The sequence below is a fragment of the Cryobacterium luteum genome, assembly GCF_900110125.1.
Classification (GTDB): domain Bacteria; phylum Actinomycetota; class Actinomycetes; order Actinomycetales; family Microbacteriaceae; genus Cryobacterium; species Cryobacterium luteum.
Genome location: NZ_FOCN01000002.1, coordinates 341,401 through 399,071, shown reverse-complemented (window position 1 = coordinate 399,071; position 57,671 = coordinate 341,401). Strand labels below are relative to the sequence as shown.

General features: G+C 65.8%; 48 protein-coding genes and 1 riboswitch (2 of these 49 only partly in view). Of the genes, 17 read left to right on the top strand and 31 right to left on the bottom strand.

Features of this window, described 5'->3' with window-relative positions; genetic code table 11:
• The 5 genes from BMW72_RS04085 to BMW72_RS04065 all read left to right on the top strand — a co-directional run.
• Nucleotides 1-1,084, top strand: the 3' portion of a protein-coding gene (locus tag BMW72_RS04085) for an HAD-IC family P-type ATPase (RefSeq protein WP_422386311.1). It extends 1,076 nt beyond the left edge of the window; 1,084 of the gene's 2,160 nt are visible here — the last part of the coding sequence; the start codon falls outside the window, past its left edge; the stop codon is at nt 1,082-1,084.
• Nucleotides 1,085-1,191: 107 nt separating this feature from the next.
• Nucleotides 1,192-1,512 carry a DUF6507 family protein gene (locus BMW72_RS04080; RefSeq protein WP_092107494.1) on the top strand — a complete coding sequence of 107 codons (321 nt, stop codon included), beginning with the start codon at nt 1,192-1,194 and terminating at the stop codon, nt 1,510-1,512.
• On the top strand, nt 1,509-2,639 hold the full coding sequence (locus BMW72_RS04075; RefSeq protein ID WP_092107492.1) for a hypothetical protein: 1,131 nt from the start codon (nt 1,509-1,511) through the stop codon (nt 2,637-2,639). Before BMW72_RS04080 ends, BMW72_RS04075 begins: the two co-directional genes overlap by 4 nt.
• Nucleotides 2,636-2,956 carry a hypothetical protein gene (locus BMW72_RS04070; protein ID WP_092107490.1) on the top strand — a complete coding sequence of 107 codons (321 nt, stop codon included), beginning with the start codon at nt 2,636-2,638 and terminating at the stop codon, nt 2,954-2,956. Before BMW72_RS04075 ends, BMW72_RS04070 begins: the two co-directional genes overlap by 4 nt.
• The gene (locus tag BMW72_RS04065) at nt 2,953-4,191 is read left to right on the top strand and encodes an SGNH/GDSL hydrolase family protein (RefSeq protein WP_092107488.1); all 1,239 of its coding nucleotides are present in this window, start codon (nt 2,953-2,955) and stop codon (nt 4,189-4,191) included. The genes BMW72_RS04070 and BMW72_RS04065 overlap by 4 nt, the downstream gene beginning before the upstream one ends.
• Before the next feature lie 139 nt (nt 4,192-4,330).
• Here BMW72_RS04065 and BMW72_RS04060 read toward each other — a convergent pair whose 3' ends face one another.
• Nucleotides 4,331-6,259 carry a primary-amine oxidase gene (locus BMW72_RS04060; protein ID WP_092107486.1) on the bottom strand — a complete coding sequence of 643 codons (1,929 nt, stop codon included), beginning with the start codon at nt 6,257-6,259 and terminating at the stop codon, nt 4,331-4,333.
• A gap of 141 nt (nt 6,260-6,400) precedes the next feature.
• Between BMW72_RS04060 and BMW72_RS04055 the strand changes: the two genes are divergently transcribed.
• The 3 genes from BMW72_RS04055 (at nt 6,401) to BMW72_RS04045 (ending at nt 9,827) form a co-directional block, all read left to right on the top strand.
• Nucleotides 6,401-6,997: a TetR/AcrR family transcriptional regulator gene (locus BMW72_RS04055; protein ID WP_092107484.1), complete on the top strand. Its 597-nt coding sequence runs from the start codon at nt 6,401-6,403 to the stop codon at nt 6,995-6,997.
• Between the two features lie 211 nt (nt 6,998-7,208).
• On the top strand, nt 7,209-8,168 hold the full coding sequence (locus BMW72_RS04050) for an AraC-like ligand-binding domain-containing protein (protein ID WP_241983959.1): 960 nt from the start codon (nt 7,209-7,211) through the stop codon (nt 8,166-8,168).
• A gap of 153 nt (nt 8,169-8,321) precedes the next feature.
• Nucleotides 8,322-9,827, top strand: coding sequence for an APC family permease (locus tag BMW72_RS04045; RefSeq protein WP_092107482.1), 1,506 nt, complete (start codon nt 8,322-8,324; stop codon nt 9,825-9,827).
• A gap of 136 nt (nt 9,828-9,963) precedes the next feature.
• On the opposite strand, the gene BMW72_RS04040 is transcribed toward BMW72_RS04045, so the two are convergent.
• Entirely contained in the window at nt 9,964-10,950 is a 987-nt protein-coding gene (locus BMW72_RS04040; protein WP_198416337.1) for a DMT family transporter, read from the bottom strand.
• Complete coding sequence (locus BMW72_RS04035; RefSeq protein ID WP_092107478.1) at nt 10,884-11,843, bottom strand: aldose 1-epimerase family protein; 960 nt, start codon at nt 11,841-11,843, stop codon at nt 10,884-10,886. The genes BMW72_RS04040 and BMW72_RS04035 overlap by 67 nt, the downstream gene beginning before the upstream one ends.
• 189 nt (nt 11,844-12,032) lie before the next feature.
• Here BMW72_RS04035 and BMW72_RS04030 point away from each other — a divergent pair, with 189 nt between their 5' ends.
• From BMW72_RS04030 to BMW72_RS04000, 7 genes are all read left to right on the top strand, one after another.
• Nucleotides 12,033-12,575 (top strand): gamma carbonic anhydrase family protein, encoded by a 543-nt coding sequence (locus BMW72_RS04030; protein ID WP_092107476.1) that lies wholly within the window; start codon nt 12,033-12,035, stop codon nt 12,573-12,575.
• Between the two features lie 603 nt (nt 12,576-13,178).
• A complete protein-coding gene (locus BMW72_RS04025; protein WP_092107474.1) occupies nt 13,179-13,802 on the top strand; it encodes an acyltransferase in 624 nt (207 codons plus the stop codon).
• A 57-nt stretch (nt 13,803-13,859) separates the two neighbouring features.
• Entirely contained in the window at nt 13,860-15,644 is a 1,785-nt protein-coding gene (locus BMW72_RS04020; RefSeq protein ID WP_092107472.1) for a WecB/TagA/CpsF family glycosyltransferase, read from the top strand.
• Between the two features lie 128 nt (nt 15,645-15,772).
• On the top strand, nt 15,773-17,590 hold the full coding sequence (locus BMW72_RS04015) for a glycosyltransferase (RefSeq protein ID WP_166787748.1): 1,818 nt from the start codon (nt 15,773-15,775) through the stop codon (nt 17,588-17,590).
• Entirely contained in the window at nt 17,587-18,231 is a 645-nt protein-coding gene (locus tag BMW72_RS04010) for a hypothetical protein (RefSeq protein ID WP_134450389.1), read from the top strand. Before BMW72_RS04015 ends, BMW72_RS04010 begins: the two co-directional genes overlap by 4 nt.
• Entirely contained in the window at nt 18,228-18,854 is a 627-nt protein-coding gene (locus tag BMW72_RS04005) for a hypothetical protein (protein ID WP_092107466.1), read from the top strand. The genes BMW72_RS04010 and BMW72_RS04005 overlap by 4 nt, the downstream gene beginning before the upstream one ends.
• Complete coding sequence (locus tag BMW72_RS04000) at nt 18,851-20,191, top strand: O-antigen ligase family protein (RefSeq protein ID WP_092107464.1); 1,341 nt, start codon at nt 18,851-18,853, stop codon at nt 20,189-20,191. Before BMW72_RS04005 ends, BMW72_RS04000 begins: the two co-directional genes overlap by 4 nt.
• Here BMW72_RS04000 and BMW72_RS03995 read toward each other — a convergent pair.
• The 10 genes from BMW72_RS03995 to BMW72_RS03950 all read right to left on the bottom strand — a co-directional run bounded on the left by BMW72_RS03995 (nt 20,170) and on the right by BMW72_RS03950 (nt 32,501).
• Nucleotides 20,170-21,504, bottom strand: coding sequence for a hypothetical protein (locus BMW72_RS03995; RefSeq protein ID WP_134450388.1), 1,335 nt, complete (start codon nt 21,502-21,504; stop codon nt 20,170-20,172). The two genes, BMW72_RS04000 and BMW72_RS03995, sit on opposite strands and share 22 nt — an antisense overlap.
• Before the next feature lie 11 nt (nt 21,505-21,515).
• Complete coding sequence (locus BMW72_RS03990) at nt 21,516-22,571, bottom strand: glycosyltransferase (protein ID WP_166787747.1); 1,056 nt, start codon at nt 22,569-22,571, stop codon at nt 21,516-21,518.
• Between the two features lie 62 nt (nt 22,572-22,633).
• Nucleotides 22,634-23,656 (bottom strand): glycosyltransferase family 2 protein, encoded by a 1,023-nt coding sequence (locus tag BMW72_RS03985; RefSeq protein WP_166787746.1) that lies wholly within the window; start codon nt 23,654-23,656, stop codon nt 22,634-22,636.
• A 79-nt stretch (nt 23,657-23,735) separates the two neighbouring features.
• The gene (locus tag BMW72_RS03980) at nt 23,736-24,893 is read right to left on the bottom strand and encodes a DegT/DnrJ/EryC1/StrS family aminotransferase (protein WP_241983948.1); all 1,158 of its coding nucleotides are present in this window, start codon (nt 24,891-24,893) and stop codon (nt 23,736-23,738) included.
• Nucleotides 24,890-27,013: a glycosyltransferase family protein gene (locus BMW72_RS03975; protein WP_166787745.1), complete on the bottom strand. Its 2,124-nt coding sequence runs from the start codon at nt 27,011-27,013 to the stop codon at nt 24,890-24,892. Before BMW72_RS03975 ends, BMW72_RS03980 begins: the two co-directional genes overlap by 4 nt.
• Before the next feature lie 80 nt (nt 27,014-27,093).
• Nucleotides 27,094-28,605 (bottom strand): oligosaccharide flippase family protein, encoded by a 1,512-nt coding sequence (locus BMW72_RS03970; protein ID WP_166787744.1) that lies wholly within the window; start codon nt 28,603-28,605, stop codon nt 27,094-27,096.
• Nucleotides 28,598-29,278 (bottom strand): NeuD/PglB/VioB family sugar acetyltransferase, encoded by a 681-nt coding sequence (locus tag BMW72_RS03965; RefSeq protein ID WP_092107452.1) that lies wholly within the window; start codon nt 29,276-29,278, stop codon nt 28,598-28,600. Before BMW72_RS03965 ends, BMW72_RS03970 begins: the two co-directional genes overlap by 8 nt.
• 12 nt (nt 29,279-29,290) lie before the next feature.
• Nucleotides 29,291-30,445 (bottom strand): DegT/DnrJ/EryC1/StrS family aminotransferase, encoded by a 1,155-nt coding sequence (locus BMW72_RS03960; protein ID WP_092107451.1) that lies wholly within the window; start codon nt 30,443-30,445, stop codon nt 29,291-29,293.
• A complete protein-coding gene (locus BMW72_RS03955; RefSeq protein ID WP_092107449.1) occupies nt 30,442-31,437 on the bottom strand; it encodes an NAD-dependent epimerase/dehydratase family protein in 996 nt (331 codons plus the stop codon). The genes BMW72_RS03960 and BMW72_RS03955 overlap by 4 nt, the downstream gene beginning before the upstream one ends.
• Entirely contained in the window at nt 31,434-32,501 is a 1,068-nt protein-coding gene (locus tag BMW72_RS03950; protein WP_092107447.1) for a Gfo/Idh/MocA family protein, read from the bottom strand. The genes BMW72_RS03955 and BMW72_RS03950 overlap by 4 nt, the downstream gene beginning before the upstream one ends.
• A gap of 316 nt (nt 32,502-32,817) precedes the next feature.
• On the opposite strand from BMW72_RS03950, the gene lhgO reads away from it, so the two are divergent.
• The gene (lhgO, locus tag BMW72_RS03945; RefSeq protein ID WP_092107445.1) at nt 32,818-34,020 is read left to right on the top strand and encodes an L-2-hydroxyglutarate oxidase; all 1,203 of its coding nucleotides are present in this window, start codon (nt 32,818-32,820) and stop codon (nt 34,018-34,020) included.
• Between the two features lie 52 nt (nt 34,021-34,072).
• On the opposite strand, the gene BMW72_RS03940 is transcribed toward lhgO, so the two are convergent.
• Complete coding sequence (locus tag BMW72_RS03940) at nt 34,073-34,957, bottom strand: bifunctional methylenetetrahydrofolate dehydrogenase/methenyltetrahydrofolate cyclohydrolase (protein WP_092107443.1); 885 nt, start codon at nt 34,955-34,957, stop codon at nt 34,073-34,075.
• Nucleotides 34,958-35,195: 238 nt separating this feature from the next.
• Nucleotides 35,196-36,488, bottom strand: coding sequence for a serine hydroxymethyltransferase (gene glyA, locus BMW72_RS03935; RefSeq protein ID WP_277871551.1), 1,293 nt, complete (start codon nt 36,486-36,488; stop codon nt 35,196-35,198).
• Nucleotides 36,489-36,509: 21 nt separating this feature from the next.
• Nucleotides 36,510-36,598: riboswitch (ZMP/ZTP riboswitch) on the bottom strand.
• 197 nt (nt 36,599-36,795) lie between these two features.
• Here glyA and BMW72_RS03930 point away from each other — a divergent pair.
• The gene (locus BMW72_RS03930; RefSeq protein ID WP_092107441.1) at nt 36,796-37,965 is read left to right on the top strand and encodes an LLM class flavin-dependent oxidoreductase; all 1,170 of its coding nucleotides are present in this window, start codon (nt 36,796-36,798) and stop codon (nt 37,963-37,965) included.
• 5 nt (nt 37,966-37,970) lie between these two features.
• On the opposite strand, the gene mnhG is transcribed toward BMW72_RS03930, so the two are convergent.
• The 16 genes from mnhG to BMW72_RS03850 all read right to left on the bottom strand — a co-directional run.
• Nucleotides 37,971-38,315: a monovalent cation/H(+) antiporter subunit G gene (gene mnhG, locus BMW72_RS03925; RefSeq protein WP_241983947.1), complete on the bottom strand. Its 345-nt coding sequence runs from the start codon at nt 38,313-38,315 to the stop codon at nt 37,971-37,973.
• Complete coding sequence (locus tag BMW72_RS03920) at nt 38,312-38,581, bottom strand: MrpF/PhaF family protein (protein WP_338419455.1); 270 nt, start codon at nt 38,579-38,581, stop codon at nt 38,312-38,314. The genes mnhG and BMW72_RS03920 overlap by 4 nt, the downstream gene beginning before the upstream one ends.
• On the bottom strand, nt 38,578-39,171 hold the full coding sequence (locus BMW72_RS03915) for a Na+/H+ antiporter subunit E (RefSeq protein WP_092107439.1): 594 nt from the start codon (nt 39,169-39,171) through the stop codon (nt 38,578-38,580). Before BMW72_RS03915 ends, BMW72_RS03920 begins: the two co-directional genes overlap by 4 nt.
• Nucleotides 39,168-40,775 carry a Na+/H+ antiporter subunit D gene (locus tag BMW72_RS03910; RefSeq protein WP_092107437.1) on the bottom strand — a complete coding sequence of 536 codons (1,608 nt, stop codon included), beginning with the start codon at nt 40,773-40,775 and terminating at the stop codon, nt 39,168-39,170. Before BMW72_RS03910 ends, BMW72_RS03915 begins: the two co-directional genes overlap by 4 nt.
• Entirely contained in the window at nt 40,772-41,308 is a 537-nt protein-coding gene (locus BMW72_RS03905; protein WP_092107436.1) for a sodium:proton antiporter, read from the bottom strand. Before BMW72_RS03905 ends, BMW72_RS03910 begins: the two co-directional genes overlap by 4 nt.
• Complete coding sequence (locus tag BMW72_RS03900; RefSeq protein ID WP_092107434.1) at nt 41,305-44,286, bottom strand: Na+/H+ antiporter subunit A; 2,982 nt, start codon at nt 44,284-44,286, stop codon at nt 41,305-41,307. The genes BMW72_RS03905 and BMW72_RS03900 overlap by 4 nt, the downstream gene beginning before the upstream one ends.
• A gap of 124 nt (nt 44,287-44,410) precedes the next feature.
• Nucleotides 44,411-45,325 carry a lytic transglycosylase domain-containing protein gene (locus BMW72_RS03895; RefSeq protein WP_241983946.1) on the bottom strand — a complete coding sequence of 305 codons (915 nt, stop codon included), beginning with the start codon at nt 45,323-45,325 and terminating at the stop codon, nt 44,411-44,413.
• Complete coding sequence (locus BMW72_RS03890; protein WP_092107432.1) at nt 45,322-47,130, bottom strand: protein kinase domain-containing protein; 1,809 nt, start codon at nt 47,128-47,130, stop codon at nt 45,322-45,324. The genes BMW72_RS03895 and BMW72_RS03890 overlap by 4 nt, the downstream gene beginning before the upstream one ends.
• Nucleotides 47,131-47,213: 83 nt before the next feature.
• Nucleotides 47,214-47,978 carry a phosphate ABC transporter ATP-binding protein PstB gene (pstB, locus tag BMW72_RS03885; RefSeq protein WP_420838512.1) on the bottom strand — a complete coding sequence of 255 codons (765 nt, stop codon included), beginning with the start codon at nt 47,976-47,978 and terminating at the stop codon, nt 47,214-47,216.
• A 306-nt stretch (nt 47,979-48,284) separates the two neighbouring features.
• Nucleotides 48,285-49,091: a sortase gene (locus BMW72_RS03880; protein ID WP_166787743.1), complete on the bottom strand. Its 807-nt coding sequence runs from the start codon at nt 49,089-49,091 to the stop codon at nt 48,285-48,287.
• A gap of 281 nt (nt 49,092-49,372) precedes the next feature.
• Nucleotides 49,373-50,197 carry a hypothetical protein gene (locus tag BMW72_RS18950; protein ID WP_194088168.1) on the bottom strand — a complete coding sequence of 275 codons (825 nt, stop codon included), beginning with the start codon at nt 50,195-50,197 and terminating at the stop codon, nt 49,373-49,375.
• A complete protein-coding gene (locus BMW72_RS03870) occupies nt 50,194-51,348 on the bottom strand; it encodes a WxL protein peptidoglycan domain-containing protein (protein WP_092107426.1) in 1,155 nt (384 codons plus the stop codon). The genes BMW72_RS18950 and BMW72_RS03870 overlap by 4 nt, the downstream gene beginning before the upstream one ends.
• Before the next feature lie 119 nt (nt 51,349-51,467).
• Nucleotides 51,468-52,847: a WxL domain-containing protein gene (locus tag BMW72_RS03865; protein WP_092107424.1), complete on the bottom strand. Its 1,380-nt coding sequence runs from the start codon at nt 52,845-52,847 to the stop codon at nt 51,468-51,470.
• A 167-nt stretch (nt 52,848-53,014) separates the two neighbouring features.
• A complete protein-coding gene (locus tag BMW72_RS03860; RefSeq protein ID WP_134450384.1) occupies nt 53,015-54,181 on the bottom strand; it encodes a type 2 periplasmic-binding domain-containing protein in 1,167 nt (388 codons plus the stop codon).
• Between the two features lie 169 nt (nt 54,182-54,350).
• Nucleotides 54,351-57,011, bottom strand: coding sequence for a hypothetical protein (locus BMW72_RS03855; protein ID WP_092107420.1), 2,661 nt, complete (start codon nt 57,009-57,011; stop codon nt 54,351-54,353).
• On the bottom strand, nt 57,008-57,671 hold the 3' portion of the coding sequence (locus BMW72_RS03850; protein WP_092107418.1) for a substrate-binding domain-containing protein. Its footprint extends 1,016 nt past the window's final position; only the last 664 of its 1,680 coding nucleotides appear in the window; its start codon lies off the right edge, out of view; it ends in the stop codon at nt 57,008-57,010. Before BMW72_RS03850 ends, BMW72_RS03855 begins: the two co-directional genes overlap by 4 nt.

The following is a 57,671-nucleotide window of genomic DNA, read 5'->3' as shown; positions in this document are numbered from 1 at the left end:
CGGCACGCTCACCAAGGGCGAGCCCACGGTGAGTCACGTTGCTGTGGCGGTCTCCAGCAGCGAAGCGGATGCCGCGGCGCGCTCGGCTCAAGCCGGCGCAGCTCAGGCCGGCGCAGCTCAGGCCGGCGCAGCTCAGGACGGCGCAGCTCAGGCCGGCGCAGCTCAGGACGGCGCAGCTCAGGCCGGCGCGAGTTTCAGCAGCGACGAGGTGCTCGCCTGGGCGGCGGCGGTAGAAGGAGACAGTGAGCATCCGCTTGCCCGAGCCATTGTGACGGCGGCGCGGGCGCGCGAGTTGACCGTGCCGCGGGCGAGCGAGTTTCAGACGGCCGCGGCGGTCGGCGTGACCGGCCTCGTCGACGGGCACAGCGTGAGTGTCGGTGGGCCGAGCATGCTCGACGAACACGGGGCAAGGCCGCTGGCCGAGACCGCGGCGTGGCAGAGCCAGGGCGCGATCATTCTGCACGTGCTGCGGGACGGCGTGGTCATCGGCGCGATCGGTCTAGCCGATGAGATTCGTGAAGAGTCCCGGCAGGCCGTTGACGCCCTGCACCGGCAGGGCATCGAGGTGGTCATGATCACCGGCGACGCCGAAGCGGTGGCCCAGTCGGTCGCCGCCCAGCTTGGCATCGACCGGGTGTTCGCGGGAGTGCACCCCGAGGACAAGGCGCGCAAGGTTCTTGAGCTGCAGCATGAAGGCCGCCGCGTGGCGATGGTCGGCGACGGCGTCAATGACGCTCCGGCGCTGGCCCAGGCCGATGTCGGCATCGCGATCGGCGCCGGAACCGACGTGGCGATCGCGTCGGCCGGGGTGATTCTCGGGAGCGACGACCCGCGCTCGGTGCTTTCGGTGATCGAGCTTTCGCGGGCGAGCTACCGCAAGATGAAGCAGAACCTGTGGTGGGCGGCGGGCTACAACCTATTGTCGGTTCCGCTCGCCGCCGGGGTGCTCGCCCCGATCGGATTCGTGCTGCCGATGGAGATCGGGGCGCTGCTCATGTCGGTCTCGACGGTGGTCGTCGCCCTCAATGCGCAGCTGCTGCGTCGCCTCGACCTGCGCCCGGAGGCGAGTGTGCGCGCGGGCTGAATCGATCCGGTCAGGCCCCCAAACGGGGAAAGCCCACCGTCATCGGATAGTGTCGATCTGCGAGGGGAACACGTCGATTGGCGCAACAGCACAGGAACAGGGGAATCATGTCGCAGTCGTGGTCGATTGATTTACCCGAAACTCGACGCATTTTTGGTGCTGTCGCGGCAGAGTCCGCGGAGTTCGACACCGCAGCGACCGCGCTGACCAGCGAGCTGGCCGAGGCCTCGGCCGCTGCACCCGGATCGAGGACTGCGATGGCGCTGCTCGAGCTCGCCGAATCCCAACTGATGGTCAGCGTCGCATCAGCCAAGAGCCACCTCGAGTCGGCGACCTTTCACACTGCTGAGGCAGTGGATGCCTACGAACGCGGCGACCTGCAAATGGCCGAAGACAATCAGGGGAAACTCGACGAGGTAGCCCGATGACCACTTTCGTGCTCGAAACGCTGCCGGACGGAGCCGTGCTGGAAGGGCACGGCTCCGCTCTCGTCAAGTGCGCAGACACGCTCGCCGAATCGATGACCCGCGCGGAGGGACAGTGGGGTGGCATGTCGGCGGCATACCACGCTCCCGAAAGCGCAACGGTGTATTCGGCCCTGGCGACACCACGCTCCATCGTCGATGAGATCGGCCAGACCACTCGAAGCGCCCAAACGGCGCTCGACAACTACAGCGCAACGCTCTCCACCCTGAAAGCACAACGCAGCAACCTCCTGCTGGAGATCACAGCCTTCGGAAATCTCGACGCCGAGGTCACCGTCGATTTCGGTCAGATTCGGTCGACCCTGCGGGCCGACGTCGCCCGGTTCAACGCCAATGCCATCGCCGCCGACGAGGAGTGCGCCTCAGCCCTCGGCACCCTGATGCGATACCAACCGCTCTGGGGCACGAGCGTTTTCGGCGCGGCCAACAGCCTGCCCGGAGGTGCGGTACAGGGCCTCGCGGCCGAGCTCATGGCTCGCTACCGAACCCTGTCCGTCCCCACCCCGGGCGCCGTTCTTCCCCTGGTCCTTCGCATCGACGCGATCGTGCCCGACGAGATCATCAAGGGGGTCGGCTACACGCGTCTGCCCAGCGGCCTCCTGGTGAAAGTCGGAACCCTGACGTCGCCACTGCCGACCACCATCCCCCTGAGTGAGGGCTGGCAATCCAAGCCCGTGCTGACGGGGGCACCCAACGCCTCCACGCCGCCGACGTGGGCGCGAACCGGTGGCAAGGTTCTGGGCGTCGCGGGGGTCGGCCTCACAGTGTGGGGCCAGTACTCCGACCAGTACAACTCAGATCTCGAGGCGCACCCGGAATGGGACGACGGCGACCGTGTCGCCAGCGCGACCCAGAACGCCGTCATCGTCGGTGGAGCGAGCGCGGCCGGCGGCGCTGGCGGCGCCTGGGGCGGCGCACTGGCGGGAGCCGCCATCGGCAGCATTTTTCCAGGACCCGGAACGCTGATCGGCGGCATCGTCGGCGGAGTGATCGGCGGCGTTGCCGGCGGCTGGGGCGGCGCCGAAATCGGCAAGGGCATTAGAGACACGTGGAACGGATTGTTCGGATGAATTGGTCTCTGATCGGCATCGGGCTGGTCGCCCTGACCCTCGGCACCCTCGCCTACCGACGCATCTGGAGCAACTGGATCCGCCCAGTAACTCCGGGGCACTACGGCTACAGCGTGGGTTTCGGATTTATCTTCATGGGCTTCGCCGCGATCATCCTTTCGGCGACGGACTCCGCGCTGGCTGCCGATTCGAGGGCTCTCACCCTCGTTCTGTTCACCATCGGCTTTCTGAGCATGCTCACGTTCGCGATGTCCCTGTTCTGGCTGCCCCGCTTTCTGCTGCCAGGCTGGTTCAAGACCCTGAAGGGACTCGAATGACTTTCGCGAGCGCCACGCTGCCCGAGCTCGGCGGCTGGGAAAGCCGATCGAACGAGGGCGCCGAACTCGTGCTCGCCCTGACTGACACACCCACCGGTGCTTTTCGGCCCAATATCGTGCTCACCTCGACGCCGTCGACCGCACCGATCGAGGCCGCCTCCAGTGTCTCGATCGCAGCGATTCTCACCGACCATCCCGGTGCCCAGATCATCGCGGTCGACCTGTGGGCCGAGCAGGCGATCGACGGGCGCATGATCACGGCAAGCTACCCTGCCGGCGACCTGCAGATTGTCATCCTGCGCTGGATCTGGGCGACCGGTCTGCGGCACGTTCACCTCACGGCATCCGTTGCGACCCATCAGCTTCTCGCCTGCCAGCCGACGCTCTCGTACATTGCGACCGCACTCGAACTGACGGGGGAAATGAGCGCCACCCAGGTGAATACGGGCGTCGCCCCGAAGCTCGACCTTACCGCCAGCGCGGCAGCCGGGCAGCCGCTCGAACTGCTCGAGCGCGTGCCGTCGTTTCAGCCGTACACCCCGCCGTCGCTGGAGATCTCCGTGGCGGCGCAGGGCGCGCTGCTCGCCGCCCGCACGACAGGCGCCCTGGCCCGGCGCTCCCCCGCCCAGCAGGAGCTGCGGGACAGCGGCCTGCTCGAAGGCCACAGCCGCCGGCTGAGTCCATTCGCCCTGCAGGTCGTCACCCACTGGGACTCCGGCATCCAGCTCGAGGCCAGCACCACACGCAGTGGGATCACTCGAAGCCTGCGCAGCTGGACGCGCGGCGAGTCCACCCTGTTCGCCTACTCGACGGCACCCCAGAACGAAATGGATGCCGGTGGTTTCGCGATCGAGATGCGGCCCGTCGGACAGACCGTCGACCTCATCCTGCGCTTTCTGGGCGTCGGGCCGATGTGGTCGCGTGTGATGGAGCCGGCTCGGGTATCGGTCAGTGTGTTGCAGGAGCGCCTGGCAGCGGATGCTCTGACGCTGCCTTCGACGCCGGCCGGCACCAACGACGCTTTCGGGCGGTTCTGGAACCAGGAGTGGACCGAACTGCGGGTGCGTTCGGTGCTCTCGTCGATGCGTGCGATCAACACTCCATCGGCGGGTTTGCTCAACGTGGGGGCGCCGGAGTCTGTGTCGGGCGACGCGGTCTTTCCGATTACGACGATGCCGAGCTCTGCGTTTTACACGCACCTGCTCGCACTCTTCGAGACCGCACTGCGCGGCTGACCCACGCACCCACGACCATCTTTGAAAACTGAGCATGATCTATCGCGGACCCACTTTCCGGGCCCGGGCCCAGAAAGCACAGGACTACAGAACTCCCGCGCACGGATTCCAACGCGGACGGGTGGGGGCAGGACGCGGGTCAGTGGCAGTGACCACCGGATGCCGGGGGCACGTTCGCCGGCACGTCCAAGACCGGGCTGCGGTCGAAGAAGCCGTCGGGGCGCAGTTTGAAGCCCACGGTGTCGACCGGCATGATCGGCCAGTCTTCGACCCGGGGAAAGTGGGTCAGGCCGAAGGTGTGCCAGAGCACGATGTCCTCGCCGTCGATGGCGCGGTCGGCCGCAATATAGGCGGGTAGTCCGGCGCCGCCGGAGTGCTGGTTGACGAAGTCGCCGGTGGGATAGCGCTCGTCTTCGGCGAAGCGGGTGACCCAGAGACCCTTGGTGGCGAACGCGGCGCGCCGGGCGACCGACGACTCGGGGTCGGCGAGCAGCATGGGCAGCCCCTGCGGGTGCAGCTTGTAGGCCACGGGTTCGCCGAGGCGGTTGAGGGAATTGGGGTTGGAGACGTGCCAGGTGCGGCCGATGGAGGCATCCGCTTGTCTGACGCCTTCGGATTCGGTGGCGAGCACGGTGCGCTGGCGGGTGAAGGCGTTGCCGCGTTCGTTGCCGGGGCCCATCGGAACGCGCACGACGTCTTCCTCTTCGACCCGGTTGGTGTCACCGTCGAGGGCCATGTCGAGGCGGGCGCTGAACAGGTGTTGGTGAAAGGGAGCGCCGAGTCCTGGCGCAATTTCGGAGGCGTAGGGGTAGCCCTTGCCGGCGTAGGCGCTCGTGAAGACCACGCCGGTGGCCTTGGCCTCGAATTCAATGGTGCCGTCCAGGTAGAGGTACCAGTAGAAGCCGTAGTCGTAGTTGCCCACGGTGGTGAAGAAGGAGATGACGAAGCGGCGGTTGCGGCGGGTGTATTCGATGCCGCTCCAGAGGTCGCTGTGCTTGGCGAGGATGCTCCAGTCTTCTTCGTGCATGCAGATACCATTGCGAATCTCGCGCGGGTTGCCGAAGCCGTCGGTGATGACCGGGCTCAGGTAGGTGATTTCGCCGAGGCAGTCACAGCCGAGTTCGAGCGAGTTGGCGTACTGGCCCACGAGGTATTCGCCGGTGTCGAAGTAGTTCTGCCAGGATCGCACCGGGGCCGGGTCGCCGTAGGGCACCACCATCTCGGCGATCGACGCGCGACGGATGATGGACCGCGTCTGGTCGCCGTCGCGAAAGCCGATATTGTGCAGCACGACGCCCTCGCGCACGTCGAAGCCCACGTCGAGGCTCCACTTCTCCCACTCGATGTGGTTGCCGCCGGTGACCGTGAAGCTCACACCCTCCGGCTGGGTGATGCTGATCGGTTTGAGCGTCTCACGCAGCGGCCCGGTAAGAGCAGGATCGGTGTAGTTGCCGTGTTCGGCCGGAACGGGCACGACACCGAAGTCGAGCACCTGGTCCACGGTCTTCGCGACGATGTCGACGTAGGCGACGAGGCCGTCGATCGGGTGCGCCCAGGCACTGTCCTCCGGAAAATTCTGCACAAAGGCCAGGCCGCGCAGAATGCGGTGACCCTTCTCGTTCGGGTACTCGAACACTCCGGCCGAGAGGGGGGCGACGCGCACCTGGGCCACGTCGATTCCGCGGGCCGCGAGCGCGGCGAGCCAGCGGGCATCCTCGCGCAGCACCTCTTCGACGGCGCCGAACTCTTCTTCGAGCACGGGCAGTTCGCCGCTGAGGGCGGTGTCCAGTGTGACGCTCGACTCGATTGTGCCGTGGGTGGCCGAGACGACCACGTCGGTGGGGGCGGCACCCGCCACGTCGTGCAGGAAGACGCGAAAGCGACGGTCGGTTGCGCTCGAGCCCCGAGGCGGGTCGAGCAGGCCAAGGTAGGCGACGCGAATGGTGTCGCCGAACAGTCCGGCATCGGCCAGAATCGTGCGCACGCTCTGCAGCTCTTCGGCGGTGGGCAGCGCGAAGGCGGCCTGAGTGTTGGCGGGCACAGTGTCAGCGGTCTCGGCGGTGAGCATTGCTTCTCTTTTCGGATCGGCCCGGGATACGTCGGTGTGACCCCGGGGAGTTATTTCCTATGGTTGTAGAATATAAAGCCATCACGTTGGTGGTGGCAAGCGTTTCGCGAATCTTTCTGGCAAGCTGAAGAGGGAGGACCCATGCCGAAAGTCGTCGATCACGACCAGCGTCGCGTCGAGCTGGTCAATGCCACCTGGCGCATCATTGCCCGGCACGGCATCGAGGGTGCGACCATGCGCGAGATCGCCACCGAGGCCGGATTCGCCAACGGTGCGCTCAAACCCTATTTCGGCACCAAGGACGACCTGCTCACCTTCGCCTTCGGCCACGTGTTCAGCCAGACCAACCGGCGCATCGAGCGCTCGACCGCCGGTCTGGCCGGCCTCGCCGCCGTGCGCGCCTACTGCCACGAGATTCTGCCCCTGGACGAGACGCGGGTGAGCGAGGCGCGCATCGTTATTCCGTTCTGGCAGAAGGCACTGACCAATGCGGCCAAGGCGCAGCTGCACGATGAGTCAATGCTGCAATGGCGCCTCGCCCTGCTCGGGCACCTGGCCGAGGCACGAGCCGCGGGTGAGGTGCACACCACCACTACCGACACGGATGTTGTCGGTCACCTCATGAACGTCGTGCTCGGCGCGCAGATCACCGCGGCGCTCTCCCCCGACGAGCATGCCCCCGAGCAGCTCGTGGCGCAGCTCGACGGGTATCTGCGGTTGCTCGCCACCGGCGACTAGCCGGCACTCCTCCCGCGAAAGCGACAAATTTGTTGCTTCACGGGTGCTGAAGCAACCTACTTTCCGCTCTCGCGGATCGTTGGGCTATTTTCGCCGAGTGTTGAAAAAAGAATGACAGCGAGCGCGCCAAGGGCTACATTGGCTGCAGACGATCATGAAACGCCCCTGAGGGCCAATCTGGTCAGGACCCGGCAAGGAGCTGCTCGTGACGCTGACGGTTGTGAACTCCCTGGCGCAAGCCGTCCCGAACGACACCGTTCGTTGCGTGGTCGCCGATTCCTTCACCCACTGGCGCACACTCGTGTCGCAGTCGTTCGTTCCCCTCGAGGTGCGCAGCGCCTCTCGAACCTTCCATGGCACTCTGCGTTCGCGCGTGCTCGACGAGCTCTCGATCGTCGAGGTCAGCGCCAACGGGCACCAGGTGGTGCGCACACCCACGCTGATCGCGGCATCCACTCGGCAGTATTTCAAGTTGAACCTGCAGCTGTCCGGCACCGGCCTGCTCGTGCAGGACAACCGTGAGGCCACCCTGCGCCCCGGCGATCTGGCCGTCTACGACACGAACCGACCGTACACGCTCGAGTTCGATCAGGACTTTCGCACCCTCGTACTCATGTTCCCGCACGATGTGCTCGACCTGCCGGCCGATTCTGTCGGCCAGCTCACCGCTGTGCGCCTGCCCGGCGACGCCGGACTCGGCCGCCTGATCAGCCCGTTCATGGTGCAGCTCGCCGAGAACCTCGACGTGCTCACCGGCGCGAGCGGGCACCGCCTCGCCTATAACGCCGTCGACCTGATCGCGACCATGTTTGAGAGTGAGCTGAACCTGCGCCGCGATAAGGGCGCGCACGGCGACCTGCTGGGGCGCATCCGCTCGTACGTGGATGCGCATCTCGGTGACCCGGAACTCTGCCCGGCGAGTATCGCGGCCGCCCACTTCATCTCAACCCGGCACCTGCACAACGTGTTTCACGAGGCCGACAGCACCGTGGCGAGCTGGATCCGCAGCCGCCGTCTCGAGCACTGCCGCCGCGACCTGCGCGACCCCATTCTCAGTGATCGCTCGGTCGGCACGATCGCCGCCCGCTGGGGCTTCGTCGACGCCGCCCACTTCAGCCGCATCTTTCGCACGGCCTTCGGCGAGACGCCGAGCACCTACCGCCGCGTCTAACCCAGCACGGGGCCCTTTGACACTGCGCCCTTTGACAACTCCGGTGCCGCAAATGGCAACCGGCTCGGCCTGAAGATTGCCACGCTGTGAGACATACCTGAAGAGGATGCCGTCGCATCCGCTCGCAGACCTCTTACTCAACGAGGAGTAACCATGACCCAGACCAAACCCGCTTCGACGAGCGCACCGGAAACCGCCCTGCACAAGGGGCGGCTCGGCGTTCTCGGAATCGTCTTCTTCGTCGTCGCGGCCGCGGCCCCCCTCGTGGGGATGACCGGCGCGGTACCGGTGGCGATCGTGCTCGGCAACGGTGCGGCCGCTCCCGGCGCCTACCTCATCGTCGGGCTGACCCTGCTCGTGTTCAGCGTCGGCTACGCCGCAATGAGCCAGCGTGTCACCAACGCCGGCGCCTTCTTCGCCTACATCGGCCGCGGCCTGGGCCGTCACCTCGGCACCGCGTCGGCGTTCGTGTCGATCCTCGCCTACCTCGCCATTCAGCTGGCGATCTACGGATTCTTTGGCGCCCTCATGGCCGGCCAGGTGGGCGTACTTCCCTGGTGGGCCTGGTCGCTCCTCTCCTGGGGCGTCGTCACGCTGCTCTCCCTGCTCAGCGTCGACGTGGGCGCCAAGGTGCTCGGCGTGCTGATGCTGCTCGAACTGACCGCGCTCGTGGTCACCGCGGTCGCCATTCTCATCGACGGCGGGCCGGAGGGGCTGAACTTCTGGGCCTCGTTCAACCCCGCCGCCATCGTCGCCGGCGGTCTGGCCGGCTCGGCGGGCATCGCCTTCGCGTTCGCCTTCGCCTCGTTCATCGGATTCGAGGCCACCGCCATCTACGGTGAAGAGTCCAAGGACCCAAAGACCGTCGTTCCCCGCGCCACCTACCTCGCCGTCGTCGTCATCACCGTTTTGTTCGGCCTGACCGCGTTCGCGATGGTGACCGGAATGGGAGCATCGACCGTGGTCGAGAAGACCGTCGAACTGTCGACGGTTGCCGGCGTCCCCCTGGCCGACCCGGCCGCTGTCTTGTTCGCGCTGGCCACCCAGTATGTCGGCCCGTGGATGGCGACTCTCATGGGCATCCTGGTGCTCTCGAGCCTGTTCGCGGGGCTCCTGGCCTTTCAGAACGCGTCCAGCCGCTACCTGTTCGCGCTCGGTCGCGGCGGCGCGCTGCCCAGGCCACTCAGCAAGGTCAACGGCCGCGGCGCTCCGAGCACGGCCTCGCTCGTCACCTCGGTGATCACGGGCATCGTGCTCGTGGTGTTCGCGGTGTTCCAGCTCGACCCGGTGCTCAACCTGTTCTACTGGTTCAGCGGCCTCGCAGTGATCGCGATCGTGCTCATTGAAATTCTGGTGAGCGTGGCGATCATCGTGTACTTCCGCCGCAACGCCGGCGCGGAGAACGTCTTTCAGACCGTGATCGCCCCGGTGTTGGCGACGATCGGCCTGCTGCTCGGCGAATACCTGCTGATGAGCCGCTTCGGACTGCTGGCCGGCACCGTGGCCGACGGCGTCGACCCCACCACCACCTCGTGGGGCCTCAGCACCATCGGCTGGGTGCTCGTGGCCCTGCCGTTCGTGCTGCTGATCGGCGGCTACATCTTCTCCCGGATGCAGAACCACGAGAACGACGACCTCGTGCGAGACGTGCTGTCGTAGAGCGGGCATCCGCTTCGCGAGCCGTGCGTCCCGAGCTGTGAGTTTTGGTCGCCGAGCCGTGGGTCTCAGGGTGATTTGAACGATTCAACGCCTCGAAACTCACGGCTCGGCGCGCGCGGCGGGTCGAAACGGATGCCTACCCGCCCAGCCGGTGGCTCGCCTCGATGCGCTGGCCCCACAAGGTTCCGAAAATGATGAGCACTGCCCCGGCGGCGCCGATGAGGCCAAGCGTCTCACTGCCGAGCGACACCCCCACGAGCACCGCCCAGATGGGTTCGGTGCCCATGAGCAGGCTGGCCCTGGCCGCCGAGGTGCGCCGGATGGCCCACATCTGGGCCAGGAATGCGAACACGCTGCAGGCCAGACCGAGGTAGAGCACGCCGATCCAGGCGGCGAGGTTGAAGGTCGTGACGGCCTGAACGAGGCCGGGCACGTCGAACGCGGTGAACACGACCGCCCCGACCAAGGCCTGCAGCAGGGTGAGCGTGATGGTGCTGTCGCTGCGGCCGCGCATGAGGTGGCCCATCATGGTCACGTGCACGGAGCGCACGAGCGCCGCCGCGAGAATGAGCAGGTCGCCCACATTGGGCTGCGCGAACCCGTTGCCGGAGACGAGCAGGGCCACGCCGACCACCGCGAGCACCGCGGCGATGAAGAACGGTCGCGGCAGCCAGCGCCGGGCGGCGACCGACTCGAGGACCGGGGTCATGATGATCGTGAGGCTGATGATGAGCCCGGCGTTCGTGGCCGAAGTGAACGCCACGCCCTGCGTCTCGAGCCAGAGAATGCTCGCCTGGGTCACCCCGAGCAGCACGCCCACCCCGAAGGCCCGCCGTGACGGCAGCCGTTCGCGCCGCACCACCCAGACCATCAGCAGGGCGACCGCCGCGACGAGAAAACGCAGCGCGAGCACGGCCACCACGCTCGCCTGCTCGGTGAGCACCTTCGCGCTGAGGTAACTGCCGCCCCAGACCACCGCCACGAGCAGCAGCACGAGGTCGACCCGGTAGCGCCCGATGGCCTGCGGCAGCAGCGCCGGGCGGGTGTGGATGCCCGTCATCGGGTCGGTGAACTGACCGACCGGTCGAAACCGGCGTGACGGATGCCCCAGCGCACCGCCCACTGCTCCCCCGGTTGCACCCAGTGCAGGCCGGCGCCGGAGTTGAAGGCGTTTGCCGGGGCCGTCATCGGCTCGATCGCGATGGCGAGGCCCTTGACGGGCTCCGCAGCGCTTTGCGTGAGGGGAAAGATGTGGGGAGTGAACACCTGCACGTAGCGCATGGTCTCGTCACCCCAGAGGGTGAGGCACCGGCCATCCGGGGCGGTGAGGGTGTGCTCGCCGGCAGGGCCGACACCGCCGAAGCCGTCGTCGAGGTCGAGGTCGCCGACCTTGACTCCCGCGCGCAGGTCGAACCGGGTCCCGTCGACCGGGCTCTCACCAATGGGGTTGAGCCGATCGTCGACGTCGATGTGGGTCGCGGCATCCACGCGTAGCACCAGGTCGCTTGTGGGCACGTCCCCGATTTTCAGAAACGGATGCGCCCCCACCGCCACCGGCGCCGGCTCGGCTCCCACATTGCGCACCCGGTGTGTGACGTCGAGCCCCGCGGCCGTGAGGGCGTAGGTCACCTCGGTTTCGAGGTGAAAGGGGTAGCCGGACTGCGGAAAAATGGTCGCGGCGAGCGTCACCGTGTCGCTGGTTCGGAACACCACCCGGTAGGGCGCGAAGCGCAGCAGCCCGTGGCTGGCGTTGTGTTTGCCCGGCTCGGTCAGAGCGAGCTGCCGGGTCACGCCGTTCTGGGTCCATTGGCCGTCGCGAATGCGATTGGGCCAGGGCACAAGCACGATTCCCGCCGCCATCGGCGGTTGAACGAGCTCATCGAAGGTCTCCACCAGATCTATGCCGTTCAGGGAATACACTCGCAGGCCGGCTGCAACCTCGGTCACGACCACCCGGGCCGGGCCGCTCGGGGTCTGTAAGGTCAGTTCGTGTTGGGTTCCGGTGGGTGCGTGCATCCGCCCAGTGTATTGCGGGGTCACGGCTTGGCCAGGCCGGGGCAGCGCGCACCGACTCCGACCGCTTGGGGCATCCATGAACGCCCGCGGTGCAGACCACTGCGCCGTGCATTGAGGGCGCGACCGTGCGAAACCGTGCGGCCGGCTCAAGCCGGGCGACAGCATCCGCTCGACGCTAGGCTGACGCGTATGACTGCTGAGCGCGCCACCCGAATCATCGTCCTGCCGAACACGCCGGCTCCGAGCATCGCCGAGACCGCGTTCGTTGCTCCCGGCGCGGTGATCGTGGGCAACGTCACCCTCGCCGACCGGGCCAGCGTCTGGTACAACTCCGTGCTGCGCGCCGAGCTTGAGCCGATCACCATCGGCGCCGGCTCCAACCTGCAGGACAACGTCTCCTGCCACGTCGACACCGACTTTCCCCTCACCCTCGGCACCGGCGTCTCGGTCGGGCACGGCGCCGTGCTGCACGGCTGCACGATCGAAGACAACGTGCTCGTCGGCATGGCCGCAACCATTCTGAACGGAGCCGTCATCGGCACCGGATCGCTCGTGGCTGCCGGAGCCGTCGTACTCGGCGGAACGGTCGTGCCGCCCGGCTCGCTCGTGGCTGGTGTTCCCGCCAAAGTTCGACGTCCGCTGACCGACGACGAGATCGCCAGCATCCGGCACAACGCCGAGAACTACCTCGAGCACACCGAGCTGCACCGCGCCGCCCTCACCCAGCCGTAGCACTATCCGTCCAGCGTCGGCTCCGGGCCCGGGTCGGACGCCCCGGCGGCCCTGAAATTTGCCAATCACGGACCGCACCCGGCTCAGTGGGCCGAACGCTGCCCACCGTCGGCGTTTCGCTGGCGCCATTGATTGCCCTTCTGCCATGCCTTGCCAATCTCACCTGGCGCCGTAGTAGGCGCGCAATGCACTCCCGGCGCACGCCGCCTGACCGGATGTAACCCGCACTCCCCGCGTGCCACAATCGGGCCCTCGACGGCCCGATCGATCAGCAAGGCGCAAGTCATCGGAGCCTAACGGCTCTGCGCGGCTCTGACCAGCCCCCGGTTCGAGTTGTTGCAACACGCCTCTGACGACCGATATGGTGCATCCGCTGGCACTTGAGGACTTCTCAAGTTCGCTGCAGGTCCGCACGTTCCCGGCGGGATTTCTCCGTTGACCGCTCCATTGGCGTGACCCGCGATTCTCGCTCCGCCAACCGCAGGGACTCCTCCATGGCGCCAATTTGTCGTGCCCACCGGCCTCGAACACCCACCGGCTCACCGACGGGACCCCACCACCCGGCGTGCCCGGTCTCCGCACCTGTCTCGGGGTGCCGGTTCGATGACTGAGTGCGAAACCGCCCTGCCACCGGTCACCATCGCCCCCACCGCAGACGTCGACGACCGGGCAGCCATCGGCGCCGGATCGGTGATCTGGCATCTCGCGCAGGTTCGCGAACACGCTGCTCTCGGCGAGGGGTGCATTCTCGGTCGGGGTGCGTACATCGGTCCCGGCGTCACTGTCGGCAACAACTGCAAGATTCAAAACTACGCACTGATCTACGAGCCGGCACGTTTGCACGACGGGGTCTTCGTCGGCCCCGCCGCTGTGTTCACCAATGACACATTTCCGCGGGCCGTCACCATCGACGGAGCCCGGATGACCGCCGAAGATTGGGAACCCGTCGGCGTTCTGGTGCGCACGGGTGCTTCGATCGGTGCTCGCTCCGTCTGCATCGCTCCAGTGACCATCGGTCGATGGGCGATGGTCGCCGCCGGCGCTGTCGTGACCCGCGACGTGCCCGATTTCGCTTTGGTCGCCGGCGTGCCCGCCCGGCGCATCGGCTGGGTGGGGCGCAACGGTACTCCGCTCACCGACGACGGCGAGGGCCGGTTCGTTTGTCCGATCACGGGTGACCGGTATCTCGAACACGAAGGCACGCTCTCGGAAGCGGCCGCGACCTGACCTGGGCATCCGTCCCTCCCCGTGCGCACCGCGCGCCAGACCCCTTTGGAGCTACAGATGACCGTCAATAAATCTCGAATCGTGCTGGGCGGGTCGGTGGTCGACCTGCTGGAAATGGGGGATGCGCTGGAACGCATCTCACATCGCCTCAGCAACCGGGGGGATGCCCCGCTCGCGGTGGCCTCGGTGAACCTCGATCACGTGCACCATTTCGGAACCGGGGCAGACCTGGCCGGCATCCTGCACCGGGTTCCGCTGGGCAACGACTCTGGGCCAGTCGAATGGCTCAAGCTGATCGACGGAGCCCCGCTGGCCGCCCACGCGCGACGCTTGACCGGCCGTGCCTGGCCGCGGCTCGCCGGCAGCGACCTGATCGGGCCCATTCTGAAGCGAGCAGAGCGCCTGGGCATTCGCGTGGGCTTCCTCGGCGGCTCGGAAGATACCCATCAACGTTTGCGGTCCGAGTTCGTGCTCTCACAGCCAACGTTGCGCGTGGTCGGTTACTGGGCACCGAGTCGCGAGGTCGTATCTGATCCGGTGCGCTCGACAGCCCTCGCGGCAGAGATCAGGAGCGCCGAGGTCGACTTGCTGGTCGTCGGGCTCGGAAAGCCACGGCAGGAATTGTGGATCGCCCAACACGGGGTGCAGACGGGAGCGACCGTGCTGCTGGCGTTCGGTGCGGTGGTCGATTTTCTGGCCGGAAGTATACGCCGCGCTCCGCCCTGGATCACAGAATGTGGTTTGGAATGGGCGTGGCGCCTGGCACTTGAACCCACCCGGCTGGCGTCACGCTATCTCGTCGATGGCCCTGCCGCGTACCTCCTGGTGCGGCGCACCAGCCGGGCCGAGGCCGCATTTTGCGAGGCTGAACGACGACAACCTCAAGCCCTCATCGCACTATCCCCTCTCGATATTGACACGGGCAGTCCGTGCGGCACCATCATCATCCCGGCTCACAACGAGGCTGACGTCATCGAACGCACCTTGGGCTCGATTGCCCATCTGGCGGCTGAAGGCCTCGTCGAGGTCATCGTCGTGTGTAACGGATGCACCGACTCGACGGCAGCGCAGGCCCGTCGTTTCGCCGGAGTCACCGTGCAGGAGATCGACACTGCTTCGAAACCGCGTGCCATGAATGTCGGCGATGAACTGGCGCACGCATGGCCCCGCCTCTATCTCGATGCTGACATCGAGATCGCTCCCGCCGCAGTTCTCGAAGTGTTCAAGGCACTGCGGTCGGGTTCGATTCTGGCCGCGCGCCCCGCTTTCACCTACGACACCACCGGGGCCTCCCTCCCGGTGCGCAGCTACTATCGGGCTCGCCGGCGCATTCCGAATCCCGACGACGCGCTGTGGGGAGCCGGAGCCTTCGGGCTCAACGCTGCCGGCCACAGCCGTTTCGGCCGATTCCCCGAAGTGACGGCCGACGACGCCTTCGTCGATGGCGTGTTCAGCAGCGCGGAAAAGAGAGCGCTGCCGACGGTCCCAACCCTGGTGCGAACGCCCCGCCACACGGCCGGGCTCTTGGCGGTGCTCACCAGGCAACGTCGCGGTGTCGTAGAGCTGGGCGCCGCGGCGTCATCGCGAAAGCGGATGGAGGCGGCCTTGCTCTCGGCACGGCGGCCCTCCGACGCAGCGGATGCCTGCTGGTACGCGGCCCTCACACTGACCGCGCGCGTGAAATCCCTTTTTGCCGCTAGAAGCGCTCACCCGCAGTGGGAGCGGGACTTTTCCAGTCGTGCCGGAGTTCAACACGGCGCTTCAGCGCTGATCCCGCCCCGTTCGGGGGCGTCCCGGATACCCTCAGCGCGCGCTAGCCTCGTCGTCGTACCAGATGAGTAACACTCAAGGATTCCTTCTGCCGACCCCTGTCAGCGGAATTGATTCGACGATCACTCAACCGGCAAGGAAAACCACGTGAACTCGCCCCAGACGCCATGCACGAGCGCCCGACTGAACGGGGAGCGGTATTGAGCACGACTACCGGTCCCGGTCACGCGGAGGGTGCCGACGTCGATATCGTCATCGTCACCTACAACAATGAAGCGGATATTAATGCCCTGCTGCAGAGCGTGCAGGCTGGGGCGCCGAATCTGCGACTGCGAGTCGTCATCGTCGACAACGGCTCCAGCGACGATACCGTGCTTAAACTCGCTGCCCATCCGGAGGTTCGCGTGTTGCACAGCGGCGGCAATCTCGGTTATGCCGCCGGGATCAACATCGCCCTGCGCGACATCGGCACGACACGTACCGTCCTGATCCTCAACCCTGATGTCGAGGTGATGCCCGGCGCCATCGCCGCCCTGCACACCCGTATGGTCCAAACCGGGGCGGGGATTGTGGTTCCGCTCCTGCAAGACTTAGCCGGCGTGCGTCAGACTTCGCTCCGCCGCGAACCGTCCATTTTGCGCACTTTCGGTGATGCCGTGTTCGGCAATCGGTTCGGTCGTCGACCCGGCTGGTTGTCGGAGATCGACCGCACGGAGTCACACTATCGGCGTCCTCGCCCCGTGGACTGGGCGACCGGTGCCGCACTTCTCATTGCTGGCAGCCTGGTTGAACGCCTCGGGGACTGGGACGAACGCTATTTTCTGTACTCGGAGGAAACAGACTACTTTCGACGTGCCCGCCACGCTGGGGCTGTCGTCTGGTTCGAACCAACGGCCATCATTGGCCACCGGCAGGGCGGATCGGGTGGATCAGACGCTCAGACGGCGCTGATGGCGGTCAACCGGGTGCGTTACGCGCAGGTCTGGGGAACGCGGGCGCACGCCGCCGGGATGCGTGCTGCGGTCATGCTGCATGCCTGCCTGCGGCTGAACCAACCCGCCCAACGCCATTCGGCCGCCGTGCTGGCTCGTCGCAGCCGTTGGCCGGCCCTGCCGCACGCAACCTTGTCCGGCGCCGTGACTGTCGGCCCGACCGCCGCATCAAGCATCGAGCACGTGCTGTTGACCCGGTTCAATCTGCCGTCCGCAGGACCGGAACAGGTCATTCGGGCGAAGGACGGCTGGCTGGCCGAGCGGATCATCCTGTTCGAGCGTTACTGTGTTCCCTCCGTTCGCTCCCAGACCAACCAGAACTTCACCTGGATCATTTATTTCGATCCTGAGAGTCCCGCCTGGCTTCGGCAACGGGTGACGGCACTTAAGGCGGACGGCATTTTTCAGGCTGTGTATCGTTCCTCGGTCAGCCGCTCGGAACTCCTCGCCGATATTCGCACCATCGTGGGTCGAGAGCGCGAGGTGCTCATCACCACCAACCTCGACAATGACGATGGCCTCGCTACAGATTTCGTGGACCGACTGCAGCAAGCGAATGTCCCCCCGCACCGTACCGCCGTCTACCTCACGAGTGGCCTGATAGCGAGTCGGAACGCTCTCTACCTGCGGCGGGACGCACGCAATGCGTTCTGCTCCGTGCGGGAAAGCTGGGACGACCCCGTTTCCTGCTGGGCTGCCTGGCACAACCGCTTGGGCGAGTCCATGCCCGTCATTGAAATCGATGGCGCACCAGCCTGGCTCCAGGTGGTGCACGGCTCAAACGTCAGCAATCGGGTGCGCGGTCGGCTCGTCTCTCCGTTGCCATACGCCCGGCTATTCGGGCCTCAGCTCAACGCGCTCACCGTGCCAGCACACCGCCGGATGCTCATCGACCGCCTGATTTCGGTGCCGATCAGGATCACGCGGGAGGCGCTGCGCGCCGGGGCTAAACAGATGACCGTCCGACTGCTCGGCACAGCGGGGCTCGACGACATGAAACTCCGGTTCGTTCGGTGGGTCCGTTGACGACTCGCAACCTGCTGCAGATTCTCGCACGACGGTGGTACGTCGTGATCGTGGTGCTCATAGCCACCGGCCTCCTGTATGCCACCCTCGCACGGCCCGGCTCCTACTACAGCGAGGTTCAGCTGGTCTTCGTTGCCCCGGGAGACGTTGCCCTCGCGCCGTTCAACGACCAACGCAGGGAGACCCTGGTCGCGTTCGCCGCCGCCATCGCGAGCGAGATGCACAACGGTCGCCCCACCGACCGGCTGGCCGAACGAGCCCCCCTCTTCGGTGCTGGGGTTGATCAGGGCTACCAGGTGCTTCTGCCGAATCGCGGCGGACAGTGGCAATACAGTTTTCCCGATCCGGTGCTCATGATTCGCGCCGTCGGACCGACCCCGCAGTGGGTCACGACAACGGTTGACGGGCTCGTCACGCGCATCACCGCTCTGGTCGCCGACCGGCAGCGAGGCACTGGCGTGCCCATCGTCGACGCCGTTCACATCGAGCGGGTGCCCAATGAAACGACCGTGAACTTCGTCGGCAGCTCCGCCGGCGCCCACGCCCGGGCGCTGGCTTCACTCCTCCTCGTCGGCTTGGCGGTGTCGGCATTTCTGGCCGTCACGGTCGACCGAATCTCGCAGAAAGCGCAACCGCAATGACCCTCAGTAATTTTCTGCGCAGTCTGGCACGCCGCTGGTATCTGCTGCTTGGCGCTCTCGTACTCACCGCGAGCCTGTGTTTCGCCGCGTATTCCGCGGTACCCCCCAGTTATGAGCGCGCGGCGAGCGTGCTACTGATGCCCGGAACTCAGACCATTCCGGCTGGGGGAAACCCCTACCTCTATCTGGGCGGTCTCGGCCAGGCCAGTGAGATTCTGGTGGCAGCCATGAACTCGAACTCGATGCGACAAGATCTTCTGCTCGGCCATTCGCGTACGGAGATCTCCGTGGCCCGAGACCCGGCAAGCAGCGGCCCGCTCGTGGCGGTATCCGTTTCGGGGCCGAGCGATGCGGCCGTGACCGCTGTGCTCGACCGCACGCTGACCGCCATTTCCGACACGTTGACGGCGCTCCAAAATCAAGCGGATGTGCCTGCCACGGCTCAGATCGATGCACTGCAACTCACCGCCGAGCCCACGAGCGTGCTGGTGGTCAAGGATCAGTTCCAGCTGGTGGCCCTCGTGGCAGCCGGCGGCATCGCACTGTCGCTGCTCGGGGTGGGTTTCGTCGACGGGTTGCTCCTGTCTCGCCAGCGCGGCCTGCCCGCCAGCTTCCGCGAGTGAGCGTCTCGCCTGCCGCCATCCGACGCATCTCTCGACAGCGAGCAGACGGCCGTACTCGAGATTTCGATGGGCTCACCCTGCTCACGGTCTATCTGGTCCTCCTCTTTGCGGTGCCGTCCAACCTGGCCTTCACCGCGCTCGGGTCGGCGGGGCGGCCAGCGTCTCTGTGGGCCATGTTTGCCGGACTGTGGTGGTGCTGGTGGCAGGTTCAGCGCCCCGCGCAATCGGGCTGGAAACTCCAGCCCGTTCGATTCGCCGTCTTCGGTTTGCTCATCATCGGCGCGCTCAGCTATTCCACCGCGCTATTGCGTGGGCTTCCGGCTGATGAAGCGAATCCGGCAGACAACGGCATGCTTCGCCTGGCGGCGTGGGCCGGAATTCTGCTGGTGGCCAACGACGGCCTGCGCAACTCTGAGATGCTGCACCGACTTCTCCGACGTATCACCTGGGCGGTCGCTATTCTGGCTGTCGTCGGAATCGCCCAGTTCGTCACCGGAAATCCACTGATCGACTGGATCTCGATTCCCGGGATGAGTTCGGACCTCGCTGTGTTGGACTCCCGCGGCGGTTTCGTGCGAGCCTCGGCGACCGCCAGCCAGCCCTTGGAATACGGTGTGGTGCTCTGCCTGACTTTTCCCCTCGCCATCGTTCTGGCGTTGGAGGACACGACACGTACCCTGATCGCACGCTGGCTTCCGGCGGCGCTGATCGCCATCGCCTCGGTGCTGTCGGTATCCCGGTCAGAGCTGGTCGGGCTCCTCATCGGCCTGGTCGTGCTGTTCCCCAGCTTCTCCGGGCGGGCTCGACTGGTTCTCGGCGCTCTGGGCGTGCTTCTCGCCGGTATGACCGCCGTGTTGGTGCCCGGCCTGTTGGGAACAATTCGCGGACTTTTCACGGGAATCGCGGCTGACCCAAGCACCGTCTCCCGCACGAGCAGTTATGACGCCGCAGTCGAGCTGGTCAGCAGGTTTCCCCTCGTGGGTAAGGGGTTCGGCACGCTCCTGGCCCGCTATCACATCTTCGACAATCAGTATCTGCTGCTGGCCATCGAACTCGGTCTCCTGGGTCTCATCGTCTTTCTCACGCTTTTGATCACCGCCCTCGTCTCTGCCGGTCTGGCTCGCGAGCGGGCGACCACTCGCATCGACCGCCAGCTGGCCCGGGCCCTGCTCGCGTCCGCCCTGTCCGGGGCCGTCATGTTGGCCTTCTTTGACGGGCTGTCCTTTCCCATGTCGGCGGGAATGCTGTTTCTGGTTCTGGGCCTCTGCGGCGCCGCACTTCGACTCTTTTCTCCTGTCGGAGCACCGGCATCCGCTCAATCGATCTTGACGCGATAGACGTGATAGCTGTACTCCTCGGCGAAGGAATCGCGGAATCGGCCGGCAGCATCAACCGTCAGGGTGCGTCCCTCGCCGAGTACAGCAGCCGACGCCCCGTGCACACTCGCGGGCAGTGTGAAGGTTCGGTCGCCCGGCACCGATGATCCGTCGATCATGGCGAACACATAGGCATACCCGTCGTGGCTTTTGAGCATGGTGTCCAGCTCGGCGCCGAACGAGTACTCGTACGACTGGGTGTTGATGACGCTGGCGAGCGCGTGAATCTGTGCGTTCACCTCTTTCACGGCTTCGACCTGGGCATTTCCGCAAAATTCCGGAGTGACTTGTGATTGCCGGAAGACGTTCGCCGTCTGACACGACCCGCCCAGACTCTGATTGAAGTAGGCGAGGCCGCGAGCCTCATTGATGATGGAGCTCACCACCGCGCCCTTGAGCTGACTCGGGCTGATGTAGGTCGTCGGCGGCGCTTCCGGTGGACCGCCGTTGAGGTTTTCCACCCACTGCCACCGCGGCTGCATCTGGCCGTCAGCGGCATCCTGTTGGGTCAGCCCCTCGACGATTTTTCCATAGCTTGAGGCCGTGCGACAGTTGGCCTGCTCAACCGGCACCAGGTAGGCATCCCGATAGGGACGCCAATCACAGTAGGGAATCGAATACCAATACATATCAACCGACACGACGTCGGTATACCCGTTCACGTACTGCTGCGCCACCCGTTGGTCCAGGTCGGTGCCCACCACCATCTGGGTGAAATTGGCGTACTTGAACCGACCGTCCGCAGGAAGGCCATCGACAATCGTCTGCAGATGGGCCTGTCCCTCCGCAGGGGCGAATCGGCCGTCGACCTCATCGTCAAGAAATCGACCGACCCAATTTGCGCTGTCATCGGCGAAACTGTCGTTGAGTTTGCCGCCGATCCAGAACACACCGTTGTCGGCGAACAGGTGATACGGGGTACCTTCCCACATGCCGGTGTACGTGTTGATGCCCAGGGATTTGTCGTATTGCACTTCAGCGTCTGAACTGAAATTTCCGAACCAGGACACGATGGGAAAGAAGTCCGGGTCGCTCCAACCGGCGGCCCGCGCCTTGTCGAAGTTGTTCCAATAGGCGGGTCCGCCCTCCCACGGAATGCGCGGCAGGGCGAGCGCGCCTGAGGCGACCGGCTGCACCGCGGCGGGTGGCGCCGGTTCGGCCTTCGACGTGCCGAGCAGCGCGACGGGCAGCCCGACAGCAACGAGGAGGGACGACGAAACCGCGATGATTTTCCACCGGGGGCTCCGAGCAGACGGTTTTCGAAACATTCTCATGTTCCATTCCCTCATGCCCGATCGGCGGAATCAAGAAGTTGCAGCAATTGCCGAGCCCGCGCATCCCAGCTGTGCTGTCGGGCAAAAGCGATGCGCCTGGCCGTCTCGTCCACATTCTCGGGTTGAGACAGCAGGCGGCGCACGCGGTGCGCGAAATCTTCCGGATCCAATCCGACCTCGATCAGATCCGTATTGAGCCACCGCACCGCGGGCAGATCCGTCGACACCACCGGCAGCCCGGCTGCCAGATATTCCAGGGTCTTCAGCGGAAAGCTCGCGCGATTGAAGAGCGTGTCGGCATAGGGAGTGAGCCCTACCCCCATGCGGGCGAGCAGGGCCGGCAGCTCGGCTGGGGGCACTTCCCCCTGCCACGTCACTCCTCGCGCCCCGAGAAAGCGGTCGAGGAATGCACGGGTTTCGGCCGAGCGCTCAGCGCGCGGTCCGACCACGATGATCTCAGTTCCCCCTGCCCGCACCGCCTCCAGGATTTCTGGATCCAGGCGTTCATTGAGCTGTCCGATCAGGCCCGCCACGGGTGCGCGAACAGAACCGGCGTGCGACTCGTCGCTGGTTGGATCGCATCCGTTCGCCAGCACCTCCACCCTCACCGCGTAGGTGCCGGTGAGCCGGGAGGCGAGGTCTGGTGACACCGCCGCTCTGACGTCTGCATCATGCATGTTACGTTCCAGATCGCTCTCGATCCGGTCGGCAGACAGTCCCATCAGCGCCGCCCCCGACGGCCAGTCGTCGGTAACGTAGAGCAATCGGACACCGCCGATGCGTCGCGGAAACCGTTGCCTCGGTGATGCCACGATCACTCCCGTCACCTCCAGCCGCAGCTTTCGCACCATCGAGCGGATGTGCCGCTCGAGAACGACCGTGGAGGCGCGTCGCATCCCCGGCCGCGACGCGCCCGGCCAGGTTCGAGTTTGGAGCCGAGTGACACCGGGTGCCACGAGGGAGACACCTCCGCGGTTAGGTTCCGTTCCGCCGCCGCGTCGACGGGTCAGTATCGAGAACGGTGGGTCAACCCACAGCACGGGAAAGACGGTGCCGAGCGCGGTCATCAGCCGGCGATCGGTTCCCGCAACGGAGTCCCACCGGGTACCGGCGATGAAGACGATCGCTCTCATACGCCCGTCGATCGCCAGCGAAACCGACCGATGACGAGCGCGGCACGATGTCTGACCGCATGGGCGAGCAGGGTGGGTGAGTAGCGAGCTTTAACCGGACCCAGCCGCTGCGCCCGCCGGAGGGCTTTCGCTTGCGGCAGGCTGTCGAGATCCGCGTGGATCGCCCGGGCATAGTGCAGGTAACGGTCGGTTTCGGCGGACGCCCCGCGCCCGGCCGAATAGGCCTGAGTGGTTCGGGTCAGTGCCTCGTTGGCCAGTGTCGCCCGGGCCATCCGTAGCAACCGCTCGTTCCCGGCCGGATCACCCAGTCCGTCGGTGAACAGCGTGGTGAACGCGGCCGCTCGTTCCTCAAGATCGCGTTTGACGTCGACCTCTCGGGCGGACAGGCTGCCGGAGTGCTCGCGATGCCAGGCTTGATCGGCGCCGCCGACCCAGCCCACGTCAGCGGCGCGAGCGATCCTCAGCCACAGCTCGAGGTCATGAGTGTGTGCCAGGGAACGCATGCCTCCGACCGAACGCAGAGTACTCGCACGCATCAGGACTTCGGGCGAGGTGATGCAGTTGTGGCCCAGCCGGCACCTGCGTTCGAGCCAGCCCGGTCCGGACCAGACTGTCCAGCTCCGAGCCTGGTCTCGATGCCGCAGTACCGCGGGGTCCGCGAAGTGCACCGGATGCCCGTACACCAGTCCTACGCCGGGAAACTGTTCAGCGAGGGCGCTGGCACGGGCAATCGAACCCGGTGTCAGCAGGTCGTCGGCGTCGAGCCTGATCACGAACTCCCCGGTGGCGTGCGCGAGACCATCGTTGAAGGCACTGACTGGGCCCCCGTTCTGCGTGCGGGAGACCAGCCTGACTCGCGGATCGGCTGCGACGAGGCTTTGCGCCAGCAGCACCGAACCATCCGTCGACGCGTCGTCAACGATGACGACGTCGACCACCACGCCCCGCTGACTGAGCACACTCTCTACCGACTGTCGGAGATACCGCTCGTAGTTGTAATTCGTGATGACAACGCTCACCTGCGGCATCCTGATGGGTGTCTGCCGCACCTCCGGCGCTCTCACCCGACGCGTTGCGCGGAGTTCTTTCGTCTTCACATCAGCCCGCCGTGCGCAGAATAGTCGGCTGCCGGTGCTGGTCCAGGGCGTTCTGGAGCGCAGCCACAATTCGGTCCTGCTGCTCGGTTGTGATGCCCGGAAAGATCGGGAGGGACATGATCTCGTCCGACAGACGTTCGGCCAGCGGAAAAGATCCCAGCGGCAGACCGAGGTCGGAGAACCCGGGCTGCAGGTGCACCGGTACCGGATAGTGCACGGACGCGCTGATTCCCATCCTCGTCAGGTGATCGACGATACGGTCGCGGTTGGGCACCCGAACCACGTAGAGATGGTAAACGTGCTCGTTGCCGTCGACCACGCGTGGAACGACGACCTCCGGGCTGTCCTGCAGTAACTCGTCGTAGTATCGCGCAGCATCCCGCCTCAATTGATTCCATCCGTCCAATCGGGCAAGCTTTGCCGACAGTACGACGCCCTGAAGGCCATCCAATCGAGAGTTCAGCCCGGGGAACCGGTGCTCGTAGCGGTTGATTCCGCCGTGGTTGCGTAGGGCTCGCACCACATCGGCGACGCCTTGGGAGTTGGTGAGCACCGCACCGCCGTCTCCGTAGGCGCCGAGATTCTTGCCGGGGTAGAAGCTGGTACCGCCGGCATCGCCCAAGCTTCCCGCGCGTGCACCGAACCTGGTTGCACCCTGCGCTTGGGCCAGGTCTTCGACGAGAAAGACGTCGGGACCGCCAGCTTGACGCAGGCGTTCCATCGGGGCCATTTGACCATAGAGGTGCACCCCGATGACGGCCCGCGTGCGTGCCGACATGATCGAACGCACCGCATCAGGATCGATCAGAAAGTCCTCGTCACAGTCGACCAGCTTCACCACTGCGCCCGCTCGCAGCACCGCCTCCGCGGTGGCCACAAACGTGTTGGCGGGCAGGATCACCTCGTCGCCCAACCCGATGTGAGCGGCGCGCAGCACGAGTTCGAGCGCATCGGTGCCGTTGGCCACCCCGAGAACGTGGTTGACACCGCAGTAGGCAGCAAAAGCGGCCTCGAATCTCTCCACCTCGGGGCCGAGAACGAAACTTCCCTTGGCCATGACTCGATCAAACCCGGCGTGCACTTCATCCGTGATCAGCGCGTGTTGAAAGCTGAGATCTACCAGTGGTACCGGGAGGGGAATCTGCTCGGTGTGAGTCACAGTAATGGTCCGTTCTGTTCGGGTGAAGGCGGTCTGTTTTTGGATCCTTCGGGCACGCTGCGCAGCACAACACTGCCGCCGCCCCAATCCGGTCGTTGGTCAACAATTCGAAATCCTCGCGCGGTGGTCAGCGCCGTCAGAATCCGGTACCCGGCAGGTGCATCGATTCCTTCGAGAATCACCGTTGTCGCCGTGTGCAGCAGGCTGATGTCGTCGATCAGGGCGATGGCGCTCTGCGCGACAAAGATCAGACACGCGTTTTGCTGACCAACGATGTCGGCAGGCATCCGCTGCGGCGTGTCGAGCACGGAAACCTCGGTGATGGCGGGATTGCTGAGCAGGCCGCGCTGTACGGCGCGACTGGACCGGCTCCAGGAATCGCTGCCGAGAAGTATGACTGCGCGGGTCGCCGGTTCGCCCTGCACGAAACCGTGCAGGTATCGGGACCAGCCGGTGCCGGTCATCCGCTGCCGGTATGGAGACAGCCGAGCGCGCAACCATCGTTCCGCCGGAGCGAGAGTGCTCCCGCTTCTCAGACGCGTCATACGCACAGCAACCTGATGGTGGGCGCGCCGGGTAGCCAGAACCATCCGCCCGGTGGGCAGCGACCGGTTCGCACGTGCGTGCTCTGACGGCCCCAGCCGAACGGCCAGATCAGGCTGGCCGCAGGCTTGAAGCATGACCAGCAGATGTTGGTGCCACTCGGCCAGCCCGAGCGAGGGTAGCGGACTGATCGAAGGCCGCCTTTGCCCCACGACCTCGGGCCCCATCCCGGGGTCGTGGCCGGTCAGTGTCGCCACGACGGCACGCATGCGGTCCAATTCCGGATGCAGCATGGCCGGGTACATCAGGGCGGCAATGGTCGCGGAGTGGACGTCGCCACGACACAGGGCAACCCGAATTTCAAACGCCCAGTGCACGGGGTCGGGTTCTTCCGACCGGTGGTGGGACAGCACCGCAATCTGCAACCGGGAGAGCCAGTCGTGCGCGGCCGCCCGGTCGCCTTGCAGAAGAGACGTGTAGATGAGGCCGATGGCGCCTTCCGGAATGAAGAAATAGTTCAGGCAGCGCACAAAATCACGCTGTGCCGCCGGGTAGTCCGCACGCTGCAGCGCGCTCCACCCGCTCTCGATCAGCTGCCGGTCCCGACCGGGGCGGCTCGCCGGCTGGGGCGGCAGAGGCCGGGTGGCGAGGCTCAGCTCGCCGTTCGGCCACTGCTGGGTGATCGCTATCTGCGTGCCGTGACGTTGAACGAGTTCGAACCACTGCCTGATTTGGCTGCGATGGGCCAGGGTGTGGTGCTCATGCACCAGTTGATGCCCTGCTCGCGTGATTCGGTCCAGCTCCTCGGGGTTGTTTAGCAGGTAGCTGAGCTTGTCGACAACATCGTCTTCAGTCGCGAAGACGCAATTCACCATGTCCGCGAAGCCGAACGCCTCAATGGATGCTGTTCGTTCCGTGACCAGACACGTCATGGAAGCCGGAATCTCCAGGTGTTTCCGCACGACATCCTGGGCGATCGTTCCGCAGGTCGGAGCAAAACTGCTCGCGTTGAGCAGGCGAGAATACCCCTCACCGATAAGCATGCGCCCGGTAGCCGACTCCGAATTCCACCCGAAGTGGGGCATATTCACGGTTATGAATTCGGGAACGAGGGCGCGACTGACGGCATTCCGCCAGGGATAGTGGCTTGCCTGGCTTCCGGTGAGCAGCACGGGAACGTTCTTGGTCAAACCGTAGTCACGGAACACAGCCGGGTCGATGGCGTTGGGCCAGACGAACAGTCGCCCGGCGATTTCGGGCGTGTACTCAGCCATCGCCATGGACGTCGTGACGAACCAGTGCACATCCCAGCGCGCCATATCCGCGACGAAAGCCGCGCGGGAGGAGTCAAAGGCGTCGGCGTGGAGAAAGCCTAGTTTTGGTATTCCCGGATGGGTTGAGGTGTTGCTGATCACGCGATTTCCCGCGTAAACGCCGGATTCAAAGAGGCACAGGTCCGGGCGAAGACGCGTGCACACGTCGTCATAGTCACAGTCCGCGTCGATGACGACCACGTCGAAGAATTGCTCGAGGCTGCGGCGTTGCTCCTGCACGTGCGCTTGCAGAAAAGCGGGCAATCCGGCGCGTGTCCAGCGAAAAAAGGCCAATCGCGGGCGAGCCACCCCCGCTGACTCCGGTCGGAATACTGGCATCCCGTTCACGATTTGGCCCATTTTCCCTGTAAACCCCGCAGGACCCAGCCGTGAAAGGCGAGATAGAGCGAGAGGCGAGCCAGAACGCCGGCCGGCAGGTAACTCCGCATCATCGGCAGGGCGGCCACCAGATAGACCGCCAGCCCAAGAGTTCCGCCCACGACCAATCGAAGCAGGTGTCCCTCGAGCGAGGCCACAGCCAAATATGCTGTTCCGGCCGCGAGGCTTGCGGCCAGCACGGGCGCACCCACGGCCCTGCCCAGAACCAAAGGCACGGAATCCAGCACGGGTTTCAACGCCCAGAGATACATGGGGATGACGACCACGACAATCACCACGACGTGCGCTATCGCAGCCCCCAGAACGCCCAGCACGGCAACACCGGCCGCGATCGCCGGCAGCAGGGCCAGCAGCCACACCGCCTGAATCAGGAAAACTCGACCGGTCCGGCCGATCCCGACCAAGAGATTCGACAGCAGCAGGGTCACGACAAAGATTCCCCCGTACACCGCCAGGATCGCCAGGACGGGTGCCGCGGCAGACCACTTCGCCCCGTAGAGCACTTCGACGATCTCAGCCGACAGCGCCACGGTGAGGGCGCTGACCGGAAGTGCCGCCAGGGCCAGCATCCGCGACCACCGCAGCAATGCCGCGCTCAACTGCTCAGGATCCCGGCGCAAGGCCGAGAACGCGGGCATGGCAACACTATTGATCGTCCCGCCGAGAATTGACGTCGACCAGGACGCGATACTGAAGGCCAGGGTGTAGATACCGAGAAGAGCGGGTCCGGCCAGAGCCGCGATAAAGGCAGCGTCCGCATTCAGCAACATGTAGTTCAAAAAGTTTGCGCCGGCGAGAGGAAGTCCGAATTTGAGCACCCTGGCAGCCTGCACGCTGTTCCATCGCGGCGCGTACCAGGGGCGGGTTCCGGAGATCACCACCGCACCCGCGATGACCACTCCGACCACACGGGACCATGCGAAGGCCAGCGCGCCGTCGCCGTGCAGGGCGAGGATGATCAGCACGGCATTGGAGGGGATGAACGCAATTGCGGTCGCAGCGAAGAGGCGCCCCTGCCGGTAGTCCCGCACCAGAATTGCCGATGACACCGCCGTGAACGAACTGAGCAGGATGGGTATAGCCAGAATCTGAATGGCCGTCTGGGCTTCGGGAGCTCCGAGGGCGGCCGCGATCGGGGCGGAGGCGAAGAACATCGCCGTCGCCAGGGTGAAGGAGCTCAACATGGATAAAGCCGTCACGACCGACGCGGCGTCTGCCAATTCCACGTCACGCCGCGCAATACAAGACGACAATCCGAGTTCGCACAACGCGGAAACGATGACGTAGACGACCAGCGCCACCGCGAAGACACCGAAGTCGTACGGCGAGACAATGCGCACCACGAAGATGGTGATGATCATGCCGGCGATCTTTGTCACGAGGGTGTTCACGAAGCTCCAGCTGACCCCGTGACTGAGCGGGCGTCGCTGCCGGTCGTCCGGCCCCTCGTCAGCCACGCGGTCCCCGTGCCCCGGCTCCCGAACGATTCGGCCGCGCGGTCGCGAGCATCCGTTGTGCCGGCACGCCCACCCAGGTTTGTGCGGAGGGCACGTCTGCCAGCACTGCCGCCCCCATGCCGATCACGGCGGCTGCACCGATCCTGGTTCGTTCCCTGATGCTGGCGTTCATGCCGATGTAGGCGCCGACGCCGATGTGCGCGTCACCACCAACGGCCACGCCGGCGCACAGCGTCGCAAACGATTCCACACGATTTCCGTGCGTGAGCGTGACGTTGGGCATGATCACGACATGGTTGCCGAGGTGAACGTCCGCGGTGAGTACGACGCAGGCCAGCAGAATACTGCCCGTACCGACCCGACAGGAGGTGGGTACCACCGCCGCGGGGTGAACGAGTGTCGCATATCGATCCGGCGTGATTCCCTGGCCGGTCAGTCGTTCGACGAGGGCGGCGCGGGCCGCGCCATTTCCGACGCACACCAACAGCTGGGCCGTGGGATGACGCGCAACATGGGTCAAGCCGCCAACGACGAGCGCGCCGTCGAGCGAGGTACCCGTGAGCGCCGCCTGGTCGTCGACGATAGCCACGGAACGCGCGTCGCCGTTTTCGTGCAGCACGCTCAGAACCTCACGCGCCAGGCCGCTGGCCCCGATCAGCAGCAGCTCAGTCATGCCACATCACGCTCATGCTGCGCCACATTTCTGAACGGATGCTGCAACCACGAGTGTGTCGAGCACCCGGTCTTGATCCGCCAGCGTCAGGTCGTGATACAGCGGAAGAATCAGCGTGTGATCGGTCAGGTACTCGGTCACCGGCAGCACGGCGCCGTCGCAGCGGTCGCGGTACGCCGGCTGCCGGTGCGCTGCCATAATGCCCCGCCGCGCAGAGACCTCTGCGTCTGCCAGCGCGGCAAGAACGCCCTCCCGGTCCAAGGCGAAATCCGGCTGAACGTCGATCCAGAAGGACTGGAAGTTGCCTGTTCCCCACTCCGGATCGGCGACAGCGCGCAGCCCAGGGATACCGTCGATGACGCCCGCGTACCGTTCGGCGAGTTCACGGCGGCGACGCACAATCTCGGGGAGTTTTCCGAGCTGCACGATTCCCACAGCCGCCTGCAGGTCCGTCATCCGATAGTTATAACCGACCTCTGCATAGACTTCCGGCGCCGCCAGCAGGCTCCCCTGCCGGTCGCTCGCCGATACGCTCATCGCGTGTTCTCGCAGCTGACGCGCACGGACCGCCCAATCCCGGTTGTTCGTGGTGAGCATTCCGCCTTCGCCGGTAGTCAGCAGTTTGCGGGGGTGGAACGACCACGCGGCGATATCGGCGCCCGCACCGACGGAACGCCCGTGATAGGTGGATCCGGCGCCGCACGCGGCGTCTTCGATGATCACGATGCCTTGCCGGTCGCACAGTTCCCGTAGGGAAAGAAGATCAACCGGCACACCGCCCTGGTCAACGATGATGACAGCCCTGGTCTGGGCGGAGACGACCGCCGCGACGGTCTGGGCCGTCACGTTTCCGGTCGTCAGGTCCACATCTGCGAAGACCGGTCGGGCCCCGACATAGGTTGGCGCGTTCGCGGTGGCGATGAAGGAGAACGACGGAACGATGACCTCATCGCCTGCACCGATTCCGGCGACGATGAGGGCCAGGTGCAGCGCGCTCGTGCAGCTTGAAGTTGCGACGGCGAAGTCGACCTGCATGTGGGCGGCGAACTCGGTCTCAAAGCGGGCCACCCGCGGACCCTGCGCCACCCACCCCGATTCGATGACCTCGGTCACGGCGAGTACCTCGTCGGCGCCCAACCAGGGTTTCATGACGTTGATGCGGCTCATGATCGCACCAGGGTGCGGCTCGCCGCGATTTCTTCCCGCAACGGTGTCCACCAGTCAACGAGCTCGCGCAGCCCCTGCGCGAGCTCGACTTCAGCTGCAAAGCCGAAGTCGGCGCGGGCGGCAGAGACATCAGCCAGCCGTCGAGACACGCCGTTGACTGCCCGTTCCGGTCCGTGCTCTACCGCCTGGTCAGACCCCATGGTTCTGAGCAGCTCGCGAGCCAGTTCCAGCAGGCTGGTTTCCGTTCCGCTGGCAATGTTATAGACGCCTCCACCGATACCGCTCGTCGCGGCGAGAAGGTTGGCGCGGGCGATATCCGCCGTGAAGATGAAGTCCATGGTCTGGGCGCCATCTCCGAATACCAAGGGCGAGCGGCCGTCTTGGATCCGTTCCATCCAGCGCACGAGCACCTCCGTATACACACCGTGCACGTCCATGCGCGGACCGTACACGTTGAAATAGCGCAAACCCACGTAGTTGAGCCCGTTCATGGCTTTGAAGCTGCGCAGCATGCCTTCATTGAATGATTTGGCAGCACCGTAGAAGGTGTCATTGTGTTGGTGGTGGTGCAGTTCCGGGGTGGGGAACTGATCGGCAAGCCCATAGACGGACGCGCTGGACGCGGCGACGACTTTTTCCACGCCGCACGCCGCCGCAGCCTCCAACACGTTGAACGTTCCATCCACGAGCACTTCCAGGGCGAGTCGCGGCTCCTCGGCGCACTGGGTGATACGAATAGCAGCTTCGTGAAAGACCAGGCGTTTCCCCGCCGTCACCTGCTGCACGAGTGCTCGGTCCCGCAGATCCCCCTCGATCAGTGTGACCCGCCCGGAGGCGAGTGCGCCGGCGAGGTTCGCCGCTCGTCCACGAACGAGGTTGTCGAGTACGTCGATGTGCGCTACCTCAGTGAGCAGCAGTTGATCGACGATAGCTGAGCCGATTGTGCCGGCTCCCCCGGTCACGAGCACATTTGCCCCGGTCAACTCGGTCACAGTGCTTCTCCAATCAATTCCCGTTCCCAGGGAGCTACGGATTCTGCGGCGGCCGAGCTGGCCAGGCTGCGACTGGCCGCCTCAAGCACCGCGAGCACCCGCAACCCGGCCTCCCCGTCGGTGATCGGCGCACGCTTTTCCCGGATGGACGCAGCGAACTCGGCGGCCATCGCCCCGAGCGCTTCGCGTTCCGGCAGCGCGGGAGACCAGGTATCACCGAGGCGGTAGGAGACCGTCGAAGAGGCTCGATTTTCGTCGTGCAGGGCTTGCAGGTTCAGGTCGACACCGCGATCGTAGACGCTGATGCGCTGTTGCGGATTCAGGTCGTCCCAGATCAGGGTGCGTCTCGTGCCGCCGATAATCATCTGGCGAATCTTCGTCGGGCTCAACCAGTTGACGTGCACGTGCGCGATCGCACCACCCTCGAGCGGAAGAACCAGATAGCCGACGCAGGATTTGCCGGCCCCGAGCGGATCCGCCCCGTGCGCGGTCACCGATAGCGGCCGCAGCCCGCCGGGAAGAACGAAGTCCATGATCGACAAGTCGTGCGGGGCGAGGTCCCAGAACACATCGACGTCGGGCTGGATCAGCCCCAGGTTCACCCGAACGGAGTCGATGAAGAGGATGTCTCCGAGAGCGCCTTCGCGAACGAGTTCCCTCATTTTCAGCACCGCGGGTGTGTAACAGTACGTGTGGTCGGCCATGAGAACCAGTCCCGCGGCGGCGGCCATTCGCACCATGTCTTCGCCGCGTTCAGCGGTGTCAGCGAGCGGCTTTTCCACCATGACGTGCTTGCCGGCCGCGAGGGCGGCACACGCGATCTGATGATGGGTGGCGGCCGGCGTGGCAATCGCCACCGCGTCGATATCCTCGGCGGTCAAGAGATCATCGAGCGCGGTGACGACCCGCACGCCGCCATGTCGATCCGCTACGAGCTGTGCTCTCGCCCGATCTCGGTCGCAGACGGCGACCAGCTCCCAGTCCGGGCCGGCATCAAAATTTCGGGCCAGATTCGGACCCCAGTATCCGGCGCCGATGACGGCGATTCGTAGCTTTGCGATGATAACTGCCCACCTTGTCGAGTTGTGTGCGGGGAAGTTGGAGCAGCGGCCCCGTCGCTTCGTTACGCGGGAACAACCTCATGACTGTGATGAATGGGCAACCATTGCGTGCATTCTGCAACAAGTCGAACTTTACTCACGACTGAACCTTGGCATACTGCACCGCGTGACCGCCTACCCCCGAACGGGGGCGCGTCGAAGTTCCGTGGAACATGCCACACTCGGCTGTTCGTCAGTTTCAGCCGATGATCCGCTCACCTGCGGATCGGCCCCTGGGGGGTCTCCCGACTGCGCGGCCCGACGCGCGAAAGAGGCAGATATGTTCAACCGTCGCGTTGTGATTGTCGGTGGAGGTATCGTCGGTCTGGCCGTTGCGGAACGACTGGCCAGACGGGGAGCCCAAATCACGCTCGTCGAGAAGGAAGCGCGCTGGGCGGCCCATCAGACCGGTCACAACTCCGGCGTCGTGCATGCCGGCCCGTACTATGTGCCGGGCTCGATGAAAGCGCGCATGTGCCAGGCCGGAAACAGGTCGATGCTGCAGTTCGCCGCCGACAATGGCATCGCGCACCGGCGAACAGGTAAACTCATCGTCGCCGTCACCGAAAGCGATCTGCCGCGGTTGCACGCCCTGCACGAGCGGGCATTGGCCAACGGCGCCGTGGCGCGCCTCATCACGGCGGCAGAAGCGCTCGACTACGAGCCCCACGTTCGTGCCGTCGCAGCTTTGCGCATCGAAGGTACCGGCATCATTGATTACGTTGCCGTCGCAAATGCTCTCGCGCGACTGGCGCAGGCCAACGGTGCCGAGTTGCTGCTCAACACCCGTCTCACCGACATTGCGGTCACCGCTCAGAACGTCACCGTGCAGCATTTTGCTGGAGTCGTGCGAGCAGACCTGTTGATCAATTGCGCAGGTCTGCACAGCGACCGCATCGCGCTGCTTGCCGGGCTGACACCCACCGTGCGCATCATCCCGTTTCGCGGGGAATACTACGAGCTTCGCGAACCGCGGCGCCACCTCGTGAACGGGCTGATTTACCCCGTTCCCGATCCCGCACTGCCGTTTTTGGGCGTTCACTTGACTCGGATGATCGACGGCTCCGTGCACGCCGGGCCCAACGCCGTACTTGCCCTGGCTCGCGAGGGCTACGCCTGGGGCCAAATGAATCTGCGCGACACCCGCGACGCGGTGACCTACCGCGGCTTTCTACACCTGGCCCGGCGCAACGTGCGCACCGGAGCCCAGGAGATCGCCCGATCTTTCTCGAAACAGTTGTTCGCCGCCAGCTTGGCCCGCCTGGTGCCGCAAATCACCCGCGACGATATCGTGCGGGCCGGTGCCGGAGTGCGAGCACAGGCCATCCGACCGAACGGGTCACTCGCCGACGACTTCATCATCCAGCAGGCACCGCGCCAGATCCATGTGCTCAATGCGCCATCTCCGGCCGCCACGAGTGCCCTCGAGATCGCCCGGCATATCGCAACCGCAGCCGCAGCCGAACTGTCACGACTCAGCTGACTCGCCTGAGTCGGTCGGCCGGGCAGCTCCGGCGCCGTTCGAAATTTACCCGCTAGGCCAGCAGGGTCTGCTCGGCGGCCTTGACCACGTTCGAGAGCAGCATGGCGCGGGTCATCGGGCCGACACCGCGGGGGTTCGGTGAGAGGTGCCCGGCGACTGCGGCGACGTCAGGGTGCACGTCGCCGATCAGACGGCCCTTGCCGGTCTCCTCGTTGTGCACGCGGGTGATTCCCACGTCGAGCACGGCGGCGCCCGGCTTGATCCAGTCGGCCTGGATGAGGTGCGGCACACCGACGGCGGCCACCACGATGTCGGCGCGGCGCACCTCGCCGGCGAGGTCGACCGTGCGCGAGTGGGTCAGAGTGACCGTCGCGTCGAGGCCCTTGCGGGTGAACAGCAGGCCGAGCGGGCGCCCCACGGTGAGGCCACGGCCCACGACGACGACCTTCTTGCCGACGATCGGCACAGAGTAGCGGCGCAGCAGCTCGACGATTCCGGCCGGGGTACACGGCAGCGGTGACCGCAGTTCGCCCTCAATGCCGAGCACGAGGCGGCCGAGGTTCGTCGGGTGCAGACCGTCGGCGTCCTTCGACGGGTCGATGAGCTCGAGCATGGCGTTCTCGTTGTGACCGACCGGCAGCGGCAGCTGGATGATGTAGCCGGTCACCTCACGGCTGTTATTGAGGTCGCTGATGGCGGCGCGCACGTCGGCGCTGGTCGCCGAACCGGGCAGGTCGATGCGCAGCGATTCGATACCAACCTCGGCGCAGTCGCGGTGCTTGCCCGCAACATAGGTCTCGGATCCGGGGTCGTTGCCCACGAGCAGGGTGGCCAGGCCGGGTACCACGCCGTGGGAGCGCAGGGCGGCGATGCGGTCCCGCAGCTCGGTCTTGATGTCAGACGCGGTCTTGACCCCGTCGAGTGTGATTGCCGTCATCGTGGTTCCCTACTGTTGTCTTTCGGTTCTGTGCTGTACTTCGGTGCCGTCGTCCTGTTCCTGTTTTCCGGGCCCGGGCCCAGAAAGCAGGCCCAGGTTGTAACCTGGGCCCAGTTGCCGGGCCCGGGCCCGGTCAAGTGCGCAGACAGGGAACCGTGCGCTGCAACCGCACGCGCGCAGCCACGCGTAAACGGATGCCGCCGGCCCGGCCGGCTGGCGGCATCCGTTTTCGAGAAAGTTACTGCTGCAGCCCGTCGTACAGGGGAAATGCCTGGGTGAGCGCGCCGACACGGGTGCGGAGCGCGGCACGGTCGGCGCCGGGCTTGAGGGCCTCGGCGATGACGTCGGCGACCTCGGTGAACTCGGCGTCGCCGAATCCGCGGGTGGCGAGGGCCGGCGTGCCGATGCGCAGGCCGGAGGTGACCATCGGCGGGCGCGGGTCGAACGGAACGGAGTTGCGGTTCACGGTGATGCCCACCTCGTGCAGGGCGTCCTCGGCCTGCTGGCCGTTGATCTCGGAGTGGCGCAGGTCGGCGAGCACGAGGTGCACGTCGGTGCCGCCGGTGAGCACGTCGATGCCGTGGGCACGCGAGTCGTCGGCGGTGAGGCGGTCGGCGAGGATGCTGGCACCGCGCAGGGTGCGCTCCTGCCGTTCCTTGAACTCTGCCGTCGCGGCGAGCTTGAACGCGGTGGCCTTCGCGGCGATCACGTGCATGAGCGGTCCGCCCTGCTGGCCGGGGAACACGTTGCTGTTGAGCTTCTTGGCCAGGGCCATGTCGCGCGACAGGATGAAGCCGGAGCGCGGGCCGGCCAGGGTCTTGTGCACGGTGCTCGACACGACGTCGGCGTACGGCACCGGCGAGGGGTGCAGGCCGGCGGCGACGAGTCCGGCGAAGTGGGCCATGTCCACCCAGAGCAACGCGCCGACCTCATCGGCGATGGCGCGGAAGGCCTCGAAGTCGAGGTGGCGCGGGTAGGCAGACCAGCCGGCGATGATGACCTTCGGCTTGCTCTCGAGGGCCTTGTCGCGCACGACGTCCATGTCGACGCGGAAGGTCTCCGGGTCGACGCCGTAGGCGACCGGGTTGTACAGCTTGCCCGAGAAGTTGAGTTTCATGCCGTGGGTGAGGTGGCCGCCGTGGGCCAGTTCGAGGCCGAGGATGGTGTCGCCGGGCGTGGCGATGGCCGAGAGCACCGCGGCATTCGCGGTGGCGCCGGAGTGCGGCTGCACGTTCGCGTAGGCGGCGCCGAAGAGCGACTTGGCCCGGTCGATGGCGAGCTGCTCGGCCACGTCGACATACTCGCAGCCGCCGTAATAGCGGCGCCCCGGGTAGCCTTCGGCGTACTTGTTGGTGAGCACGGAACCCTGCGATTGCAACACGGCGCGCGGAACGAAGTTCTCGCTCGCGATCATTTCGAGGTAGTCGCGCTGGCGGCCGAGCTCCTGCTCGAGCACGGCGGCGATCTCGGGGTCAACGACCGAGAGTGGTTCGTTGAAAGTCGACTTCAGGACGGTGGCGGAATCAGGCACGGAGTTCTCCTTATATATGGATGTTGCGGCCCAGGCGTGCGGCCACTAACCGTGTCAGTCGCTCCCCGATGGTGACCCATCTTCGTGCTACGCCAGTTGCGACTTGTTCAGCATATCAGCGGATGCCGCCGGCCGCGATCGCGGCATCCGCTCACCTCGCGGCACTCGGATGAGAGGTTGGCACTGGTTGCAACGCGTGCCATCCTCTCAAACACGTGCCACGAACCGCGCATGGCCGGGAATAGACGCAGCAGGTCGTCCGTTAGGCTAAATATACATGCAGACGCATTGAATTTTGGAGGCTGAGATGCAGTTCGGAATCTTCACGGTCGGAGACAGGACCACCGATCCCACCACGGGTAACACCCCGACCGAGAACGCCCGAATCAAGGCCATGGTCGCCATCGCGCAGAAGGTCGAAGAAGTGGGACTCGACGTTTTCGCCACCGGTGAGCACCACAACCCGCCGTTCGTGCCGTCCTCGCCGACCACCATGCTCGGATATATCGCCGCGCAGACCTCCCGCATTACTCTCTCCACCGCCACGACGCTGATCACCACGAACGATCCGGTGAAAATCGCCGAGGACTACGCAATGCTGCAGCACCTCGCCGACGGCCGGGTGGACCTCACGCTGGGCCGCGGCAACACCGGTCCGGTCTATCCGTGGTTCGGCAAGGATATCCGCGAGGGCATCCCGCTCGCGCTCGAGAACTATGCCCTGCTGCGCCGGCTCTGGCGCGAAGAGGTCGTCGATTGGGAGGGCCAGTTCCGCACTCCGCTGCAGGGGTTCCAGTCCACCCCCCGGCCGCTCGACGGCGTGCCGCCCTTCGTCTGGCACGGCAGCATCCGAAGCCCCGCAATCGCCGAACAGGCCGCGTACTACGGTGACGGATTCTTCTCGAACCACATCTTCTGGCCCGCCTCGCACACCGCGAAGATGGTGCAGTTCTACCGCGAGCGGTTCGAACACTACGGCCACGGCACCGCCGCCCAGGCCATCGTGGGACTCGGCGGCCAGGTGTTCATGAGCAAGAACTCGCAGGACGCCAAACGCGACTTCCGCCCCTACTTCGACAACGCCCCGGTCTACGGCAACGGCCCGAGCCTGGAAGACTTCACCGCGCAGACCCCGCTCACCGTGGGCAGCCCGCAGGAAGTCATCGACCGTACCCTCGGGTTTCGCGACTACGTCGGCGACTACCAGCGCCAGCTCTGGCTGATGGACCACGCCGGCCTGCCCCTGAAGACCGTGCTCGAGCAGCTCGACATTCTGGGCGAACAGGTTGTGCCCGTGCTGCGCCGGGAATTCGCGAAGAACCGCCCGGCCGACACACCGGATGCCCCCACTCACGAGTCCCTCCGCCTCGCCGCGCATGCTCCGGCGGCCGCCGCCGCTGTGCTGCACGACGACCTCGACACCGCCGCGGCCATCGCGCCGACCCAACCCGACGCCTCCTTCCGCCGGGTTCAGTAGCCGGCTCATTGCTCGGCGCGGCGGCCCTTGAGCTCGTCGACGATGAGCAGATCGGGCCGCAGGTGCTCGGTCTCATAGGCGGCTCGGCCCACGAGGTGGGCGGCCATCGGCGCGGTCAGCGCCTGAAAAACCACGATGGCGACCACCAGCGTGACGGTGCCGACCGAGAAATTGTTGATCGCGACGTCCGCTGTCACGGCCATGAGACCGAAGATCTGCGGCTTGGTCGCGGCGTGCAGGCGAGATAATACGTCAGGAAAGCGGATGAGCCCGATTCCGGCGGCGAGACACATGGCGGCCCCGGCCAGCACGAGAATGGCCGTGAGCACATCGTGCAGCACCCCGCTCACGCGCTGTCCCGAGCGGGCAGAAAGCGGGCGACGCTGAGCGATCCGAGCACCGCGAACAGGGCCAGAACGAGCAACACGGGCAGGGTGTCGGTATGCCGGTTCAGGGCCATCTCGGCGGCGAGAGCGCAGATGATCGTCGCGACGAGCACGTCCGAGGCGATGACCCGGTCGAGCACACTCGGTCCGACGACGATGCGGTACACCGAGAGCAGCGCACCGATCCCGAACATGACCGAGGCGACCACGGCCACAATCTGCAACATCATGACTGTCCCTTTCTCATCAAGCGGGCTGTGCGCCGATGTGCGGGCAGCACCCCGCGCATCCGCTCGACGTCTTCGCGTGAGCCGAACCCGCGCACGATGCGCCGCTCGGTATCGAGCACCCGGCGTCGAAAACTCTCGATGTCGCCGGCGCTGTGCATATTGAGCACGTGCAGGTACAAAACAGACGATTCCCGGTCGATGTCGACCACGATCGAGCCGGGCACAATCGAGGTGGCCACGGCGGTCCAGGTGAGAATCAGGTCGCTGCGAGAGCGCAGCCGAATCTCCAGAATGGCGTTCGAGGTGACCAGTCGGGGCTTCACCGCGAGCCAGGACACGTCGATCGACGCCCGCACGATATCCAAAATGAGTCGCACGAAGAACACCACGGTGTGCAGCGGATGCACCCGCCCGCTCAGCTGCACCGGCACCAGATAGAACGCCACGGTCACGACCAGGCCCACGACAAGCCCGACCAGCAGGTTGAGCCAGGAGAATTCGCCCCAGAGCAGCATCCACAGCACGATCAGGGCGATCAGCGGCGGGATCTGGTTGCCGACCGCTTCAAGGCGCTCGTGGGGCGTGGTCATTTCGAACCACCTTCGAAGTTGGTGCCGAGGTTGCTGTCGGCGATCGACCCGGTGCCGTTCGGGAACACGGCGTCGATGTAGGTCGACGGCGAGCTGATGTTGCCGGCCGCCCGGGTGGTCAGGTCGAAGATGGGCCCGGCGAACACGGTCAGGCCCAGGGTCAGCACCAGCATGCTCGTGGTCGCGCCGACCATGAGCGGGGAGATCGTCTTCTTCAGCACGATTCCCTCGTCTTGCGGGTCCTCCACGAGCGAGGCCGACATCGACGAGGTGTAGTTCTTGACCTGCTTCTTCGGCCGCCAAAATGCCATGTTCCAGGCCCGGGCCAGGGCGTACAGGGTCAGCAGCGACGTGAGCGCCCCGACGCCGATCAGCACGTAGATGATCGGGTCGCCAACGATGGTGCCGGCCTGGAACAGGGCGATCTTGCCGAGAAAGCCGGAGAACGGGGGGATGCCGCCGAGGTTCAGCGCACCGAGGAAGAACAAAATGGCCACGAGCGGCGACGACCCCAGCAGCCCGCCGAGGCGCGACAGCGAGGTGGTGCCGCCGACCCGGTCAATGAGCCCAGCGGCCAGGAACAGGGTGGTCTGCACGGTGATGTGGTGCACGACGTAGAAGATCGTCGCGGCGATGGCAAGCGGGGTGCCGATGGCGATGCCGAACAGCATGTAGCCGATGTGGCTGACCAGGGTGAACGACAGCAGCCGTTTGATGTCGGCCTGGGCGAGGGCGCCCAGAATACCCACGAGCAGGGTCAGCCCCGCCACGATCATGAGTGGCATCGAGAACTGGTTGTCGGGAAAGAACAGCGTCTGGGTGCGCAGGATCGCGTACACACCGACCTTGGTGAGCAACCCGGCGAAAACCGCGGTGACCGGCGCGGGCGCGGTCGGGTAGGAGTCCGGGAGCCAGAACGACATGGGGAACACGGCGGCTTTCACCCCGAAGGCGATCAGCAGCAACAGCCCGAGGATCAGCTGGATGTCGGCGGGGAGGTCGGGCATCCGCTCGGCGATGAGGGCGAGGGTGACCGTGCCGGTGGCGCCGTAGATGAGGGCGATCGCGCTCAGGAACAGCAACGACGAGACCAGGCTCACGACGATGTAGGTGATGCCCACTCGAATGCGAGCGCCGGTGCCACCGAGGGTGAGCAGCACGTAACTCGCTGCGAGCAGCATCTCGAAACCGACATACATCGTGAACAGGTCACCGGCGACAAAGGCGTTGAACAGCCCGGCCGCCAGCACGAGATAGGTGGGGTGAAAGATCGACACCGGGGTTTCGGTATCACCGTCGACGATGCCCTGGCCCACGGCGAACAACAGCACGCCGAGCAGCATGAGCGCCGAGATGAGCAGCATGATCGCCGAGAGTCGGTCGACGATGAGTACGATCCCCCACGGCGCCTCCCAGTTGCCGACCTGCACCACGGCCGGGCCGAAGCGGTCGACCAGCACGAGCAGCACGGCGCTCATCACCGTCGCCGCGGTGAGGCTCAGCACACTCACCAGCACCTGCAGGCGGCGGCGGCGGCCGAGCATCAGGGCGATCGCCGCACCGAGCAGCGGCAGGCAGACGATGAGGGGAACGAGGGCGGTCATCGCTTCTCCTCCCCGTCACGAGGCGAAGCGGATGCGGCGGCGCGGCCGGCAGCATCCGTTTTCCTCGCAGCGGTGTCTTCGTCGCTCGTGGCACCGTCGCCACGCTCGAACTCGTCGAGCGATTCGGCGATGGCGTCGTCGTCGTCGGAGGAGGAGCGGAACGCGTCGTCGGCCTGGTCGGCGCTCTCGGCGGCGTGCTCGTCGGTGAGGGTGTCGCCCTCGTCGCCGAGCTGGGCCAGCCACCAGGACCGGTAGATGAGGGCGAGCAGCAGAGCGGTGATGCCGAAGTTGATCACGATCGCGGTGAGCATAAGCACCTGCGGAATGGGGTCGACCATGTCGTCGAGGCTCGTGCCGGTCACGATCGGCGAGCTGCCGGGGCGGCCGCTCATGATGAAGATGAGCAGGTTGGTGGCGTTGCCGACGAGCAGAAAGCCGATCAGCACCCGGGTGAGGCTGCGTTCGAGCATCACGTAGACGCCCGCGGCGTACATGACGGCCATCAGAACCACGAGGGTGAGGGAGGCGCTCACTGGGCTCCTCCGTTCGGGGTCTCGTGCAGGGGGCGGATGCTGAGGCCGGCGGCCGTGTCAGTGGACGGCTCGACCGGCTCCGGCTGCGGGCCGATCTCATCGGCCTCGCTCTGCCGGTCGATCTCGCTGCCGAGGCTGCGCAGAATGTCGTAGGTCAGGCCGATGACGACGAGGTAGACGCCGATGTCGAAGATGGTCGAGGTACCGAACGACAGGTCGCCGAGCACGGGCACGGTCGCCGTGAAATAGGCCGATTCGAGCGGGATGCCATCGAAGAACAGCGAGACGACGGCCATGCCGACGGCGAGGATGACGCCGAGACCGAGGATCTTGCCCGGGTCGATCGGGGCCGCTTCGCTGAGCTCGTAGCGTCCGCCGGCGAGATAGCGGGCCACGAGGGCCAGGCCGGCGAGCAGTCCGCCGGCGAAGCCGCCGCCGGGCAGGTTGTGGCCGGCGAAGAGCAGGTAGATCGACACGATCATGGCCGGGTGAAACAGCAACCGTACGAGCACTTCGATGAGAATCGACCGGCTGCGCGGGTCGTTCTTGCGCCCGGCGAGCAGAAAAGCCTGCCGGGTGACGGCGTGGCCCTCGCTCGACACCTCCGGGTCGGCGACGACGCGGCGCCGGTTGGCGACCGAGCGCAGGCTGCGGGATTCCTTCAGCCTCGGCACGACCGCGTTACGACCCGAGACGAAGAGCAGGCTCGCGACGCCGGTCGCCACCACGATGAGCACCGACACTTCGCCCATGGTGTCCCAGGCCCGAATGTCCACGAGCATCACGTTGACGATGTTGTCGCCGTGGCCGTTCTCGACCGACAGGCGCGGCAGGGCGCCCGCGATGCTTTCGAAGTCGCGCGCACCAAGCGCGATGAAACCGATTGTGCCCATGACCAGGCCCACGAGGCTGCCGATCAGCAGGCGGCGTTTAGGGCGCACCGGCTTGTTGTGCTGGGCGATGTTCGCCGGCAGCCGCCGCAGCACGAGCACGAAGATCACCAGGGTGATCGATTCGACGAGCGCTTGGGTGAGGGCGAGGTCGGGGGCGCCGTGAAAGGCGAACAGGACGACGAGGCCGTAACCGGTGACGCCGGCCAGGATGACGGCGGTCATCCGCTGCCCGACCCGCGCCGCCATGACCGCGCAGATGGCCATGATCAGGGCAATCAGCACCTGGCCGGGGTAATCCCAGAGCACGATCGAGTCGGGCCAGCTGCGGTTGACGAAGGCCGCAAAACCGAGGGCCACCACGAACACGCTCAGAATGGTGCCGAGGTACTGCGGCAGGCCGCCCCGCTGGGCGAAGTGGGTGACCCGGGCGGCGACGCGATCGACGGCGCGAATGGCCTTGCCGTAACCGCGACCGGCGTCGATGTAGTCGGGCACCCTGGCTTGCAGCTTCGACACCCCGCGGCGGGCCCGGAACAGAAGCGCCCCGAGCAGCAGCACGACCGCGCTGAGGTACAGCGCCGGCTCGAGCCCGTGCCAGAGCGCGAGGTGGTACGGCGGTTCGGTGATGCTGCCGGTGCCCGGCACGGTGTCGGCGTACGGCGCGAGCAGCGGGTCGAGCACCGAGGCGAACAGCCCGAGGCCAATCGTCACCACCGTCAGCACACCGGGGGCGAGCAGGGTGTCCCACGGGCTCGCATGCAGCACGGTGTTCGGCTGCTGCTTGCGGGTTCCAAAAGCTCCCCAACAGAAGCGGATGCTGTAGGCCACCGTGAGCACCGATCCCACGGCCGTGCCGATCAGGGCGACGTAGCCCCAGCCGGATCCCCCGACGCCGGCGTCGAGTAGCGAGGTGAACACGGCTTCCTTGGCGACGAAACCGAACAGGGGCGGCAGGCCGGCCATCGAGGCGACCGCGACGAGCGCGATTGCCGCGAGTGCCGGAGCGCTGCGGCCGACGCCGCTGAGCCCCCGCCAGTCCCGGGTGCCGGCCCGGTGATCGATGACACCGACCACGAGGAAGAGCGTGGCTTTGTAGAGGGCGTGCGCGAGCAGCAGCGCGGCGCCGGCGAGGGCGGTGTCGCGGGTGTTGAAACCGATCGCGATCATGAGAAAGCCGAGCTGGCTGACGGTGCCGTAGGCGAGCAGCAGTTTGAGGTCGTACTGGCGCAGCGCCCGCCAGGCGCCGACGACCATGGTCCAGACGCCCAGGGTCACGAGCACCGGCAGCCAGCCGTCACTGTCGGCGTAGCCGGGGGCCAGTCGGGCGACGATGTAGATGCCGGCCTTGACCATGGCTGCGGCATGCAGGTAGGCACTGACCGGGGTCGGCGCGGCCATCGCGGCGGGCAGCCAGAAATGGAAGGGCACGAGCGCCGACTTCGACAGCGCGCCCACCAGAATGAGCAGCACCGCCCAGGTTCCCATGGCGTCGGTCACCGGGTTGGCCACGATGTAGGCCAGGCTCGTGGTGCCGGAGGCGACGGAGATCATCACGACGCCCACGAGCATGACCAGGCCGCCGAACGTCGTCACGATCAGCGCCTGCAGGGCGGCGCCGCGGCTCTCTCGTTTGTGGGTGTAATGCCCGATCAGCAGGTAGGAGAGCACACTCGTGATCTCCCAGAACATGAACATGATCACGAGGTCGTCGGCGGTGACCAGGCCGTACATGGTGCCGGCGAAGGCCAGTAGCAGGGCCGCGAACCGGCCCAGGCTCGGTTCGTCGTCGGTGAAGTAGCGGGCGCAATACACGAGGACCAGGGCGCCAATGCCGGTCACGACGAGGGCGAGAAGCCAGGCCAGGGTGTCGACCCGAAAAGAGAGACTGATGCCAAGCTGCGGGATCCAAGGGATCGACTGGGTCACAGCTCCGCCGGCGGTGACCGTGGCGGTCTGGGTGAGCGTGTACACGAAGGCGCCGGCCGGCAGAAGGGCGATCAGGTAGAAGACGCGGGTGCCCAGATACCGGGTGAGCCACGGCGTGAGCACCGACACAGCGATGAATGCGAGGAGGAATGAAACCATGCGTCCTCCAGGCTTGTCAGGTCGGGGTGTAAAGGTCTAGCCTACCCGCCCACAGGCGGTATCTGGATGGTGACCCGCGAAACGCCTCTCGATGGGACCATCACCGGGTTGGAGCTGAGCGGGCTCATCGTGCACTCGCTGGGTGCTGCGCGTATTGGTTGGCCACAGCGGCCACATCGTTCACGTACGAATCGACGTGGTTATACGAGAATATAGCGGCGCGCCACGTCTCGGTGCTGGTCATGTCGCCGCCGTGGCACAGGTATCGGGCGGTCGCCAGCGCCGCGTCGTCGATCTGGTTCGGGTCGGCGGCACCGTCCCCACTGCCGTCGGCACCCCACCGCGCCCACGTTTCCGGGATGAATTGCATCGGCCCGACCGCTCGGTCCCACACTGTGTCGCCGTCCCACGCACCGCCGTCGGTGTCGGCGATGGCGGCGGCCCCGTTGCCGTCGAGCGCAATCCCCCGAATCGCGGGTGTCGGGTATCCCGTGTCGCTGAGCACAGCGCCACCGTGGCTGCCGTGCCCTGATTCGATCTCCCCGATCGCGGCGAGAGTGTTCCAGCCAATTCCGCAGCCGGGTTGTTCGGCATCGACGGTCAGGTCAGCGGCGGCATAGGCGGTCAGCGCCCGACGCGGAATACCGGTCACGGCCGAGACATTCTCTGCCCACGCCGGGTCGACACCAACGATGGGCGCCACCGCCGCACTGGCCGATCCCAACGACGCGTCCGGGGTGTTCTGCGTATTCGGTGCAGGTTGCCCGCTCACGGTGGCGCTGCCCGGGGGCGGGGCGACCTCCGCCATGGCCGTAGGCGGCTGTATCGGCGCAGACTTCAGGCTCGCAAGGTTCATCGCGGCGGTCGCTGCGACGGCGATCACACCGATACTGAGGAACATGCCGATCTGCGCGAGAACTGTGCGTTTTTTGCGCCGCTCGGGTGTGACACCAGCACAGTATGCCCGGTCGTCGCTTGGCTCCAGGAAACCGCTGGGTTCAGCGTTCAGGGGGCCCTGTCTGGTGGTATCGAGGTTCATGATGACTCCTGTCGGCCGGGCAGCGCCGCGGGCGGGGCGGTCGATGTCGGCTCCGGGCCAGGCGAGGGAGCTGGGGTGGACAGGAGTAGGGTCACGGTCAGCCCGACGCGAAGCACCGCCCCGGCTCCGGGCTGCGTACCGGTAACGGTCGCCGTCACTGGGCCGTCCACGGGGATCATCGTGGCCGCGAAGCCCGCAGATTGCAGCAGCGCGATCGCCGCCGCGGCGCTTATCCCGCCCACTTGCGGCACCGTGTTCGTGCCGCTTGCGACGGTGACATCAACGGTGGAGCTGGCCGGGAGCGGCTCTCCGGCGGTTGGGTACTGGCTGAGAATCCGGTCGGCGACCTCGGCCGATTCGATGCGGGTGATGGTGCCCAGGGTAAGTCCGGCGGCGCGCAGGGTGGTCTCGGCGTCGGTGAGGGTGCCGAACAGCGTCGGCATCATGACCTGCTCCGGCACGGTCGGCGTCGCGGTCGGGGGAACGGTCGGAGGCACGGTCGGCGTCGCAGTCGGCGCGTGCGGTGGTATGGCGGTCGCTGTCGGGCTGGTCACGTATCCCGGGGATGTCGGCTCGGACATCCCGGGGCCGGCCGTTGCGGAGATGGTTCCCCAGATCGCGAGCCCCATAACGGCAGCGATGCTGAGCATGGTGACGACACCGCCGGCGCTTCCGACGAACGCCGATTGCGTCGTCTCGTGGTCTGCGGCGGGTTCCAGAGGAGTCAGATAGTCGAGATTGCCTGCCCCACCCGGAGCCAGCATTTTGGTGACAGCCGTCGGGCTGTCTGGTCCGATAGCGATCGCGGTCGCATCCGTGGCTGACAGTCGACTCGTGTCCCGGCTGATGGCATCGGCGAGGACCGTGCGAAACTCGGCCGCGGTGCGGTAGCGCCGCGCCGGTGTTTTCGTCATCGCTCGCGTCACAATGCGATCCAGCGCCCGCGCTGCGGGTACCAGCACGGAGGGCACCGGCGGGGGTGCTGAGACGTGCGCCTCGAGCACGAGCGCGGCCACGTCTCGTGGGTAAGGCGGCTGCCCGGTGAGCATGAAATACAGCAGTGCACCGCACTGGTACAGGTCACCGGCAGCGCGCACGGGTTTGCCCTGCGCATGCTCGGGCGACATGAAATTCACGTTGCCGACCACACCGGTTGGTGCCCGTTCACTAGTCGCCGCCGCGTCGGGGCCGGCGTCGCCACTCGCCGCAGGCTCGTGCTCAGTGAGCAGCACGTCGCTGCCGAGGGCGGCGTACCCGGTCGCGGCGGCGAGCCCGAAATCGACCAGCCGCACCTGTGCGCTGGTGAGCGCTTCGCCCCGATGCGCTCTGCCAGCGCCGTCGAGCATCACGTTCTGCGGAGTGACGTCCCGGTGCACGATCCCCAGCGCGTGCGCGGCTTCGAGTGCGGCGAGTACCCCGTCGAGCACGGCCGCCGCCGACGCGGGGTGCAGGGGGCCGTTGGCCTCGACCCAGTCGGAGATGGTAGGCCCGTCAACAAGATCGAGGGCGATCCACGCCATCGTCACGCCACCCGCCTCGTGCAGCCCGAACTCGTGCACGGCGGCAACGTTGGGGTGCCTCAGCGGTTTCGCGGCGCGCGCTTCCCGAAAAAAGGCCTCCCGAGTCGCGGCGTCACGACACAGGTGCGGGTGCAGCATTTTCACCGCGACCAGGCACGTCTGGTCGCCCTGGCCGGTGGCGGTTAGGTCTTCCGCAGCGAATACGGATGCCGACCCGCCGACGCCGAGCAGCTCGCCCAGCCGGTACCGCCCGTCGAGCAGTTCTGCGTCGTTGCCGGGTGTCATCTGCCCGAATTTTCATGTGCGGCCTCGACAGTGGAGGCCCCGAGGATGAGCGGCCGATCCGTCGGAGCGTTCCCGTTCATCAGCTATCCGAACCGGCCGTTCACGTAGTCGAAAGTGCGCTCGTCCTGGGGTTCGGAGAACATGGCATCCGTATCGCCGTGCTCCACGATTCCGCCCGGCGTGCCTTGGGATGCCAGGAAGAATGCACACTTCTGCGAGACCCGTTGAGCCTGCTGCATGTTGTGGGTGACGATCACGATTGTGACCTCCTTTTGCAGCTCGCCCATTGTCTCCTCGATCACGCGCGTCGACGTGGGGTCGAGCGCCGAGCAGGGTTCGTCCATCAGCAGCACCTTCGGTTTTACCGCGAGTGAGCGTGCGATGCAGAGCCGCTGCTGCTGTCCGCCCGAGAGCCCACCGCCCGGTTGGCGCAGCCGGTCCTTGACCTCGCGCCAGAGTCCAGCGCTGGTGAGGCTGCGTTCGACGACTTCGTCTTTCTCGTCGCGAGAGGCGCGGATGCCCGTGAGTTTGAGCCCTGCGACCACATTGTCGTAGATGGACATCGCCGGAAAGGGATTGGGCTTTTGAAATACCATCCCGATGTGGCGTCGGGCGTCGGTGAGTTTGCGCGTGCGGTCGTAGATGTCGGCTCCGTCGAGTACCACCTCGCCGGCCAACGACGCCAGCGGCACCAGTTCGTGCATGCGGTTGAGAATGCGCAGAAACGTGCTCTTGCCACAGCCGGACGGGCCGATCAAGGCCGTCACCTGGCCGGCCTCCATCGTGAGCGAGACTCGTTCAAGCACCTTGTGCGTGCCGAACCACGCGGAGACATCCCGCGCCTCCAGAGCCGATAAGACCGGTCGCGGAGCGTCAGAGCGAACATGGGCATCGATGATTTCTGCATCCGCATTCAGGGAGGTCTCCGGCCGCGTACCCAGCACCGTGTCGCTCTCGACGGACTCCAGTACCGTGGTGAGGTCCAACGAGGGATCTTCGGAGTGCAGCGGTACGCGCACGGCGGCCAGCTCTGCAGCATCCGCAGCCGTCAGGTGTACGTCGGTCAGGTCGTTGTGGTAAGCGGGCCGAGATGGAGACTGGGCAGTCATTGGTGTCCTTGAGTATCGTGAGGTGAAAGTTCAGGTGCGATAAAATCAGAGAAGGTTAGGCAGCGCGTTCATGATGGTGTCTGCGGTGGTGACGCCGAGGGCGAGCATGATGGGCACACCGATCAGCCAGGCTTGCCATTTGCCCCAGCGAGTCCAGAGCCACCAGAGTGTGATTCCGGCTGCGGCGAAAATGACCAACATGAAGAAGGAGCTGAACAGGCGGCTTTGGTCCTGTCCCATTGCCCGCTCGATCGGGGGGAGCGCCGGGTAGGCAAGTACCTTAGTCGGGGTGGTCTGCACGGGGGAGGTGAGCTCGGCGTCGATGTGCAGCACACCGGACGGGAAGAGAGCGAGACCGTCGGCGGTCATCAACTCCAACCGGCCTTTTCCTTGCGCCAGTGGTGCTGGCATCGGGTCGCCCGCCCGGCGGAGGGCGAACACGGTGTAGCTGTGCACGCCTTGTCCGGTCGTCACAGCGATCTCGTCGCCCGGCTTCAACTCGTTTAAGGATCCGAACGGTCCGCCATACGCGGTTTGTCGTCCGAGGATCACGCTCGTGCCAGCCTGGCCGGGCATCACCGAATCCCGGCGGTGACCGGCGCCGGCGCGCAGCGCCTCACCGGTCGACCCCTCGACGACCACTTCAGTAAGTTTTGTTGCGCCGATCTGGATGAGCGCCACCGGAGTGCCAATGGTCACAAGTTCGGCATCCAGATCAAGTTGACCGACCGGGGTCTCCGCCTTGGCGAGTGTCGTGCGCAGCTGCTGATAGCTGAGGTCTTGGGCGCGATGGTGTTGGAAGACGGAGAACAGCGCCACGTGGCTCACAAAACCCAGAAGCAGCAATGACACGGTGAGAATCGCTGCACCTGCCCACCAGCGCGTGTCCTTCGGTGCGAGCTGGCGGGGCGGCGGCGGAAGCCGCGAGCCACCTGCCCGCGCCGGGCCTCGGGGGGGCGGCTTCCGCGGGCCACCGCTAGGCGCGGCGCGGCGCGGCGCAAGCACGCGACTGAACTTCTCGGTGACCGCAAAACGGTTGATGCCGGTCGGTCGCGACGGCGGCCGCGACGGCGCGGCAACGCCCATAGTGTTGGGTGTGCTCGATGGGGCAGGCAGGGCTGTGGACGTCGCCATTAGGCGCTCGTCGTCGTCGCCGAGGGCAGCGCTGGGACCCGCATCACACGAAGCAGGTGCCCGCCAGCCAATGCAAGCCCGGCCGTGCCGACAACGCCGCCGGCTCCCCAGACCCACATCGGAAACGAAGTAGCCGAGGCCACCAGCGCGTCAGAGCCGACCAACACAGTGGTCAGGGCGATCCTTGTGCACCATCCCGTGAACTGCACCGCATGCGTGCCCGGCAGGGCCGCCTCGTCCACGGGAAAAACCGCCTGCACCTGACCCTGCGCGTCGGCGGTGAAGCTGCCGACCAGGGCAGGCTCAGAGAACATGACCAGTTGCACCTGCTCTCCGACGCCAAACCCAGAGGCTGTTGCGGTCACCTTCTGCCCTGGCTCGTAGACTTTTTGGTCAACGGTGGCATTTTCACCGGTCGTAGCCGGAACCGTCGGCACGGTCGGCTCGACCGGAGTGCACTCGTCCGCAGCGCCGTCTACGCCGCCGGCGGCAGCGGTACCGGCGCCCACGCCGCCCACGCGACCCACAGTGGCGCGAGGCACCGTGGCAACCGGCACGACCGTCGGGTCAGGCGTTGGAGTAGGCGTTGGCGAAGGCGTGGGCGAAGGCGTGGGCGTGGGCGTGGGCGTTGGCGTTGGCGTGGGGATCGTCACCGTGAAGTCGGTGTCCTGACCGTCAGCGGCGAACACCGCACCGCCGCCCGCAAGCCCAAGACTCGCCGTCACCGCACCGAGCAGCAGAGCTGATGCCACCAGGCGCCCCGCGCTGCGGCGTTTCGGCGGGCGAGCTTCGCCCGGGGTGAAAGTTACGGGAACAGCGTTCATCGGGCGGTCTCACTTTCGTGTTCGGGGGCAGATGCCCCGCGGTTGATGCGTTCTTCGGTACGGATCTGCTCGGCGAAAGCCGCAAGCTCAAATCCCAGGAGCTGTCGCGACCGGCGACGCCACCAGAACCAGGTCCCGGTCCCACCACCGAGCACCGCGATGGTCCCGAGCAGAGACCACGGCACCGCCCAGGCGACGGTGGACTCCGTGAGAACGGCAGGCGCAGCATCCTGCGCTGCTGCAACACCGGAGGCCGGAGCGGCAGCGAGGGTGATATCGGCGAACAGCAGCATGAGCGGCGGCACGTCGGCAAAAAGGGCCTCCACATGGGCAACGCCGCCGGGCAGCACATCGGTTACCGGGTCGAGGGTGACGGTGCCGAAATCGGTGCCGAAGGGGCCGGTGAGGTGCACGGCCGGCGTGGCCGTCAGGCGCATGTTGCCAGTATTGGCCACGTCGAATCCGATCCGCCCGGTACCGCCGCCGAAAGGGTTCCAGGAGCCGTCATAGCCCGAGACAAGCCCGGTCAGTGCTAGCTTGGGAAGCAGGGCACCCTCGACCCGCAGATAGATGCGGGTGCCCACCCGCTGCTCAACGCTGACGGCTGACCCGGTGGAATCGACCGCTTCGGACTGGAACGAGGCCACGATGCCCGCGGCGTGATCGCCCGGTGTCGCATCGTGGGGCACAGTCACAGTAAAGGGCACATCGGCGCGACTGCCGGGCTCGAGGGTGATGGTCACGCCCAGACCTGCCGCGCAGGCTCTTTCGGCCGCGTCGTTGGTATCAGCACAGACCGCCGCGGCGGAGTCGACGGATGTCCACGCTCCCGCGTCGACAGATGCTTGGTCAGCACCGATCAGGGTGAATGCGGCGGTGGTGTAGTCGGTTGTGGCGTCTGCCGCGTGCACCCGGAAAGTGGCGGGACGGGAGGAGAAGTTGGAGATGGCGACCCAATCGCTGATGGTGGCGCCCGGGGCGACGGTGTAGTCGAACTCGGGGCGATCATCCGGTCCCTGCGGCGTTGACGGCTGCACGCTCCAGGTCACAGCGTTCTCCCCCTCGGCGAACGCCGCGGTGGGAGAAGCTAGAAGCAGGGCTGCGGCGAGGGCCGCCGTCAGTCGCGCGAGGGCCGAAACACGAGTAGTCATGGAATCTTTCGGTTTGCACAAATCAATAGTGAACGTGTCAGGAGTGAACTGCTCAGGCGCGGCCCCGGTGCCGCATCCTGCCCACCGAAGTCAGCGGGATGCGGCCAAACAGGTGGTGCCTAGATGAGGGTGAGAGTGAGTGTTGCGCTGTACACGCCAGCTGCCGAGTCGGCTGGAGCTTTCAGCGTGATGCCGGCATTGATGGTGGTGTCCGCGGTGCTGACGCCGGCCGCAGCCTGGGCGAGGGGGGTGCTGGCCGACAGTCCGCCGGAGGCTCCGGCGATGACCTCGATGCCGGCCGTGCCGGCATTGGTTGCACCGACCAGGGCCGGCTTCCAGCCGAGGCTGGTCGCTGCGATGGTCTGCGTGGCGTCGGCGGTGTTGACGAAGTTGGTCGAGTTGCCGCTGAGGGTCCACGCGGTGCGGGCCCGGCGGTTGTCAGAGACGGTGACTTGGCCCAGCGATCCGGTGGCCACATACGAGGTGCCGTCGAGGGCGGCCTGGTTGAGGGCCACAGCACCCGGAGTCATCGTGAACTTCAATCCGGTAGCAGACGCCGGGATCGTGACGGTGATGGCGGTGTTCTGCGGCGGTGTCGGCCCGGCGACGGTGGTGACCGTCGTCGTCGCGTTGACGGCGGAGTCGGTGTATTTCGTGTCGCCCTTCGCCGTGTAGCCAGCCGTGAAGGTATATGTCCGGTCTGCGTCAAGCACCGGTGTTCTCCAGGTGGCCACCCCGGCCGAAACTGCCGCCTCGCCGCTGACCGGTGTGGCCAGCCCGGAGTAGTTGCCGGAGATGGATACAACACCGGTGGCGTCGGTCGCCACACCCGCGCCAGCGGAGACGGTGGACGTCAAAGTGACCGAGCCGTCAGCGTTGGCGGTGGTTTTTGTGAAAGCGATCGACGGAGTGAGCTTCGCCTCATTCACCGGATTGGCAACTACCGTCCACGATTTCGCTGCGACGTTCACGTCAAGGGTAACGAGAAAGTACTTCGAATCAGCGAACGAGTCGGTCATGGTTCGAAGCGCGGGATCGCACGTCACGATGAACCGGTTGAGGCCGGTCTGAAACGTGACCTCGTTCCAACGGACGGCGGCCATGCCGTCCAAGTAGATGTACTCGCCCGCGGTCTCGTTCAGACCATAATAATTACCTGGCGGAGTGCGTACCCACTCCGCAGCTGACGATACTGTGCCGTCGGGAGCGATGACGAGGGAGCGTGACGAGCTTCGGTAGCCGACGGGACAATTGGCCAATTCGTTCGAGATCACGTCCGGGCCTAACACAAGCGCAGATGTTTTCGACGCGAAAAAATCGCCCGTTCGACTCGCAGGAGTGAAAACGAGGGGTGCGTCGGTGATCTGCAGCGTCGGGTCGAGGACCACGTCTGCTCCATGGGCTGCCGTCGGCGCGCCCGCGAGGAGCGCGAGCACGATTGTCATGACGATTGACGCGCCGGTCGCTTGTCGACCGGCCGCCGTTCGGGATGCCTTCATTGTTTATCTCTCTGGTTGTAGACGCATTGTGCGGTGGGAAAGCGGTTTCGGATGAATCCCGCTCGAAATCGGGGCGGAAAAGTCTTTCACAATTGATGGCGTACGTCACTGCTCAAAGCTGGGGCGGCCGCTGAAAACGGCCGCCCCAGCCCCGGTGCTACGGGTATCTAGTTAGCGCGGAACGACGCGGTGTCGCCGGCGGTATAGGTCACCCCATCAATAGAGACGCCGCCCGCCAGGCTGCCGAACCCGAAGTCGGTGATGACGAGCGCGGTCGACGGGCCAGGCCGGTTCGTCGTGTATGCCTGAGCGGATGCTCCGCTGAAGGCGGCGGCAAGCTGCGCGTTCGTGGCCAGCTCTGCGTTCTTGACGACGGTGAAGACCGGGCGTGCTATCGGGAACATGGTGTTGAGCGCGACCGGCGCGGTGCCGGTCGTGGGCGCAATTCCACCGATTGTGCCGAGGATTGCGCCATGGCGACGGTCGGTGATGCTCACTCCGGCGTACTGCGACTCGATGGTGGCCTTGTTGTTCTGAGCGACCCACTGGGCGATCGAGAACGGCACTATCGCCGTCGTCGGGAGCGCGGCCAGCACGCTACCGTCGTGCTCCTGCACGCCGCCGCCGGTGTAGGCGTCATCGACTGCGGAACCAAAACCAGTCGGTGCAAGCTGCGACTGCCAGAAGCTGCGCGTACCCGATCCCAATTGGGGGATGAACGGAGTGATCTGAACGCCGGCCGTTCCCTCAGTGCCCACCTTGTAGCTGGTTCCGTTGATGGTCACGTTGGCCCCGTTGTCAGCACTGTAGATCGCCGTCAGCTGGGCCTGGGTAAGGTCGTGCGGAATCGTCGTGTTGCTCGAGTGCACGGCAAAGCTCACCGCGTCGAGGGCCAGCGGAATGTAGGAGTACGTTCCACCAGGTACCCACTGGGATGCGGCACTGGACGAGCGGGCAAACTGGAGGTCTGCGTCGCTCAGCGTGACACCGCGCCATGCCGTACCTGTCTTCGCGGCCTTCAGCGCGTTGACACCCTCACTCGAACCGTTCGGTCGTTCAAAGCTCGGCCCGCCGGTGCGTGTGTTGATCAGGTCGTGGATAGCGCCGGTAGTGGGGTTCGTCGCGTTATACGAACCTGCGACACGGGTTTGTTCCGAGAGCATGGCCGAGGAGAGACCGTTGTTCAGGTCTTGAGTGGTGTCCGATCCCACGCCGCTGAGCGCACGGTAGGTCGGAGCACCGCTGGGATCCGCAAAGGCTGCGGACGAGCCTGTGAATATGGTGGCTACCGCGGCAGCGGCGGCGATGGCGCCAAGACGCCAGTTCTTCTTCATTTGCATTAGCTCATACCTTCTGATATTGTTCCCCCTTGTATCATTGGCCCTGATGGGCTCGGCCCCTCACCTGCTTGTGCGAGACTGGTGAGGGGCTTCCTCGTTCAGCCGGGAAACGTCAGCGGATCGAGTAGCTGTGGGAGACGCCTGATAGCGTCTCGGGTCGAGGTCATACGCTGGCCCGTCTCCTGCGCAGCAAAAACGGTGCCGCGGCGAGGCCGCCGATACCGATCAGCAGGCTGATACCGAGCGCGCCCTGCGCAGCCGACGAGGTGAGCTCGGTGTTGGCGGCCGTGAGCTGCACCGGCGTCTGCGTCACCTGAACCTGAGTCAGTGCGGCAGCCTCCGGCGACGCGCCCACGACGGACACACCCGTCGTTCCCGCCACCGGCGCGGGCAGGGCAACGTCGGTCACCGGGTTCGTCGGAAGCGTCGGGGGCGCAACCAGAGCATCGGCGAATCGAAGGGTCGCGGCCGTCTGGGCCTGGGTGAGGGGCGCAAAGCCCGGCGGCAGCTGCCCCACCCCGGTTCCAACCGTGTTGCCGTCAGCGGCGGCGTAGCGCAGCAACTTCGCATACTCGGTGCGTGCCGTCGCGTCCAACGAGGTCGACGCCAGGTTCGCGGCGGCGTTCACCGCAAGGGTGAGCGGATACGCGCCGTCTGTGAGGGTGGCAGGGTCGATCTGGGCGAATCCGGTTTCAGCGTCCACACTCGCGCCGGCCGCCGCACTCTGCATCGATTCGGTGCTCGGCCGGGCGAAGGAACGCGCGCTGGCTACCGTTTTTTCGCTGGTCAGTTCGGCTAAGGGCAGTGGCAGGCTCGCCGTGCCCAGGCTAAAGCGCGCCGCCGACGCAGCCGTGGTCGGCCCCATGATGAACTTCTGACTTGCCGCTGAACCCGGCTGCGCGGGGACGAACGCACCGTTACCCAATGCGCCCACGGGTTTCGACGGGTCCCAACTGTAAGTGGCCCTGGTGTCGATGCTAAAGATGCGGGATGCGTTCGAGGTGAAGCTGGTGGAATACGGGAACGCGGCAACACTGTCGAGCTGGTTACCTTTGAATTGATCGTCGGCCATTTCTTTACTCGGGGTGATCGACTGGTCGGCCTTGAGGAAGGTGTCGATGGGATCGGTCGCAAGATTGAAGGGAAGCCCGCCGCCGACGGCGTTGGCGTGGTCCGCCGGCAGGAAGTAGGGGTTCACGACTCCGCCCCAGGGGTCAGGTTCGCCCGCCAGGAAGGCGCGCGCGTCGGCATCGGCCTGGATATACGACCAGAGCGCTTGCACCGCGTCGTCACCCTGCGGCCCGACAACGACGAAGGCCTGCCCATTATTGTTGCTGAACTCGACCGGGTTGCCGAGGGCGGCCCACTCCGGGTCCTCTGGCAGCACCTGCGCAACGGACAGCTCCCTGGAAAGAGACTGGGTCTCAGAAAATTTCCCCTCGAAGAAAGGTTTGTCCCTCCAGTACGACGCGGTGAGCAGTTTGGCGAGCAGCCGGGGCGTCAGCTTCACGTCGGTGTACTGGGTGGTTCCGTTAGCGATGACGAAGCCAAAGACCAGCCCGGTGTTGGCGATGGGTCCGTACTGCACATCGGCCGCCTCAACGAGGGCAGGATCGGTCAGCCCGATACTGGATGCGCTGACGGGGGACGACACCAGGGCCATATCGGCCTGACCGGTGAGCAACTGCGAGCGGTTCACGTTGCCGGAGTTCGTGCTGAGGCTGTAGGTGGCACCACCGTCGGCAGCGCAGAGCGCCGGCTGCCAGGCACTGATCGCCAGGGTAACCGTGTCACTGCCAACCAGGCGGCGTTCTGCGGCACCGGCCGGACACGACCCGGAGGGGTCCAAGAAGTCCAGGGGGATCACGATCCGGTCGTCGAAGAAAGAACAGTACGGCGTAACCGGCGATCCCACCTGCTGGTCATTTGCGGCGCCGTAGGGCAGGCCGCCATAGACGGCTGACATGCAATCTGTGGCGGGCTTCCCCTCGATCCCGCCGGAGTGTACTCCGCGGGGTACCGCCACAAGCCAACACCGCTCTGCAGCGGCGGATGCCGGGTTGCCGCAGCCAAGGTGGGGCGCCGCTGCCGCCGACTGCACCCCGAAGGCCGTACTGGCATGACCGTCGGTATCGATGGGCAGAAACGGCACCTCGTTTGACGTGTTGGCATTAAAGAACGTCCCGAGCCCGTTGTATTTGATCACAGCATTGGCATATTCCACCGTGTACGGTTCGCTCACCTCACCGCTGACCGAACGAAACGGAAGCGTCCCCTGTGCGCCGCGCCAGCCACGGTTGTACGTATCACCGCCGATCATTGTCTGCATAAGATCCGTATTGCCGTTGCCGCCGGTGCCCGGATCCCAGCCGCCGTATTGGCAGGTTTCTGCGAAGTCGTCGGCAAGCGGGTCGGGGCCCCAACACTGCATGAGCTGCAGGTAGTTGCTCGCACTTCCGTCCCACCTCTGATTCCTGGTGGGGGCCATGCCCGACGCCGAGACGGTGATGGCGCCGTCGCTGAGGCCGGCGGTCTGCGAGACGGTGATTTGGAGGTTTTTGAAGTCGTCCCAATGGCCGGAGCCGGCGTCGTTGCCCGTTGCGTCGCTGAGCCGCCCGGCATGGTCCACCTGGTACTGCTGTAGATCGGCGCTGTTGCCGCCGGCCCACTTCACCGTCACGGACGAATCATCTTCCACGGCTTGGGCGGATGATGCTGCGTTCACCGACATGACACCCCCGGCAAGCAGGGCTACAGTGACGAGGCTCACCGCCTGCGCGAGGCGCTTGCGGGTCGAAGGGTGCTGAGCTGAAGCGGTAGTCATGAGCGTGTCAGTCCTCTCGATGTGTCCGTAATACCGTCAGTAGGATCGGGCAGCAGGCTCGTGCGACCCCGTTTGCCCAAGATCGGTGGTATCGCCGAGAAGGCGAACAGGCCGCCGCCGAAACCAGCCATGGCCAATGACGGCAGCAGGCTTACCGCTGCCACGGGGATGGACTGCGGGGATGCAGCCACGATGACCGGCGCCGTCTCCGCATCCAGCACCCCCTCGCTGCCGGCCGCTTGCTGGCCGTCACCTGCTGCCGGCCCACCACCTGCCCCCGTTTCATCGCCGGCGGCAGTTGCCGCTCCCGGGCCCGTTGCAGCTCCCGCGCCGGTGGGCGTGTCCTTGGCGCCCCCCGTACCGGTGGTGCACTGGGTTGGACCCTGCTTGTCGCAATCGGCCGGGTACGGTGCCTCGTTCGCCAGCTTGTTTGAACCGTCCGGCGAGAAAGTGGGGTTGTTGCAGTCGGTGATGCCCTTGATCACGGGGTTACCGCCCGGCACCTTCTGCAGTTGCTTCTGCCCGGCCTGCACGAGGTTGATCGGCAGCGGCGAGTAACCGAGCACTTCGGCGCTCTGCTGGCCCTCACAAAGAAAATAGGCGCCGAAATCCGCCAGGGTCAAGCCCTTGTTCTCGGTGAAGCTGCCTCCCAGCGCTGTA

Bases quoted from the DNA above. Each gene is read 5' to 3' on its own strand.
- BMW72_RS18950 (WP_194088168.1), bottom strand. From the start codon at position 50,197: ATGAACGCTGTTCCCGTAACTTTCACCCCGGGCGAAGCTCGCCCGCCG.
- BMW72_RS04080 (WP_092107494.1), top strand. From the start codon at position 1,192: ATGTCGCAGTCGTGGTCGATTGATTTACCCGAAACTCGACGCATTTTT.
- BMW72_RS03940 (WP_092107443.1), bottom strand. From the start codon at position 34,957: ATGACGGCAATCACACTCGACGGGGTCAAGACCGCGTCTGACATCAAG.
- BMW72_RS04060 (WP_092107486.1), bottom strand. From the start codon at position 6,259: ATGCTCACCGCCGAGACCGCTGACACTGTGCCCGCCAACACTCAGGCC.
- BMW72_RS03990 (WP_166787747.1), bottom strand. From the start codon at position 22,571: ATGACCGCGCTCGGCACCGTCTTTCCCGTGCTGTGGGTTGACCCACCG.
- BMW72_RS04025 (WP_092107474.1), top strand. From the start codon at position 13,179: ATGACTGAGTGCGAAACCGCCCTGCCACCGGTCACCATCGCCCCCACC.
- BMW72_RS03965 (WP_092107452.1), bottom strand. From the start codon at position 29,278: ATGACTGAGCTGCTGCTGATCGGGGCCAGCGGCCTGGCGCGTGAGGTT.
- BMW72_RS04045 (WP_092107482.1), top strand. From the start codon at position 8,322: ATGACCCAGACCAAACCCGCTTCGACGAGCGCACCGGAAACCGCCCTG.
- BMW72_RS04005 (WP_092107466.1), top strand. From the start codon at position 18,228: ATGACCCTCAGTAATTTTCTGCGCAGTCTGGCACGCCGCTGGTATCTG.
- BMW72_RS03995 (WP_134450388.1), bottom strand. From the start codon at position 21,504: ATGAGAATGTTTCGAAAACCGTCTGCTCGGAGCCCCCGGTGGAAAATC.
- BMW72_RS03900 (WP_092107434.1), bottom strand. From the start codon at position 44,286: ATGGTTTCATTCCTCCTCGCATTCATCGCTGTGTCGGTGCTCACGCCG.
- BMW72_RS04020 (WP_092107472.1), top strand. From the start codon at position 13,860: ATGACCGTCAATAAATCTCGAATCGTGCTGGGCGGGTCGGTGGTCGAC.
- BMW72_RS03915 (WP_092107439.1), bottom strand. From the start codon at position 39,171: ATGACCACGCCCCACGAGCGCCTTGAAGCGGTCGGCAACCAGATCCCG.
- BMW72_RS03890 (WP_092107432.1), bottom strand. From the start codon at position 47,130: ATGACACCCGGCAACGACGCAGAACTGCTCGACGGGCGGTACCGGCTG.
- BMW72_RS03910 (WP_092107437.1), bottom strand. From the start codon at position 40,775: ATGACCGCCCTCGTTCCCCTCATCGTCTGCCTGCCGCTGCTCGGTGCG.
- BMW72_RS03855 (WP_092107420.1), bottom strand. From the start codon at position 57,011: ATGACTACCGCTTCAGCTCAGCACCCTTCGACCCGCAAGCGCCTCGCG.
- BMW72_RS03895 (WP_241983946.1), bottom strand. From the start codon at position 45,325: ATGAACCTCGATACCACCAGACAGGGCCCCCTGAACGCTGAACCCAGC.
- BMW72_RS03930 (WP_092107441.1), top strand. From the start codon at position 36,796: ATGCAGTTCGGAATCTTCACGGTCGGAGACAGGACCACCGATCCCACC.
- BMW72_RS04035 (WP_092107478.1), bottom strand. From the start codon at position 11,843: ATGCACGCACCCACCGGAACCCAACACGAACTGACCTTACAGACCCCG.
- BMW72_RS04075 (WP_092107492.1), top strand. From the start codon at position 1,509: ATGACCACTTTCGTGCTCGAAACGCTGCCGGACGGAGCCGTGCTGGAA.
- BMW72_RS04070 (WP_092107490.1), top strand. From the start codon at position 2,636: ATGAATTGGTCTCTGATCGGCATCGGGCTGGTCGCCCTGACCCTCGGC.
- lhgO (WP_092107445.1), top strand. From the start codon at position 32,818: ATGTTCAACCGTCGCGTTGTGATTGTCGGTGGAGGTATCGTCGGTCTG.
- BMW72_RS04065 (WP_092107488.1), top strand. From the start codon at position 2,953: ATGACTTTCGCGAGCGCCACGCTGCCCGAGCTCGGCGGCTGGGAAAGC.
- BMW72_RS03960 (WP_092107451.1), bottom strand. From the start codon at position 30,445: ATGAGCCGCATCAACGTCATGAAACCCTGGTTGGGCGCCGACGAGGTA.
- BMW72_RS03865 (WP_092107424.1), bottom strand. From the start codon at position 52,847: ATGAAGGCATCCCGAACGGCGGCCGGTCGACAAGCGACCGGCGCGTCA.
- BMW72_RS03860 (WP_134450384.1), bottom strand. From the start codon at position 54,181: ATGAAGAAGAACTGGCGTCTTGGCGCCATCGCCGCCGCTGCCGCGGTA.
- BMW72_RS04055 (WP_092107484.1), top strand. From the start codon at position 6,401: ATGCCGAAAGTCGTCGATCACGACCAGCGTCGCGTCGAGCTGGTCAAT.
- BMW72_RS03920 (WP_338419455.1), bottom strand. From the start codon at position 38,581: ATGATGTTGCAGATTGTGGCCGTGGTCGCCTCGGTCATGTTCGGGATC.
- BMW72_RS03870 (WP_092107426.1), bottom strand. From the start codon at position 51,348: ATGACTACTCGTGTTTCGGCCCTCGCGCGACTGACGGCGGCCCTCGCC.
- BMW72_RS04030 (WP_092107476.1), top strand. From the start codon at position 12,033: ATGACTGCTGAGCGCGCCACCCGAATCATCGTCCTGCCGAACACGCCG.